Origin of the sequence: Aeromicrobium alkaliterrae (genome assembly GCF_039529015.1) — a bacterium.
GTDB lineage: Bacteria > Actinomycetota > Actinomycetes > Propionibacteriales > Nocardioidaceae > Aeromicrobium > Aeromicrobium alkaliterrae.
In genome coordinates, this window is the sequence record NZ_BAAAME010000002.1 from 1125858 (window position 1) to 1180186 (window position 54329).

The window sequence follows — 54329 nt, forward strand, 5'->3', positions numbered from 1 at the left end:
TGCGATTCACCAGCTTCTCGGCACACGACACCGGCGACGGCCTCCATACTGTTCGCATGGCGAAGACCGTCGGCCGGGCTCGGCGCACGAGGAAGCCTGCAGATATGGGTCGAGTCGTCCGGGTGTTTCCCGAGTACGGGCGCGACTGGCCGCTCTGGGAGCGCGTTGACTCACCGGCGGGATACGTGACGACTCCCGACACCTACGGGCTCTCCGACGACCTGACGGGCGCGATCGCCGCCTGGAACGACTACTGGGAGCGCCATTTCGCGCACGACACCGGCTGGGACCACCCCGACCACCGAGATCAGTGGCGACGCGACGGAGATCGGGTCGTCGCGAGCCTGCGGACCGAGCTGTGGGGCATCGCCACGGTGCGCTACGAGCCCTGGCCGCTCGGCGACTGAGGGGTCAGGCGGCCACGGACTCCGTGCGGCGCGAGCGACGGGCGCGCCGAGCCGCGAGTGCGTCTGCCGGACGGCTGCGAGCGGCGCCGCCACGCTGGCGAAGGTCGCTGACCGTGCGCCGGCCTGCCTCGCCGATGGAGATCAGGCCGAACAGGGTCGACGTGAGGGCGACGGCAGCCAGCGCCGAGTTCGAGGTCATGAGGTTCTGATGCGCCATGATCGAATCTTCAACCAGATCCGGGCGAAGCGCTCGTCGAGCGGCGGATGGGCGATCCGTAGGCTCGACGACGTGACGTCGACTCCCGAGGTGCTCCCGATCGCGAACCGGTTCGCGACGGAGCTCCCTGAGCTCTCGCTGCCCTGGCAGGCCGAGGACGCGCCCGACCCCCGTCTGCTCGTCCTCAACGAGCCGTTGGCCGACGAGCTCGGCATCGAGCCGGCGACGCTGCGCGGCGTCACAGGCGCGCGTCTGCTCACCGGGAACCTCGCGCCGGTGGGCGCCACCCCGGTCGCCCAGGCGTACGCCGGGCACCAGTTCGGTGGCTACTCGCCGCGACTCGGCGACGGGCGCGCGCTCCTGGTCGGGGAGCTGACCGACCGCGACGGGAACCTGCGCGACCTGCACCTCAAGGGCTCGGGGCGCACGCCGTTCTCCCGTGGCGGCGACGGTCGCGCTGCCGTCGGACCGATGCTGCGCGAGTACGTCATCAGTGAGGCGATGCACGCGCTGCGGATCCCGACCACGCGATCGCTCGCGGTGGTGGCGACCGGCCGCGCGGTCCGCCGCGAGACCGACCTTCCCGGTGCCGTGCTGGCGCGTGTCGCGAGCAGTCACCTGCGCGTCGGCTCGTTCCAGTACGCGGCGGCCACCGGCGACGTCGAGCTGGTGCGACGCCTCGCCGACCACGCGATCAGCCGTCACCACCCCGGGGCCGCTCGGGCCGAGAACCCGGCACTGGCGTTGCTCGAGGCCGTCGCGACCGTCCAGGCCGATCTCGTCGCGCGATGGATGCTGGTCGGCTTCGTCCACGGCGTCATGAACACCGACAACATGACGATCTCGGGCGAGACGATCGACTACGGTCCCTGCGCGTTCATGGAGGCGTTCGACCCCGCGACGGTCTACAGCTCGATCGACACCGGCGGCCGCTACGCCTACGGCAACCAACCACTCGTCGCCGAGTGGAACCTGGCCCGGTTCGCCGAGACGCTCCTGCCGCTCGTCGCCGACGACCAGGACCGCGCGGTCGAGCTCGCGACGAAGACGCTGGGCACGTTCCGCTCCCGCTACGGCGCCTCCTACGCCACGGGTCTGCTGGCGAAGATCGGGCTCGCGTCCGACCCGGACGACGCCGTCGCGGCCGACCTCGGCGACCAGCTGCTGGCGCTGCTGCACGCGAACCGCGTGGACTGGACGAGCGGTTTCCGCGCCCTCGTCGACGCTGCCCGCGGTGACGCCGAACCTCTCCGCGGGCTCGTGGTCGACCTCCCCGGCCTCGACACCTGGTTGGCGCGCTGGCGGGAGCACGGACCCGACGCCGACCTGATGGACCGCACCAACCCCGTCTACGTCCCGCGCAACCACCTGGTCGAGGAGGCGCTCGACGCCGCGACCGCTGGCGACCTCGAACCGTTCCACCAGCTGCTCGACGTGATCCACCACCCCTTCCACGAGCGCCCCGGCCTGGAGCGCTTCGCGCAGCCGGCGCCGCAGGACTTCGGGCGCTACACGACCTACTGCGGCACCTGAGCGGTCACGACTCCCCCTCTACGCTGGACGCATGGGATCGCAGCTCGTCACCGACCAGTCCGGCAAACCGGTCCAGACCGTCATCGCCTGGATCGTGGCGGTCGTGACGGCCGGCTACATGCTGCCGTGGGCCATCGCCGCGACCCGCGGCAAGGCGAACACCGGCACGATCTTCTGGATCAACCTGCTCCTCGGGTGGTCCGTCATCGGATGGGTCGTCGCGCTCGTCATGTCGCTCTCGTCGCACCAGGCCATCGGCTTCCGCCGGTAGGCCCCACCGCGGACAGGTTGCCGCCGATGTCTCACGCGATCGAGCCCCGGCACCTCGACATCGCCGAAGCCGTCCGGGACGAGATGGATCTCGACCCGCTCACGCGCACGAACGACCGAAGTTCGTGGGAAGATCCGGCCATGAAGAGCGTTGCTCGGCGGCTGACGGCGGTGCTGGGGCGTGTTCTCACGGGCGCTGGCTGGTTGGTCACCAGGACCCTCACCATCGCCGGCGCCGTCTTCGGTCAACGCGGCAACCCCGTCCTTCCGCCCGACCACGCACCCCTTCCCCGCCGGGAGTATCGGCCCTAACGGCGCTGCCGGATCTGGGGCACGGTTGGTGGTCGAGGTCCCGATTCCAGGTGCGGTGCCGGGCGTAGACGCCTCTTGTCAGGACCGGGTCGCCCGCACCACAATCAGGACGACGTCTCTGGATCGGAGCTGGCCGTGACCACGAGCCTTGGATCACCACACCGCCGCGACCGTCTCGCCCTGGCACTGATCGCTGCCGCTCTGGTGGTCGGCGGCTGCTCGGCACCTGACGACGACGGCTCCGAGGTCACGTCCTCCGAGACTGCCGTCGACTTCCCGGTCAACGATCGCGGCCAGACCTACGGATCCGAAGACGACGCGTCTTACGACCAACGCCCGGACCTCCTGGCGGTCGTCGCCACCAATGGGGCCGAGGGCTTCGTCGTCCGCGACGACCTCGACGAGGCGACCGGCGCGAACGTCGCCAACCCGGACGAGGCCGTCGAGTGGGAGAGGACCAAAGAAGCGGGCCTGCCCGACGCCGTCCTCCCGGTCTATGCCAGTGACGGCGTCACGACGATCGGCGAGTTCGTCATCACGTACTAGCCACCGAGGAGAACGAGCCCACGAGTGCCCGCTGCGGCGCGCGATCGCACCATCACAGAGAGCACCGGGATGAGACCTCTTCGCTACTCGATCAACGTCACGCTCGACGGATGCTGCCACCACGAGGCCGGCTCGCCTCCCGACGAGGACTCGATGCGGTACTGGACCGCCGAGATGGAGCGCGCCGACGCCCTCCTGTTCGGCCGCGTGACCTACGAGATGATGGAGTCCGCGTGGCGACGGCCCGCCACGGGCCCCTGGCCCGACTGGATGAGCGACTGGGAGATCCCGTTCGCCGAGGCCATCGACGAGACGAAGAAGCACGTCGTCTCGAGCACGCTGACCGCTGTCGACTGGAACGCCGAGCTGCTGCACGGCGACCTCGCCGAGGAGGTCCAGCGGCTCAAGGACGAGCCGGGCGGGAGCCTGTGGGTCGGCGGCGTGACGCTCCCGCTGGCACTGGCCAACCTGGGGCTGATCGACGAGTACGAGTTCCTCGTCCAGCCGGTCATCGCCGGGCACGGGCCCACGTTGCTCGCCGGCCTGAGCGAGCGTGTCCAGCTCGAGCTCGTCGATCGCCAGGAGTTCGGCTCCGGGGTGGTGGCCCTGCGCTACCGGCCCGCGCAGGCGACGGCGTGAGGTCCCTCTACCCGAGGACCCCGGTGATGAGCTGGTCGACGGGCGCGTAGTCGTCGGTCAGGATCGGCGCTCCGGCCGACCAGTCGCGCAGACCCTGGCCCGCGAGCACGTCCCACCCGACGTCCTGCAGGCCCGCCACGAGGGCATCGAGGTCCAGTGGGGCCTGGCTGGCGACGATCAAGAGGTTGCCGCCGTCCTCCCCCGCGAGCGTCGCCGCGTCCGACAGCACCAGAACCTCGTCGAACACCGACGCCGTCGTCGCCACCTCCGCCTTCGCGAACGACAGCGGCCCGTAGTCGATGACGTTGGCGACGTAGGCGCCGTCGTTCTGCAGCGTCGCCTCGATCGCGGTCAGCGCCTCGACCGTCGTCAGGTGCCATGGCGGGCTGATGCCGCCGAAGGCGTCGCCGATCACGAGCTCGAACTGCGCGGGATCGAGGTCGTCGAGCACCAGGCGCGCGTCGTCGACGACGAGATTCACCTCCGGCATCGGCCCGAGCTCCGTGCGATTCAGCTCGGCGACGCCGCCGTCGACCTCGACGACCGTGCTCTCGGTCCCCGGTCGCGTGGCGTCGAGGTAGCGAGGAAGGGTCATGCCGCCAGCACCCAGGTGGAGGACCCCCGGCGCTGCGGCGCCGGAGGCATCGAGCACCTGGTCGGCCACGACCGCCAGCGCCTGGGTGTAGTCGAACTCGAGGTGGGTCGGGTCGTCCAGGTCGACCGCCGAGTGGCGCAGGCCGTCGAGCTCGAGCGTCACGAGCGAGACGTTCTCGGCGTCGGTCGACAGGACCGCGCAGTGATAGGTCGTCTCGACGTCGCACGTCCCCCGTGCAGCGACGGTCACAGCACCCGCCACCACGAGGGCGAGAACCAGCGGCGGGACGGCTCGTGCGCGTCGGTTCGCGACCAGGACAGCGATCGCGATCACCACGAGCGAGACCCCGAGGCCCATCAGGATCGTGCTGACGGCGACCCGCGAGATCAGGACGAACCCGGTCAACACCGTGCCGGCGATGGCCCCCACCGTGCTGATGCCCGACAACGACCCGACGACCGCACCGGTCTCCTCCAGCGTCGTCAGCCGCAGCTTCGTGACGATCGGGGTGACCGCCGAGAGCAGTGCGCCGGGGACACCGATCGTCACGACCGCCGCGAGGAGCAGCGTCGTGCCGTCGACCGCGGCAGCGGCGCGCATCAGCGCCGGCGTCGCCGCGACCGTCAGGCCGGAGATGGCCAGCGCGGGCGCGAGCAGGCGATCGGCCGGCTGGCGGTCGGCGAGCCAGCCGCCCGCCCATGAGCCGGCCGCGATCGCAGCCAGGGCGAGGCCGATGACCATCGTGTTGGTCTCCAGGCTCAGCCCGAAGTAGGGAGCGAGGAGCCGCAGGGCCGTGAGCTCCACGACGAGGACCGCAGCCGATGCGTAGAGCACCAGGGCGGTGTGGGCGTGGCGCATCACGTCGTCACCGTACCGGCGGCCTCCTCGCGGCGCGCCAGGTCGATCACGAGGTGCTGCGGCCGCGACGGATGCGCCGCACCACGCCGAGGACGAGCAGCGTGAGCACCAACGCGGCCGCGATCCCGAGCATGACCGCCGAGCCGTCGCCCCCGCTCGACGTGGACTGATCGTCCCTCGCCGCGTTCTCGTCGGACTCGCCCCGGTCGCTCGCGTCCGGCGCCGCAGACTCCGTGTCGGGGCGTCCCTCGTGGGTGAAGGTGATGGAGCCCTCGATGGGGTGGCCGTCGGAGGACGTGACCCGGTAGGACGCGGTGTAGGTGCCGGCGGTCGACGGGGTGTAGGTCCGGGAGACCGTGTCGCCCGCGATCACGACGTCGGCCGAGCTGACGTCCGCACCCTGCGGGTCGAGGACCGCGATGAACGCCGCCGTCGCCAGGACGTCGTTGTTGAAGCGGAAGGACACGGCGCCCTCGTCGCCTGCGCCGACCTGGGCTCCCGCTGCGGGAGTCGACTCGATCAGGGCGTCGTGGGCGCTCGCCGGGAGCGGCAGGAGCAGAGTCGCGCAGACGACGAGGGCTGCGGCGCGGGCGATCCATCGGGTGGTCGAGGACATCGGCACTCTTCTTTCGTCGGGGTCGGGCGTTGGGTGGTGAAGGAGGCGGCTCACACGGCCACCGCGTATCCGGAGATCAGGCCCTGGAGGTGGTTCACGAGCTCCTGCCAGAGGCCGCTGACGAGGAGCAATCCGACCAGCACCATCGAGCCGCCGGAGACGATCGCGATGGCGCGGTGATGGCGCTTGGCCCAGGCCGCAGCGCGCATCGTGCGTCGGTAGGCGATCGCGGCGGCCACGAACGGCATGCCGAGCCCGAGGCAGTAGAACGCCGTCAGCAGGCTCCCGCGTGCGGCACTCCCCTCGGTCAGCGACAAAGACAGGACGGCGGTCAGGGTGGGACCGAGGCACGGCGTCCACCCGACGCCGAAGAGGAGTCCGAGCACCGGCGCACCGGCCAGACCCAGCCGCGGCACCAGGCGTGGAGCCGCCGAACGTTGGAGGATCGCGAAGCGTCCGGCGAAGGCCAGACCCATCACGATCATCACCAGCCCGAGCACCGTGTTGACGACGACCTGGTGCTCGATCAGGCGGTAGCCGATCGCCCCGAAGGCGAGGCCGTAGGACAGGAAGGTGACCGAGAACCCGGCGACGAACAGCACCGCCCCCAGCACCACCCGGGGTCGCGGCCGGTCGTCGAGGTCGTGCACGGCCTGGCCGCTGACGTAGGAGAGGTAGCCCGGCAGCAGCGGCAGGATGCACGGAGAGAAGAAGGACACCAGCCCCGCGAGCACTGCGATCGGGACCGCCAGGACGAGCCCTCCGCTGAAAACCTGCGTGCCGAACCAGTCCATCAGCGGCCGTCCTGCACGTCGCTGATCAGCTCGCGGAGCGTGTCGGGGTCGACCTGGTCCATGTACCGCACGGCCACCCGCCCCTCGGCGTCGATGACGTACGTCGTGGGCACGGCGACCGCGGGGAGCGAGGTCGAGAACCCGATCAGCATCTCCCCGCCCGGGTCGCTGAAGCTCGGGTAGCTCATGCCGACGTTCGTCGCGAACGCCTTCGAGGCGGTGCGTCCCTCACGGATCGCGATGCCGACGAGCTGGACGCCCTCCCCCGCGAGCTCGTCGGCCAGGACGACGAGGTCCGGGGTCTCCTTGCGGCACGGCGGGCACCACGACCCCCAGATGTTGACCACGAGCACCTGACCCTCGAACTGCGCGGTGCTGAGCGGGGCGCCGTCGAGGTCGGTCCCCTCGAGCACCGGCGCGGGGTCACGCTCCGACGGCGCCACGACCGTGATCGATCCGTCCCCCGAGACGTACCCGCCCTCCGCGACGTCGGACGGCGCGGAGCCGGAACACGCAGCGATCGACGCGGTCAGAGCGACGCCGAGGACGAGCGCGGTGATGCAACGGGGCGGGGACATGGAGACTCCAGGGGTTGCTGCGGACAGGGCTGGGCCCCGTGCTCAGCACCTCGCCGGAGCGTCCGGTCGCAGCGAGACGTCCCAGAGGCCGAGAGAGGGCGGGGCGACCGCCCGGGCGTGACGAGAGGAGAGCCCGAGCAGCCCGCCGCGCCTCCGGCCGGGCCCCAGGCAGAGAGCGAGCACCAGCAGCAGGCACGAGATCGCCAGGCACAGGCCGCCGAGGTCGTGGCCGTCGACGCCTCCCCCGACCGTCGCCGACGCCTCGTCCACCACGCTGACCGCTGCCATCTCGACCGGCTCCGGCTCTGCCTGAGAGACGTGTCCGGCACCGAGGGCGATCCCGAGCGCGACCACCAGGGCGGCGACGACACCGGCGGCGCGGGGTCGTCGCGGTCCGTGGAACATGCCTACCCTTCCGGTTCGATGCGTGTGTCGGACGTGCGGGGGTCCCCGCTTCCGGCCACCAGGTAATCTACGTTACTACGTACTGTAGAAGTTCAAGGAGGTGCGGGATGCGGAGCTTCGGCGACCTCGAGTCCCGTCTCATGCACGCGCTGTGGCCGGCCGAGGACGGGCTCACGGTGCACGAGGTCATCGACCGCCTCGAGACCCCCGTGGCCTACACGACCGCCATCACGGTGATCGAGCGGCTTCGCGCCAAGGGCTGGCTGACGCGCGAGAAGGATGGCCGCGCCTTCCGCTACGTTGCGACCCGCACGGAGTCGCAGTACGCGGCCCAGCTCATGGGCGAGGCCCTCGACGAGGTCGACGACCGCGCCGGGGCGCTCCTGAGCTTCGCCGACCAGCTCACGCCCGCCGAGGCGCAGCGGCTGCGCGAGGCACTCGCCCGGGCCGAGGGCGAGCACCGCTGATGTCCCTGACCGTCGCCCTCGTCCTGCTGGCCGTCGCGCTCACGAGCGGCTGGACCATCGACCGGGCGCTACGACGGGCCCAGTGGGTCGAGGCCGCGCCCGGCCGTGCCCTGGCGGTCTGGCACCTCGCCGCGGTGTCGATGGGCGGCAGCGTGGTCGCGGTCGGGGCCCTGCTGACCCACGACGCCCTCGAGCACGTCATGTTCCGCGCCACCGGCGTCTCCGAGGACCAGCTCCACCAGGTGTACGCGGGCGGGATCGAGCTGAGCGCCCTCTGGAACGCCACGGCCGTGATCGTCCTCGCCGGCTTGGCAGCACTCGTCTTCCACGCCGCCGCGACGACCCGGGCCACCCACCACAGCCGGCGCCGGCTCCACGACGTCCTCGACCGGCGTGAGGTGACGACGCTCGACGGGTTCGACGTCGTGCCGGGCGACCGCCCGTTCGCGTACTGCATCCCCGCAGGCGCGCGCCGCCGTTCGCGCGTCGTCGTCTCCTCCACCGCTCGGCAGCTGCTGAGCGCCGACGAGCTGGCCGCGGTGGTGGCCCACGAGCGCAGCCACCTCAGCCGCCGGCACCACCGGGCGGTCTTCCTCGCCGAGGTGTTTACCCGCACCGCCCGGCCGTTGCGGATCCTGCCGTCGTACGCCGAGGAGGTCCGGCGGCTCGTCGAGCTGCAGGCCGATGACGACGCGAGCCTTCGCACCGGTCGTGTGCCGCTGGCCCGGGCCCTCGTCACGATGGCGAGCCCGGTCGGACCGTCGGGCACCCTCGCGATGGCCGGCTCGGCCGTCGGCGAGCGGGTCGGTCGGATGCTGCGTCGTCCGCGACACGACCGACGCCTCACGTCGTCGCTCCTCGCCGTCGCGGCGCTGGCCGCCCTCGCGCCTCCGGCCACGATCGGTCTCCCCGCCCTGTACCTCGCCCTCGGCGCCTGAGCGCGCCGCACCAGCCCCGTCGCAAGGAGCACTCGTGAACCGTCGCCAGCGCAGGACCGTCATCACGGCGGCCGTCGTCGCCGTCTGTCTCGCCGTGCTCGGCGTCTTCGTGGTGCTCGAGACGCGCGGCGAGCCGGAGGTCGTCGAGAGCTCCGGCGCCGACGACCCGCGCATCGTCCGCGACGACAGCCACGTGCTGCAGGAGGCACCCGACGGCTCGCCGGTGCTCGTGGAGTTCCTCGACTTCGAGTGCGAGGCCTGCGGAGCGCTCTACCCCGCGATCGAGCAGCTGCGCGAGGACTACGACGGTCAGGTGGAGTTCGTGATCCGCTACTTCCCGCTCCCCGGCCACCTGAACTCGCGCAACGCGGCGCACGCGGTCGAGGCCGCGGCGCGCCAGGGCGAGTTCGAGGCGATGTACTCGTTGATGTTCCAGACCCAGGCCACCTGGGGCGAGAGCCAGGACGACATGTCGCCGGTGTTCCGCGGCTACGCCGAGCAGATCGGGCTCGACCTGGCGCAGTACGACCGCGACGTGGTCAGCGACGACGTCGCTGCCCGGGTCGAGGCCGACTTCCAGGACGCGCAGTCGCTGGGGCTCAGCGGCACGCCGACCCTGTTCCTGGACGGCGATCAGCTGCAGCCGCGCACCCTCGGCGACTTCGAGGACGCCCTCGATCGGGCCATCGCGGCCGGATGACCCGGGTCGACCTGCAGGAGCAGCGAGGCAGGAGCGCCGTCGGGCCGTGAGCCGTCAGGCGCCCCAGGGTCCGGCGAGCGCCGCGACGGGCAGCGCCGGGCTGCGGTGACCGTCGCGTCCGACCATGGTGCGCGCGGCCACCAGCGCGTTGAGCACCGATTCCTCGGCGGCCTGCACCACGGCCTCGTAGAGCGGATCCATCGCGCCCCAGGGCAGGAACTCCATGGCCCTCAGCTCGGAACCCTGGTCGTGGATGGAGCTGTCGAGACTGCCGGGGTTGGCCGTCGAGAACGCCAGGAAGATGTCGCCGGAGAAGTGGCTCCCCGTCGTGCCCGTGCGGGCCAGACCGAGGGCGACCCGGCGGGCGAGCGCCTTGCACTGACCGGGCAGCAGCGGCGCGTCGGTCGCGACCACGCCGATGCACGAGCCCGCGCCGGGCGGGGCCAGCCACGAGTCGTCCTCCATCGGGTTGTCCTCGAGGAGCTCCTGACCGATCCTTCGCCCGCACACGACCAGTTCGCGGCGTGACCCGAAGTTGGCCTGCAGCAGCACCCCGAGCGTGTAGGTGGACGTGCCCACGCGGACACGTCGCGAGCTGGTCCCCGTGCCGCCCTTGAAGGCGTAGCAGTTCATGCCCGTGCCGCCGCCGACCGAGCCCTCGGCGATCGCTCCCCCGCCCGCCGCGTCGAGCGCCGCCACGGCGTGCTGCGGCTGGACGTGGTCACCGTTGATGTCGTTGAGGTACCCGTCCCACGTCTCCCCCACCACCGGCAGGTGCCACGCGGGCTTGAGCGCCGGGTTCGTCCGCAGCGACCACTCGAGGATGCCGCGGTGCACGGCCCCGACCGAGTGCGTATTGGTGATGCCGATGGGCAGCGACAGGCTCCCGGACTCCTCGAGCCAGTGGCTGCCGGTGAGCTCGCCGTTGCCGTTCAGGGAGTGGAACCCGGCGGCGCAGGAGGTGCCGACGCCGGTCCGTCCGCGCGGGAGGATCGCCGTGACGCCGGTGCGCACGGGGCCACCTCCGTCCTGCAGGTCGCCGTCGCCCTCGACGAGGGTCTGGTAGCCGACCTCCACTCCGGCGACGTCGGTGATCGCGTTCCACTCGCCCGGCTCGCCCTCGAGCGGGAGGCCGTGGTCGCGAGCGCGGCGCGGGGTCACTGGACTGGTCCTCATCAGATGTTCTCCTCGGGGGCGGCGGCGAGCATGGTCCAGCGGTCGGCGTGCCGCGGGCGCAGGTAGACCTGGTAGTAGACGAAGCCGACGCCGAGGGCGCTGAGCGCGATGACGATCTGCCACGGGTTCGCGTCCCACACCTGGTACGTGACGTAGGCGAGCGCGCCGATGATGGCCAGCGGCGGCAGCGGGAACAGCGGCATCCGGTATTGCGCACCCGCCGTGGCCCCCGTGCGACGGCCGATCAGGGCGCTCAGCGCGACGAAGACGTACACCACGATCAACGTGGCGCCGGTGGCCGTGATGAGCGAGGTGATCGGCACCAACGCGGCCAGCACGGCGGCCACGACGCCGACCAGGATCGTCGCGACGGGCGGCGTCTGGAGGGTCGGGTGCACGAACGCGAGCGGACGACCGACCACGTCGGGGAAGGCTCCGTCGCGCGCTGCGCTGTACAGGGTGCGGCCGGCCTGGAGGATGATCGCGACGGTCGCGTTGATGATCGCGACCGCGATCGCCAGGCTCACCGCGACGTTGACCGCCTCGGACCCCCGCGTGGTCATGAAGTACTCCATCGGGTTGTCCGCACCGATCAGGCTGGTGAGGTCGGGAGATCCGAGGAGCACCGCGGCGAGCGGGAGCATCTCGGCCGCGACGGTCACCGCCAGACACACGATGATCACCTTGCCCATGACCTTGCGCGCACCCTGCGTCTCCTCGGCGAAGTAGATCGCCGCGCCGTAGCCGTTGTAGGCGAACAGCGCCGTGGCAGTCTGGCCCACGATCAGGCCGAGTCCCACGCCCATCAGGGTGCCGTCGTCGCCCAGGGTCTGGGCCTCCCAGAGGGTGCTCACCGGGCGCGACACGTTCACGAACCCGAGCGCGCAGACGACCACGATCGCCACCATCTCCAGCGCCAGGAAGACGCCGGTGATCCACGCGTTCGTGCGGATGTTGAGGATCGCGACGCCCGCGCACACCAGGATGACCGCGACGCCGACCCACTTGGAGTCGGCGCCGGAGAAGGCCGCCGCGAGGTACTCCCCCGTCCCGAGCGCGATCACGCCGATGATCATCGTGAGGCTGAACGTGTTCATGAGGAACAGCGAGAAGCCGGCCGCCTTGCCCAGCACCCGCCCCGCGAACGAGTACTCGCCGCCGGCTATCGGGAAGGCCGAGGACAGCTCGGCGTAGCAGAGCGCCATGCACGCGGCGACGGCCGCGGCCATGAGGAACGCCCGGAACGACGCTCCTCCCACGGCCGCGATCACGGTCGGGATGATGATGAAGACGCTCGACGCCGGCGTGACCGCCGAGAGGGTGATCAGGACGTTGCCGCGCAGGTCGAGGGAGCGGGACAGCTCCTGCTCGTAGTGCTGGCTCGTCCCGGGCGGGGGCGTGGTGGGTGATGACATGGCTTCCTCGCTGACTCAGGTGCCATCGATCGACACGTGTGACGACGAACACTTCCGCCGACCCCCGAGGAACTCCCTCGACAGATCGTCACGGCTTCGGCTCGTTGCCTGACACATCGTCGGAGCAGGTTGGCCCGGCCCGCCGCGACGCTGCTGGAAGGCTTCCTCGGCCGAGGGATCCACGGCTGGAAGGACTCGACCATGACACGACCGACCCTCGCTCCCCGACCACTCGCGCTGCTGCTCGTCGGAACCCTGGCCCTGGCCGGGTGCTCGTCCGAGGAGCCCGCCGCCGCGCCGGCGACCGCGTCGGACGACTCGGTCAGCAGCAAGGAGCTCGTGACCGACTTCTACACGCAGGCCTTCGTCGAGGGCGACGTGGCGGGAGCTGCGGACGAGTACATCGGCGACACCTACGTCCAGCACAACCCGCAGGTGGACGACGGGCGTGAGGCCTACGTCGAGGCTCTCGCGCCCTACGTCGCCGAGCCCGGGGTCGAGTACGAGATCGCTCGCGTCGTCGCCGAGGACGACCTCGTCGTCGTCCACGCCCTCAACACGGCCGAGGGCGCGCCCGCGACCGCCGTGGCCGACATCTTCCGGGTCGAGGACGGCAAGATCGTCGAGCACTGGGACGTGCAGCAGGAGGTCCCGGCCGAGACCGTGAGCGGCAACGACATGGTGCTCGACTGACATGACGTCGACCGGGCGCCTCGAGGGCAAGGTCGTCGTGATCTCCGGCGGTGCGAGCGGGATGGGCGCGGCGTCGGCCCGGCTGTTCGCCGCGGAGGGAGCGAGCGTCGGGATCGTGGACATCGACGGCAACGCGGCCCACGCCGTCGCGCGCGACATCGCGAGTGCCGGTGGTCGTGCCGCCGTCGCCGTTGCGGACGTCTCGCAGGAGGATCAGGTCCGGCGCGCCGTCGCCGCGGTCTCGACCGAGCTCGGCGACGTGACGACGCTGTTCAACCACGCCGGCACGATCATCGTGAAGCCCTTCCTCGACCTCACCGTCAAGGAGTGGGACTGGCTGCACGGCATCAACGTGCGGTCGATGTTCCTCATGACCCAGGCCGTGCTGCCGCAGATGCTGACGCGCGGCGAGGGGTCGATCATCTGCACGTCGTCGATCTCTGCCGTGGCCGCGACACCCAACGAGGTGCTCTACGACACCACCAAGGGCGCGTGCCACATGTTCGCCCGGGCGATCGCGGTCGAGTACCGCGATCGTGGGATCCGCTGCAACGCGATCTGCCCGGGGTTCATCCGCACGCCCCACGGGCTGCACGAGATCGAGGCGCTCGGCCGGCACGGCGTCGACACCTCGGACGCCTCCCTGGCCGGTCAGCAGGGGCGCATGGGCGAGCCGGAGGACGTCGCCCGCGCAGCCCTGTTCCTGGCGAGCGACGACTCCCGGTTCGTCAACGGGCACCACCTGTTCGTCGACAACGGCTTCACCGCGATGTGACGCGGCCCGACCTCAGGGCTCGATCACGAGGTCGGCGATGAGTCCGCCGGCTCCGACCGTGAAGCGGTAGTGCAGGTCGACGACACCGCCCGGGAAGTCGCCCTCCAGGTGGTGGACGACGTCGACGCGTGCGTCGTCGAGCCGGTACGCACCCGTGACCTCGGTCGTGTAGGTGTACTCCCCCGCGGCGCGGGTGAGCATCGCGCGGATCTCGCCGAGGCCGGTGTGGGTGTGGCCCTCGTCGGTGACGGTGGCGTCCTCCGCGAAGCTCGCCATCTCGGCGTCGTAATCGTGCGCGAGATGAGCGGTCACGAAGGTGCGGACCGCAGCGGGAAGGGCATCGAGGGCGACCGGGGTCGCCTGGTTCTGTTCGGTGTTCATGACAGCACCGTGTTCCCTCTCGTTGCGGGAGGGTCAAGTGCTGGACCCTCCCGCAGCGAGAGGGTGCACAGTTGACCCGTGCGCGCCGCCATGACGATCGGGGACTTCGCCGCCCTGACCCACCTCACGATCAGGACGCTGCGGCACTACCACGAGACCGGGGTGCTCGAGCCTGCGCAGATCGACCCGGTGACGGGGTACCGCTTCTACGCAGCCGAGCAGATCCCCACCGCCCGGACGGTCCACCGCCTGCGCGAGCTCGACCTCCCACTGCCGGAGATCAAGGCCGTCCTGGCGACGGACGACCCAGCCCAGCGGGCGGAGATCGTCAGTCAGCACCTCGCCCGGCTGGAGGCCGAGCTGGACCGGACCCGAGCCGCCGTGTCGGCACTGCGGCAGCTCCTCGACCCCGAGCCGCCCGCGATCGAGGTCGAGCTCCGCGCCGTTCCCGCTCGCACCGTGGCGGTGGCCCGATCGGCTGCTGGGCTCGACGACGTCCTGGGCTGGTACGACGTCGCGCTCGCCGAGCTCCAGACTGCCGTTCCGCCGGACGAGCGTCGCGGGCCCCTGACCGGCGTCTTCGCGAACGCGCTCTTCAGCGAGGGCGCAGGCGATGTCAGTCTGCACTTCTCCGTCGATCCCGGGTTCGCGGCGTCTTCGCGGAGCCGGGTCGAGATCGCGACGCTGCCGGCGGTCGAGCTGGCCCTCGTGGTCCACCCTGGCAGCCACGACACGATCGAGGAGACCTACAGCCAGCTCGGGGCGTGGGTCGCCGACCACGCGCTCGCGGTCGGCGACGTCGTGCACGAGACCTACCTGGTGGGCCCGCGCGACACGTCCGACGCGTCCGCTTGGAGGACCGAGATCGGCTGGCCGGTCCTGCGCATCGGCTGACGGGCCGTCAGCGCTGCGCGCGCGACCTGTCGCGCAGCGCGGTCACGTGCTCCTCGTCGCGCAGTCGCACGGCCGCCTGGTCGAGCGGCACCTCGTGGCCCTCGCCACAGCGAACATGGGGCGCCAACGGAGCCTCACAGTTACGGTGCACGAGCTGCACGCCCGTCCGGGGGTCGTCGCTGACGACGTCCCCGAACTCCGCCAGCGCGACGATGACGGGGAACAGGGCTCGCCCCCGATCGGTGAGCACGTACTCGTCGCGGCGTCGCTGGCCGGCCTCCTGGTAGGGCCGTCGCTCGACGATGCCGTCGCCGTGCAGCTGCTTCAGCCGCCCCGCGACGACGGCCTCGCTGAGACCCGTGCGCCGGGTCAGCTCCTCGTACCTCGTGCCGCCGTAGAAGAGCTCGCGGATCACGAGCATCGCCGAGCGCGTACCCACCAGGTCGAGAGCGCGCTCGATGCGGCAGTACCCCTTGACCGGCCAGGCGTCGCGGTCCTCGAACGCGCCCTGACGCTCGATCACGTCAGTGGTCGTGGGGTCCGGTCGCTCGTGGTCCATGGTGACGATCCTAACGCTGGCTTTGCTCATCACAAGTCAGGGTGTACGTTCTGACTATGGTTTCTCATAGTCAGGGGCTGAACGTCCGCCTCGCTCACGAAAGAAGGACCGGATCATGACCAGCGCCTACCTCGTCGACGCCGTGCGCACCCCGCTCGCCAAGGGCAAGCCCAGCGGCGCCTACGCCGAGATCCACCCGGTTGACCTGCACGCCCACGCCCTGGCAGCACTCGTGGAGCGCACGGGCATCGACCCGGCGGTCGTCGACGACGTCATCAGCGGCGCCGTCGGACAGGTCGGCGAGCAGTCCGGCAACACCGCCCGCTGGGCCCTGCTCGGCGCCGGTTTCCCCGAGTCCGTCCCGGGCGTGACGGTCGACCGCCAGTGCGGGTCCTCGCAGCAGGCACTCCACTTCGCCGCGCAGGGCGTCATCGCCGGGGCCTACGACGTGGCGATCGCCTCGGGCATCGAGTCGATGAGCCGCATCCCGATCGGTTCGCAGTTCCAGGGCAAGGACTTCGCGGGCTCGCGGGTCGGCGCGCGCTACGAGCAGGGTCTCGTGCCGCAGGGCGTCAGTGCGGAGCTCATCGCCCAGCGCTGGGACCTGTCGCGCGCCCAGCTCGACGAGTTCTCCGCCGAGTCGCACCAGCGTGCCGCCCGCGCCTGGAAGGACGGCCTGTTCGACTCCCAGGTCGCGCCGGTCAACGACCTCCACGTCGACGAGACGATCCGACCGGACACCACGGCCGAGACTCTCGCCGGACTGCGGCTCGCGTTCAAGGACGAGCACTGGGAGCAGCGGTTCCCCGAGCTCGACTGGCGGGTGACCGCCGGCAACAGCTCGCCCGTCAACGACGGCAGCGCCGCCCTCCTGGTCGCGAGCGAGGAGGCCACTGCGCGACTCGGCCTGACGCCGCGCGCGCGGGTGCACTCCTTCGCGGTCGCGGGCGACGACCCGATCTACATGCTGACGGGCATCATCCCGGCCACGCAGAAGGTGCTCGCGAAGGCGGGCCTGACGATCGACGACATCGACGTCTTCGAGGTCAACGAGGCGTTCGCGTCGGTCGTGCTGGCCTGGCAGAAGGAGACCGGCGCGGACCTGGCGAAGGTCAACGTCAACGGCGGTGCGATCGCGATCGGCCACCCGCTCGGCGCCTCGGGTGCCCGACTCATGACCACGCTGGTGAACAACCTCGAGCAGAGCGGCGGGCGCTACGGCCTGCAGGTCATGTGCGAGGCCGGCGGCCTGGCGAACGCCACCATCATCGAGAGGATCTGACATGACCACGATCGACGGAGCCGTCGTGCTCGTCACCGGCGCCAACGGCGGCCTCGGCACCCACTTCGTGCACCAGGCGCTCGAGCGCGGAGCCGCGAAGGTCTACGCCGCGGCCCGCACCCCGAAGGACTGGGACGACGACCGCGTCGTGCCGCTCGCCCTCGACGTGACGTCGACGGAGTCCGTCGCGGCCGCCGCAGCCGAGGCCACGGACGTGACGGTGCTGGTCAACAACGCCGGCGCCCTCAACGGCGCGAGCGTCCTGGGCGACCTCGCCGCCGGACGCCAGCTGTTCGAGACGAACTTCTGGGGTGCGCTGGCCGTGACCAACGCCTTCCGACCGGCGCTGGCGGCCGAGCGTGGGGTCCTGGTCAACGTCTTGTCGGCGCTCAGCTGGCACGGCATGGGCGACGCCTACAGCGCGACGAAGGCGGCGCTCTGGTCGGCGACCAACACGCAGCGCGTGGTGCTGGCACCGGAGGGCATCCACGTGACCGCCCTCCACCTCGGCTACGCCGACACCCCCATGACGACGGACGTGGACGCACCCAAGCTCGACCCGGCCGACGTCGTGCGGGCCGCCTACGACGGTGTCGAGGCCGGCGAGTTCGAGGTGCTGGTCGACGACGTCAGCCGTCACCTCAAGGCCGGCCTGGCCGGGCCGATCGAGGGCCTGTACCCGCAGCTCGCCCGTTCTGCGGCGAGCCCGGCCTGACGCTCGACCGCGACGACGCCGGGCGACCTCGCTCATCCCGAGGTCGCCCGGCGTGCGCAGGGAGGTCGGTGCGACACGAGGCTTGACCCTGACGCAGGGTCAACGTTCCACACTCACGTCATGACCACTTCGCCCCCACTCACCACCACCGCCGTCGCCGTCTCCGGACTCACGAAGTCCTTCGGCGACCAGCGCGTGCTGGACGGCATCGACCTGACCATCCCGTCCGGCTCGATCTACGCGCTGCTCGGCTCGAACGGCGCCGGCAAGACCACCCTCGTGCGGATCCTGTCTACCCTGCTGAAGGCCGACGGCGGCACCGCGACCGTCGACGGTCACGACGTCGCCACCCAGCCCAGCGCCGTCCGCGGCGCCATCAGCCTGACGGGACAGTTCGCTGCCGTCGACGAGATCCTCACCGGACGCGAGAACCTGGTGCTGATCGCTCGCCTGCGACACGTCCCCGATCCGCGTGGCGTCGCCGACGACCTGCTCACGCGCTTCGATCTGCAGAGCGCCGCCGACCGCCGGGCAGCGACGTACTCCGGTGGCATGCGTCGCCGGCTCGACATCGCCATGAGCCTGATCGGCGACCCGCCCGTGCTGTTCCTCGACGAGCCCACCACGGGGCTCGACCCGCAGGCCCGGCTCGAGGTGTGGCGCACGATCAGCGAGCTCGCGGCCGGCGGCACGACCGTGCTGCTCACGACGCAGTACCTCGACGAGGCCGAGCACCTGGCCGACTCGATCGCGATCCTGCACGGGGGCCGGATCATCGCCGACGGCACGTTCGCCGACCTGCAGCGGCTGCTGCCGCCGACCCAGGTCGAGTACGTCGAGAAGAAGCCCACGCTCGAGGACGTCTTCCTCGCCCTCGTCGGACACCAGCAGTGAGGACGCCCACGATGACCACCGCACACCTCGCCGACACGACGACCCTGCTCGGCCGCTCCCTGCGCCACATCGCGCGCAGTCCCGACACGATCATCACGACCGCCATCACGCCGATCGCGATGCTGCTGCTGTTCGTCTACGTCCTCGGCGGCTCGATCTCGGTCGGCCAGGAGAGCTACGTCGACTACCTGCTCCCGGGGATCCTGCTGATCACGGTCGCCTCTGGCATCAGCTACACCGCGTTCCGGCTGTTCACCGACGTCTCGACCGGACTGTTCGAACGGCTCCAGTCGATGCCGATCGCCCGGTCTGCCGTGTTGTGGGGTCACGTGCTGACGTCGCTCGTGGCGAATGCCGTCTCCCTCGTGCTGGTCGTGCTGGTAGCGCTGCTGATGGGGTTCCGCTCCGGCGCCGGCATCGTCGCCTGGCTCGGCGTGGTCGGCCTGCTCGCGCTGTTCACGCTGGCGCTGACGTGGCTCGCGGTGGTCCCGGGACTGACGGCGAGGTCGGTCGACGGAGTGAGCGGATTCTCCTACCCCCTGATCTTCCTGCCGTTCGTGAGCTCGGCCTTCGTCCCGACCGAGGGCATGCCCGCAGCGCTGGGCTGGTTCGCGGAGCACCAGCCCGTGACGTCGATCGTCAACACGCTGCGCGCCCTGCTGGCCGAGCAGCCCGTGGGCGACGAGGGCTGGGTCGCACTCGCCTGGTGCCTCGGACTGCTGGTGGTGGCCTACGCCCTGGCGATGAGAACCTATCGGCGACGCATCTCGTGAGCGGCGACCGCCAGAGGAGGGACCCATGCTGACGATCAGCCAGCTGGCCACCTACGCGGGGGTGACCGTACGGGCTGTTCGGCACTACCACGCGAAGGGCCTGCTGACGGAGCCTCCGCGCGACCACTCCGGCTATCGCCGCTACGACGCCCGCGACGTCGTGCGGCTGATCCGGATCCGCACCCTCGCGGAGGCGGGCGTCCCGCTGTCGCGGGTGCAGACGATGCTCGACGCGGACCCGGAGGCCTTCTCCGCGTCCGTGGCGGAGATCGACCAGCGGCTGCGCGACGAGGTGCGGGAACGGCAGGAGCACCGGCGCCGCATCGCACGCCTCGCAGCGGGTGACAGCCTCGCGCTCCCTCCCGAGGTCGCCGAGTTCGTGACTCGCATGCGTGAGCTCGGGTTCCCCGAGCGCGTGATCGAGATCGAGCGCGACAGCTGGATCCTCATCGCGGCGCAGATGCCCGACGCGATCCCCGCGCTCATGGACATCAAGCGCGCGCAGATCGAGCTCCCCGACCTGCGGCGGTTGTACCTCGACTTCGACTTCGACGGCTTCCTCGAGGTCGACCTCGACGAGGCATCGATGTCGGCGCTGGTCGACCGGGTCGTCGCCTTCGTCGAGGCCGCCAGCGCATCGGCGCACGGACTGGCCGACCCGGAGACCGTGCCGGTCGTCGGCGACGACCTCGTGCGACTCCTCGACGAGGCCTTCATCGCCACCTTCCCCGGGGCGAGCCGCATGCTCCAGCTGCTCGAGGAGCGCGGCTGGGTCGGCTGGACCGACATGCGCTGGGTCGGGCCGCCTGAGGAGCGGCGCGCGGACGCCTGATCGTGGCAGGCTCGTGCGGGTGACTGCAGGAATCGACGAACCCGACCGTCGCGGACGCACAGGTCTGCACCTGACCGGCCGTGACCTGACCCGCAACCCCGACATCGTCGTGCGCGACGTGGAGGTGCTGGCGAACGACTGGTACGTGCTGCGGGCGACGACGTTCGACCAACGTCACTCCGACGGCAACTGGCGAACCGAGCGCCGTGAGACGTACGACCGCGGCGACGGCGCCACGATCCTGCTGTACGACACCGCCAGACGCACCGTCCTGCTCACCCGGCAGTTCCGGTTCCCGGTCTACGTCAACGGCCACCCCGACGGGATGCTGCTCGAGACCGCGGCCGGGCTGCTCGACGAGGACGACCCGGTGGCCGCCATCCGCCGGGAGGCGGTCGAGGAGACCGGGGTGGAGGTCGGCGAGGTGCAGCACGTCTTCGACGTCTTCATGAGCCCCGGATCGGTCACCGAGCGGCTGCACTTCTTCGCTGCGCCGTACCGGCACCACGACCTCCGTGGCACCAGCCACGGCGTCGCCGACGAGGGTGAAGACATCGAGACCGTCGAGCTCGACGCCGACGACGCACGTGCCCGGATCGGCACCGACATCGTCGACGCGAAGACCGTGATGCTGCTGCAGTGGGCTTTCCTCGACGGGCCGTTTCGCCTGACCTAGCATCGGAACGTGGCCGGACATCCGCACCTCCCGAGGAGCATGGTGCTGCTGGCTGCCGTCGCGATCGGGTCGCTCGCTCTCGGCGCGTGCTCGGACGACGGAGACGATGCCGGCGAGGCTGTCTACGTCGCGCAAGGGACGACGTGCGACCAGGAGCTCAACTCACCCGAGGCGCAGACGATCAACGAGGACGTCGGCGGGCTCCAGACCCCGGACTTCACGGTGCGGTTCTCGCAGACGACCAAGCTCGGCAACGTCGCCCTGGTCAGCGGCGACACCGAGAAGGCGTTCCGCGTGCTGTCCGAGGACTACGGCGTTGCCCTCGTGGCCGAGCTCGAGGAGGGTGAAGCGGGGACGATCGTCGGCTTCGAGCAGATCCGCGACCTCGTCGCCGACGTCTGCGGCGAGGACTGACCGACGGGCGGCGTCCGCCCACCGGTGGTGGGATTGAGGTGTGCGCCGCGTCCATCTCGTCCTCCCCCACCAGCTGTTCGCGCAGAACCTCGACGTCGAGGCTGAGCTGTTCGTGCTGGTGGAGCACGACCTGCTGTTCCGGCAGTACCCGTTCCACGCGCACAAGCTGGTGCTGCACCGGGCGTCGATGGAGCACCACGCTCGTGAGCTCGACGGCGGCGGAAAGGATGTCGAGTGGGTGCGGACGGACGGCCGCTCGACCAGTCGCCTCGGCGTGGCCCGGGCGCTGGAGGGCGCCGACGTCGTCAGCTGGCACGACGTCGTCGACGACTGGCTCGAACGCGACCTCCGTGGCGCGGCTGAGGATGCGGGCGTCGAGGTCGAGGTGCTGCCGACGCCGAACTTCCTGACCTCGGCCGCCGACGTCGCCGAGCAGTTCAAGGGCAAGCGCACGCGCATGGCGGGCTTCTACTCGTGGCAGCGGCGTCGGCTCGAGGTGCTGGTCGACGACGGCGAGCCGGTCGGCGGGCAGTGGTCGTTCGACGCCGAGAACCGCAAGAAGCTGCCGAAGAACCACCCAGTCCCGGCGACCAACCGGCCCGATCCAGACGAGATCACGCGCGAGGCGATCGACTTCGTCCGCGACCGCTTCCCCGACGCCCCGGGCGACCCCGGCCGGTTCGCGTGGGCGGTCACCCGCGCGCAGGCGAGCGAGATGCTGGACGAGTTCCTCGAGCAGCGCTTCCACGAGTTCGGTCCTTACGAGGACGCGATCTCGTCCGAGCACGGCTTCGTCTTCCACGCGGCGCTCACGCCCGCGCTCAACATCGGCCTGCTCGACCCGGCGGACGTGCTCGACCGGGTCGTCCGTCATGCCGAGCGCAACAGCGTGCCGATCGCGTCGTACGAGGGCTTCGTGCGCCAGCTCATCGGGTGGCGCGAGTACATGCGCGGCAGCTACGTCTCCCGGGGCCGGAAGCTGCGCACCACCAACGCTCTCGACCACTACCGCGAGCTGCCGCCCGGCTGGTGGACCGCCGAGACCGGGCTCGAGCCCGTCGACACCGTCCTGCGCCGCGTGCTCGACACCGGCTACGCCCACCACATCGAGCGGCTCATGGTGCTCGGCAACGCCCTGTGCCTGCTGCGCGTCGACCCCGACGAGGTCTACGCGTGGTTCATGGCGATGTTCGTCGACGCCTACGACTGGGTGATGGTGCCCAACGTCTACGCGATGAGCCAGTACGCGTCGGGCTCGGCCATCACGACCAAGCCCTACGTGTCGGCCAGCAGCTATCTGAAAAAGATGTCCGACCTGCCGACCGGCGAGTGGGCGGACGTCTGGGACGGCCTGTTCTGGACGTTCGTGCGCGACCATCGCGAGGTGTTCGAGTCGAACCCGCGCAGCACGATGATGGTGCGCCAGTGGGACGGCTTCGACGACGCGAAGCGGCGAGGGCTCGTCGCCGCAGCGAGGCCGTGGCTGGCGGACTGAGCGCCGTAGGATGGCCAGCGCTCATGCCTGCCTCTGAAGATCGCCCCCGCCGGCTGCTGCTCGTCGTGGATGCGCCGTCGCTGCTGCACCGCAACCACCACGCCCGGGCCCACACGAAGATCGTCGACCGGTCGGGGCGTCCCGCGTGGGCTCTCCACGGCATGCTGCGCCAGATCCTCGAGGCGATCGACGGCTTCGCGCCCGACGCGGTGATCTTCGGACTCGACGACCGCACCGCCTCCGTGCGCCGCGACTTCTACCCCGACTACAAGGCCGGACGGACCGAGAAGGACGCGGACCTCGTCGAGCAGCTCGACCGCGCGGGGGCCCTGCTCGACGCACTCGGTCTCGCCACCCTCACTCCCCCAGGGCTGGAGGCCGACGACGTCAGCGCCACGGCCGCGACGTGGGCCCGCGACAACGGTTGGAACTGCGTCATCATCACGTCCGACCGCGACGCGTTCGCCCACATCAGCGACCACACCCAGGTGCTGCGGCTCATCAACGGCGGCATCAGCGGATCGCCCCTTCTTGACCCGCCGCGACTCCTCGCGATGTATGGCGTCCCGGCTGACCGCTACCTCGACTTCGCGGCCCTGCGCGGCGACGCCAGCGACAACCTGCCCGGCGTCGACGGCATCGGTGAGAAGACCGCCGCGACGTTGCTCACGGAGGTGGGGCCCATGCAGACGGTCTGGGCCGACATCGAGGTGAACGAGGGTCTCGGCGTCGTGGCGACTTTGGATTCGTGGGCGAGCGAGGTCGGGTCACGAAGGATGGGAGCCACCGTCCTGCGCCGCTTGACCGCACCCGGCGCACGCGAGCGGTACGACTTCAACATCCGGATCATGTCGGGCCACGACGACCTCGACCTCGGCATCACGCCGGACATCCCCGGCACACCGGGCCTGCTCCCGCTCGACACGCACCGCGTCAACAAGGTCGTCAGCTTCCTCGACGTCGAGGCGACGACGGCGCTGGCCGTCCGCGTGCTCAGCACCGACCCGGCGTCGGCGGCGGCTCGTTGACGGGCCTCAGCCCATCACGTGACGTCGCCCCTTCCACAGCACGTAACTGCCGCACCCGACAGCGATGAGCGCAGGCACCCAGTACCCGGGGTCGCCGAGGACGAGCCCGTGGACCATCGCTGCGGCGAGAACCAGCACGATGACGAAGAAGATCCACCAGTTGACGGGACGCTTGCGAGCCACGGCGGCCTCCTCCGGTGAGCGACGTGCCTCGATCTTGGTCGACTGCCGGACTGACCGCATCCGGAGACACTGAGGCCGGGCGGCCGTGCCTCGGCATCCGTCTCGTGCCGGATGACCCACGAGGTGAAAGGCTGTCCACACATGACGCCGGTCGGTCGCAACTGATCCGTGCGTGAGTCGAGAGGGCAAGGCTGATGGCTGGTGCGGTGTCGGGGGTGCTGCGGCACCTCGGTCCGAAGGTCGCGAAGATCGCGGGGCCTGCCGTCATCGCCTGGCTCGCGCGACCCGAGAACCGTGAGCAGGCAGCCGAGGTCATCCGCGGCCTGCAGGCCAAGAGCGCGACGCAGCGACTGCTGGCCCGCATCGACCTCGCCGTCGTCACGTTCCACGAGGTCATCCGGTCCACCGAACCGGAGTCGGAGCGCTACGAGCTGGCGACCTCCTCCATCCGCGAGCTCCACGCACTCAGGATCCGGTTGCAGCTGCCGTTCTCGTCCCTCAAGGCTCGCCGCGAGAATCGGCGGGACGTCGCCTCGCAGCTCGACGCGCTGCTGGTGCGGACCAACCAGGCTCTCTGACACCGCCGCAGCGAGCGGGGCTCAGCGAGCGCGGCTCAGATTCCCTACTGCGTCGCGCTTCCACTGCTTGCCGCTGGCGTCGCGGAAGGCCACGGCAGCGACGATGTCGCTGAAGGCGCGGTCGGGCTCGCCCCGATCGACGCCCTGGCGCTCGCGGAACGCAGCCTGGGTGTCTCCGTTCAGCGTCACGACCTCGCGTCCCCCACCCGGCACGGTCGGCCGGACGCGGGTCTTCCCGATGAGGGCGTCTCGGTGGTAGTACTCGACGTGCCAGTCGTAGATCGGTTGCGTGCTCTGGTTCGCGACGATCAGGCACGGGGCTCCGACCTTCGACGACACGAGCAGGTCGTTCGGCTCGTGGTACGAGACCCACGCCGAGATCTGCTGCGCCTGTGCCGACCTGTCGCGTCGGATCGTCCGAGCCAGGGCGACGACCGAGACCACCAGCGCGATCGTGGCGATGATCGCTGAGGGCCAGTCCGTGTTGCCGAGGTTCACGTGAGCGATGCTCCCACTGTTGAGCGGGGGCGTCACGGGTCGGACGTTCTTCCGAGGCCTTCGAGGCCGCTGGCGAGGGCTGGCCCGAAGGTCACCGGATCAAAGTCACAGTCATCGTCACTGTGACGCGCAACACTCGCTTCATCGGATCAGGACCACGATGGAGGAACAGTGCAGACCCTCGACCTTGTAGGCGCCGACAGCGGTGTCGAGTTCGGCCTCGGCGTCCACCTGGACACCCTCACCCTGGGCAGCGGCCCGACGGCCCTGGTGCTGCCGGGGACGGAGCGGGTGACCGAGGACGTGCCGTTCGCGACCGCGCTGGCCGAGCAGTTCTCGGTCGTCCTGCCGAGCCACCCCGGCTTCGGACGGTCCGAGCGCCCCGACTGGTGCGCCACCGTCTCGGACGTCGCTGACGTCTACCTCGACTGGCTGGACCGCACCGACCAGAGCAACGTCACGCTCGTCGGCTTGCAGTTCGGCGGCTGGGTCGCCCTCGAGCTCGCGACCCGCGGGTCGGAGCGCATCTCGCGCCTCGTGCTGGTCGACACGGTCGGCGTGAAGCTCGGTGCGCCCCGTGAGCGGGAGATCACGGACGTGTTCGCCACGATTCGCGCCGACCTCGAGCGCCTCACCTACGCCGACCCCGCGAAGGGCGTCGGCCCCCTCGAGGACGCGGCCATCGACGACGTCCTCGAGGTCATGCGCAACGAAGAGGCTCTCGCCGCCTACGGCTGGGAGCCCTACCTCCACACCCCGCGCCTCGACCAGGCGCTCGGCCGGATCACGGTGCCGACGTCGGTCGTCTGGGGGGCCGACGACGGCATCGTCTCCCCCGCCTACGGCCGTGCGATCGCCGAGCGCATCCCCGGAGCGACCTTCCACGAGCTCGACGCCGCCGGCCACCGCGCGCAGGTCGACCGTCCCACCGACGTCGCCGCGCTCATCACCCGACCGGTCGCCTGACCACCCCACGACAGGAGCGAACCCCATGCAGTTCTGGCACTTCAGCGAGTGTGCGTACCCCGACCTGCCGAGCTCGGAGACCTACGAGTCCGTCCGCGTGACCCTCCCCAACGGGGTCATCGATCCGGAGAAGGCCGCCGACCTCTGGGACCGGTACATCAAGGAGTGGCAGGTCGCCGACGAGGCCGGCCTCAACATCATGGTCAACGAGCACCACTCGACGGCCACCTGCATGACGGCTGCGGCCCCCGTGCTCGCCGCCGCGCTCTCGCGGTGCACCAAGGACGCACGCATCCTCATCCTGGGCAACCCGGTCGCGAACCGTCCCGATCCGGTGCGCGTCGCGGAGGAGATGGCGATGATCGACCTGTTCACGCGCGGTCGCCTCGACGTCGGCTTCGTGCGTGGCGTGCAGTACGAGGTCGCGGCCACCAACTCCAAGCCCGTCCGCATGACCGAGCGCATGTGGGAGGCGATCGAGCTCATCAACGCCGCCTGGACGAGCCACGACGGACCGTTCAGCTGGGAGGGCGAGTTCTTCCACCACCGCCAGGTCAACATCTGGCCGCGGCCGTATCAGCAGCCGACCCCGCCGATCTGGATCACCGCGGGCACCCCCGCGAGCGTGCCCGCCATCGCCGATCACGGCTACAAGGCCGCCACGTTCCTCGTCGGTCACGAGGGCGCGCGAAAGATCTTCCAGGCCTACCGCGACCGCAACGCCGAGCTGGGTCGCCCGGCACCGAGCGACGACATGTTCGGCTACGCGGCGCTCTGCTACACCGGCCGCACCGACGAGGAGGGTCGCGAGGGAGCTCGCAAGCTCCTCTGGTACCTGCAGAGCAACAAGGTGACCAAGGAGTTCACCTTCCCGCCCGGCTACATGCCCTACTTCGTGCGCGCCGCCGCCTTGCGCGGCCCGCAGAAGTCCGAGTCCGGTGCACCCGCTCTCTCCCCGATTCCCGACCTCACCTCGATGACGCTCGACGACCTGATCGAGCGCGGCGTGCTGTTCGCCGGAAGCGCCGTGACCGTCGCCAGTCAGATCGAGCGATTCAACGAGAAGGTCGGCGGGCTCGGCCACCTCGTGCTGATGGGCCAGGCCGGCCACATGGGACACGAGGAGGCCGTCAACGGGATCCGCAACTTCGCCGAGGGCGTCAAGCCGCGGCTCGAGCGCGTGACGGACGGGGTGCCGGTCTGATGGCCGCGCAGCACGACGGTCAGCAGGAGGCCGAGCCGCTCGACCGCCGCTCGATCCTCGCCGTCGGGCTGGGCAACGGCCTGGAGTTCTACGACTTCGCGATCTTCGCAGCGCTCACTCCCGTCATCTCTCAGCTGTTCTTCCCGTCGGACGACCCCCTCGCCTCGCTGCTCTCCACCTTCGCGGTGTTCGCCGTGGGCTTCTTCATGCGACCCGTCGGCGCGATCTTCTTCGGCCGCCTGGCGGACCGCAGCGGACGTCGCATCGCGATGGTCATCGCGGTGACGATGATGGGGGTTGCCACCGTGTTCATCGGTCTCACCCCGACCTACGACTCGATCGGGATCTGGGCGCCGATCCTCCTGGTCGTCGCGCGCATGGCGCAGGGCCTGTCGGTCGGCGGTGAGTTCGGCACGTCCGCGACCTACCTGATCGAGCACGCCCCCAGCGGACGCCGTGGCCTCTTCGGCGCGTTCGCGTTCTTCTCGTCGGTCGCCGGCAGCGTGCTCGGACTGGCCGTGGTGTTCGGGCTGACGGCCTCGATGTCGACCAGCAGCCTGGAGGGCTGGGGCTGGCGCATCGCATTCCTCCTGAGCCTTCCCCTGCTGATCCTCGGCTTCTACCTCCGCTACCGCATCGCCGAGTCGCCCGAGTTCGAGGAGGTGCAGGCCGATGACGCCCAGCACGCCGATCCGGTCCGCACCGTCTTCACCCAGCACTGGCGAGCGATCCTGACCGTCATCGGCATCGTCATGGGCTTCGCGACCGCCTCGGCCACCGTGCAGGCGTTCATGCCGTCCTACGTCCGCACGGTCGTCGGGCTCGAGGCCCGGACGGCGCTCGGCGCGGTGCTCGTCGCGACGACGATCGCCGCATTCATGGTGCTGGCGTTCGGTCACCTGTCCGACCGGCTCGGCGGACGCTCGGTCCTCGTCCTCGCCTCGGTGCTCACGGTGGCACTGCCCTACCCCGGCCTGCTGGTCCTCGACCAGGGCGGCTTCGTGTTCGCCCTGGTGGGCCTGGTGCTGGTCTGGGTGCCCGTCGCCGCGTTCGGCGGTGCTGCGCCCACGGTCTGGGCCGACATGTTTCCCACGAGCGTGCGCGTCTCCGGCTTCGGCATCGCCTACGGGTTCGGGTCGGCGATCTTCGCGGGCAGCGCCCCGTTCCTCGCGACCTGGCTCGTCGACGTCACCGGGTCCGACCTCGCCCCGGCCGGCTACATGGTCGTCGGCGGCATCGTCACCCTCGCGGTCGTGCTGACGTCCATCACCCCCACCCGATCCACCCCGGCCCCGACCGTCGCCGCCGGGACGAAGTAGAGGAGCGTCATGGCATCGACGACAGGCCGGCTGACCGGCAAGACCGCCATCGTCACCGGCGGCGGATCCGGCATCGGCGCCGCGACGTCCGAGCTGTTCGCGAAGGAGGGGGCCCGCGTCGTGGTGGCCGACCTCCACGGCGCGAACGCCTCGATCACGGTCGAGCGCATTCTCGAGGAGGGCGGAACGGCCGAGCCGTTCGCGGCCGACGTCTCAGACGAGACACAGGTCGAGGAGCTCGTGGCGTTCGCCGTGCGCACGTACGGCGGACTCGACGTCCTGCAGAACTACGCCTCGAACCGTGGCGTCGTCGAGCACGACCTGTTCGTGGCCGAGGCTGACACCGAGGTGTGGGCGCGCCAGCTCGGCGTCGACCTCATGGGCTGCGTGCACACCGCCAAGCACGCCATCCCGCACATGCTCGCCACCGGCGGCGGCTCGATCACCAACGCGACCTCGCTCGCGGCCTGGCTCTCCCTCGAGAGCCGACCTGCCTACGCGACGTCGAAGGCCGCGGTGATCGGACTCACGAAGACCCTCGCGACGGAGTACGGCAAGAAGGGCGTGCGCACCAACGCGATCGCACCCGGCCACATCGTCTCCCCCGCCACCGAGAAGATGTACTCCGACGAGCAGACGCAGGTCATGCTCGACCACGTCTCCGCTCCGCGGCTCGGCCGCCCCGACGACGTCGCACTCGCGGCCCTCTTCCTCGCGTCGCCGGAGTCCTCGTTCATCAACGGCCAGGTCATCGTCGTCGACGGTGGCATGTCGGCGTACGCGCCGATGGTCCCCACGTTCCGCCGCCTCGCGGCCGACAGCTGAGCCAGCACGTGCTGGAGAAGGAGAGTGCCCGATGAGGGTCATGGTCACCGGAGGTCTGGGCGTCAACGGAGCATGGCTCGCGCGCGACCTCATCGGAGGTGGGCACGAGGTCTCGGTCATCGAGACCCGTGACGACACGTCCCTGCTCCCCGACGTCGCCGACCAGGTGGAAGTCGTCCTCGGCGACATCACCGACACCGACGGACTGTCGACGGCGGTGCAGAAGCTCGCCCCCGACGTCATCGTCCACCTCGCCGCTTTCGTCGACTGCGAGCGGAGTCCCCAGGTCGCCGTGGACGTCAACGTCAAGGGCACCGCCAACGTCGCTGCCGCAGCGGCTGCCGCCGGCGTGCGTCGTGTCGTCTACACGAGCTCCAAGGCCGTGTACGCGCCGGCGACCGGGCATCTCGGTCACCCCACCTACACGCCGATCGGTGAGGACGAGCACCTCGGACCCACCGGCATGTACGGCATCACGAAGAAGGCTGGCGAGGACGTGCTCGCCTGGTACGGCCGGAACACCGACGTCGAGTGCGTGAGCCTGCGCTTCGGCACGATCTTCGGGCCGGGCCGCCTCCAGCGCCACGCCGGGCCGATCAACACCTACAGCTCGCTGATCGAGATCCCCGCGAGCGGTCAGCCCTTCACCCTCGAGCGCGGCGGCGAGGAGGGCGACGACCTCGTGTACCTGCTCGACGTGGCCGACGCGATCTCGACCGTCGTCCTCGCACCGGATCCCCTGCGGCACACGGCCTACAACATCGCGGCCGGCCGCGTCACGACGCTCAACCAGATCGGTGACGCCGTGCGTGCGGCGGTGCCGGACGCGGACCTCACGATCGGCCAGGGCCTCAACCCGATGGAGCAGCCCGACCCGTACTACATAGCGCTCGACGGCAGCCGCATCGCCGACGAGCTCGGCTGGCGTCCGCGCTTCGACATCCCGTCCGCGGTGGACCACTTCGTCGGGCTCGTCCGGGAGCGCACCGCATGAGGGCCGCGCTCTACCGACGGAACGGCCGCGCCTCCGACGTGCTGGAGATCGTCGACCTCGAGGTCCCCGACCCCGGCCCCGGCGAGGTGCGCGTGCGCATCGTGACGTCGGGCATCAACCCCACCGACTGGAAGACCCGAGACGGGCACGCTGGGCGCGTCCCCGACGGATTCCAGGTGCCGCACCACGACGGGTCGGGCGTCGTTGACGCCATCGGTCCCGGGGTGGACCACCTCGCGCCCGGCCAACGTGTCTGGCTGTACCTCTCGGCGTTCGGCAACCGTTACGGCACCGCCGCTGAGCACGCGCTCGTCCCAGCCGAACGGGTCGTGCCCCTGCCCGACGACGCCAGCCACGAGCTCGGAGCCTGTCTCGGCGTTCCCGCTCTCACCGCGGCGCACTGCCTCGGCGGCGACCCGAACGACCTGAGCGGGACGACGGTCCTGGTCGCCGGCGGTGCCGGAGCCGTGGGGCACTTCGCGATCGAGCTCGCCAAGCATGCCGGGGCCTACGTCGTGGCCACGGTGAGCTCCGCCGCGAAGCGTGACCTGGCCATCGCCGCGGGCGCCGACACCGTCGTCCTCTACACCGATCCCGACGCGGTCGAGCAGATCCTCGCTGCCAACGGCCCGGTGGACCGGGTCGTCGAGGTCGCCCTCGCCGACAACCTGGCGCTGGACCTCGCCGTGGTGGCCCCCGGGGCCACCATCGCGACCTATGCCGCCGCTGGCGAGCTCGCGATTCCTGCGAGCGACTTCATGGTCAACAACCTGAGCCTGACCTTCACGCTCCTGTACGGGCTGACCCCGGAGCAGATGGCTGCCGCAGTGCGCTGGACGTCCGAGGCGGTCGCGGCCGGTTCTCTCACTGCGCTGCCCATCCACCCCTACGCGCTCGAGCAGATCGCCGCGGCGCAGGACCGCGTGGCGGAGAACCCGGTCGGCAAGGTCCTGCTGCAGGTGGGAGCCCCATGAGCGCCCCCGCCGTCTCGCTCTCGCAGCTGACTCCGCTGTCCTTCCTCGAGCGGTCGGCGACCGTCCATCCGACCAAGCCCGCCGTCGTGCACGGTGACCTCACCTGGACCTACTCCGACCTCGCACAGAGGGTCGAACAGGTGGCGCGAGCGCTGCACGCCACCGGCGTGCAGGCCGGCGACCGTGTCGCCTACCTGATGCCCAACGTGCCGGACATGCTCGTGGCGCACTTCGCCGTGCCGCTGGCCGGTGCCGTGCTCGTCGCGATCAACACGCGGCTGGCGCCGGAGGAGGTCCGCTACATCCTGGACCACTCCGGCTCGACCGTCCTGGTCGTCGACACCGAGCTCGCCTCCACGCTCGCGCCGGTCGTCGACGCGCTGGAGACGGTTCGGACCGTCGTGGTCGCCGCCGACCCGACCGTGGCGAGTCCCGCACCCGCTGCCCTCCCTGGCGCCATCTCCTTCGACGAGCTGCTGGACCTGGCCGACGGGACGGATCCGCTGACCTGGAGGGTGGATGACGAGAACGCGCCGATCTCGATCAACTACACCTCCGGCACGACCGGCCGGCCCAAGGGTGTCGTCTACACGCATCGCGGCGCCTACCTGAACGCGCTCGGCGAGAACGTGCACTCGGACCACTCCGTCGACAGCGTGTACCTCTGGACGCTGCCGATGTTCCACTGCAACGGCTGGTGCACGACGTGGTCACTCGTCGCCGCCGGCGGCACGCAGGTCTGCCTGCGCGAGGTGCGTGGCGACCAGGTGTGGTCGCTCATCGACCGCCACGCGGTCACGCACCTCAACGGCGCACCGACCGTCGTCACCACGATCCTCAACGCCCCGGAGGCGCACCTGCTCGACCGGCCACTGGTCGTCACTGTCGCAGGCGCACCGCCGAGCCCCACGACCCTCGCCGAGGCCGAGACGATGGGGTTCGCGATCGTGCACGTCTACGGCCTCACCGAGACCTACGGCCCGTACACGGTCAACGAGCGGCAGCCCGCATGGCAGTCGCTGCCCGGTGACGAGCGCGCACACCTGCAGTCCCGACAAGGTGTCGCGATGGTGCAGGCGGACCCCGTCCGCGTGGTCGAACCCGAGCTGGTCGACGGCGTGCTCGTCGACGTGCCGGCTGACGGAGTCACGATGGGCGAGATCGTGATGCGTGGCAACACCGTGATGCGCGAGTACCACCGCGATGGGGAGGCGACCGCGAAGGCCTTTGCCGGAGGCTGGTTCCACTCCGGCGACCTCGGCGTGATGCACCCCGACGGCTACGTCGAGCTGCGCGACCGTGCGAAGGACGTCATCGTCTCCGGCGGCGAGAACATCTCGACCGTCGAGGTCGAGCACGCCATCGCGTCGCACCCGGGCGTGCTCGAGGTGGCGGTGGTCGGCGTGCCGGACGAGCGGTGGGGCGAACGCCCCAAGGCGTTCGTCGTCGCACGCTCGGGCCACGACGTCGGCGAGGTCGCCCTGCTCGAGCACGTGCGCTCGCGCCTGGCCCGTTACAAGGCGCCGCGCGAGATCCAGGTCGTCGGCGAGCTGCCGAAGACGTCGACCGGCAAGGTACAGAAGTTCGAGCTGCGCGAGAAGGAGTGGTCCGGTGAGCAGTCCCGCATCCGAGGGTGACGCGAGGCGACGTCTGCACGGAAGGACGGCGATCGTGACCGGTGCCAGCCGTGGCATCGGTCTCGGCGTGGCCGAGCGACTCGTGGCCGAGGGAGCCCGCGTCGTGCTGACCGGTCGCCACGAGGAGGCCCTCGACGAAGCCATCGCCCTGCTCGGCCCCGACGTGGCATCCGGCGTCGCCGGCAAGGTGGACGACCCCGCCCACCAGGCGGCGACGGTCGCACACGCGATCGAACGGTTCGGCAGCCTCGACGTGCTCGTCAACAACGCCGGCGTCAACCCGTGGTACGGGCCCATGATCGAGATCGACCTCACCGCGGCGCGCAAGATCGTCGAGGTGAACTGCTTCGCGTCACTGGCCTGGGCCCAGCACGCCCACCGGGCGTGGATGGGCACCCACGGTGGCTCCATCGTCAACATCGCGTCGCACTCAGCCGTGCGCCCGGCCCCGGGCGTCGGCATGTACGGCGCGAGCAAGGCGATGCTCGTGTCGATGACCGAGCTGCTGGCGGTGGAGCTGGCCCCGGACATCCGGGTCAACGCGGTCGCCCCGGCCCTCGTGAAGACGCGGTTCTCCGCAGCCCTCTACGAGGACCACGAAGAGGAGATCGCTGACGACTACCCGCTCGGGCGTCTGGGCGAGCCCGGCGACATCGGCAACGCTGTCGCCTTCCTGCTGTCGGACGAGGCCGCGTTCATGACCGGCCAGCTCATGGTGGTCGACGGCGGCATCACGCTTCGAGGAGGTGTGGGCGATGAGCGTGTCGGGTAGCGGTGTCGTGGTCACGGGGGCCGCCGGAGGAATCGGCAAGGCCCTCGCGGCACGGCTGGTGCGCGAGGGCGCACGCGTGGTCGTCAACGACCTCGACCCGGAGGCCACCGAACGTGCAGCCGCCGAGACCGGCGCGCACCCGGTGCCCGGGGACGCGGCCTCTGAGGAAGGCGTGGCCTCGCTGATCGAGCGCGCCCGCGATCACCTGGGCGAGATCGACTCCTGGTTCGGCAACGCAGGCGTCGCCCGGGGCCAGGGCCTCGACGCGACCGAGGCGGAGTGGCACACCAGCTGGGAGGTCAACACCATGGCGCACGTGCGCGCCGCGCGGCTGCTGGTCCCCGGGTGGATCGAACGCGGCTCCGGGCGGTTCGTCGTGACGGCCTCGGCCGCCGGGCTGCTGACGGCGCTCGGCACCCTGCCGTACTCCGTCTCGAAGCATGGCGCCGTCGCCTTCGCGGAGTGGCTGTCGGCGACGTACCGCCACCGCGGCCTGGTGGTCCAGGCCATCTGCCCGCAGGGTGTGCAGACCGACATGCTGGCGGCGCCAGGCCCTCTGCGCGACGTGCTCGTGGCCGACGGGGCCCTCACTCCCGAGGCCGTCGCCGACGTCACCTGGGAGGCACTGCAGGACGACCGCTTCCTCATCCTCCCCCAGCCCGAGGCCGCCGGTTACTACGTCGCCCGAGCGACCTCCACCGACCGCTGGCTGGGCGGGATGAACAAGCTCCAGCGCCTCATCGAGTCCGCCACCTGACCCACGCTCTCCGCCCCGCCCCCAGATGTGTGCAGAAGCTCGGCTGAGAACCATCACCCAAGCCGAGCTGGTGCACACGTCTGGAGGCGGGGATGGCGGTCAGTAGTGGACGGAGCCACGGTTGCCGGCACCGACGCTCACGGAGTCCCCTGTGACTGCGGCAGCGCGGGGCGAGGCAAGGAACACGATGACGTCGGTGAGCTCACGGGCGGTCACGATGCGGTGCAGGCTCGTGGCCTTGCCGAGGTCGTCGAGGACCTCCTGCTCGCTGCGACCCGACGCTGCCGCGCGGTCAGCCAGCATCCCCGGGGTGCGCTCGGTCTCGACCAGACCAGGGTGGACGACGGTGACACCGATGCCCGACGGACCGAGCTCGTCGGCCAGGTTTGCAGTCAGGGCTGACACGGCGACGTTGCGGATCGTGCCCGAGATGGAGCCGGTCCGGCGGGCGTTCAGGCCGGACACGTTGACGATCCGGCCGTACCCCTGCGCGGTCATCGACGGTGCGACCGCTCGTGCCGAGCGGAGGTAGCCGAGAACTTTCGTGTCGAAGTCAGCGGCGACGTCGGCGTCGGCGAGGTCGGCCAGAGCGGCCGGCCCGGCGGCGAACGACGGCTGCGCTGCGCAGTTCACCAGCACGTCGACCCCGCCCCAGGCGGCGACGACCGTGCCGACCGCTGCCTCGACCGAGGCTGCGTCCGTCGTGTCCGCCGGTGCCGTGAGGACCTCGGCGTCTGCGCGTGACGCACGCACCTCGTCGGCCGCGGCCTCGATCCGAGCGACGTCCCGCGCCAGCAGGGCGACCCGCGCTCCCTCCGCCACCAGCCCGTGGGCCACGGCGAGGCCGATGCCACGGGAGCCTCCGGTCACGATGACCCGTGCGTCCGTCAGTCCGAGATCCATGGTGCTCCTTCGTCGAGGGTGGTCAGCCGCGCAGGGCGGCGGCTGTGGTGAGAACTGCGCGGGGGTCGGCCGCGCGAAGCGCCGACAGCAAGGTGTCGACGGCCGCGTCCACGTCGACCGTGCACCGGTCGGCCAGGCCGCGCGCGGCTGCCTCCTCGCCCGACCACCGCTCGCTCCCGAGCAGGAGCAGGCCCGCCGGGCCCGAGCCCACGACCTCGACCAGCCGGTCGATGAACACGCGCTCGTACACGAGACCGTTGCGCAGCGACGGGATCGAGAAGGTCGACCGAGGCGTGGCGATGCGCACGTCGCACGCGAGCGCCAGGCTGCACCCGGCGCCGAAGCAGTGGCCGTCGATCGCGGCGACCTTCGGCAGGTCGAGCGCCGCGACCGCGTGCACCGCGTCCTCGGCGAGCTGGCGGTAGCGCTCGACGTGCGCGGGATCGGGGACGCGCAGCTCGGCGAGGTCTCCCCCGGCCGAGAAGCTGCCGCCGACACCGCGCACCAGCAGGGCCACGACGTCGGGATCGGTCCGGATCGTCGCCAGGTGCTCGAGCAGCGAGGTCCACATCTCGAACGACATCGCGTTGCGCTTGTCCGGGCGGTCGATCGTGACGACCGCGACGCGGTCGACGACCGCGAGGCTGACGCTCACGCGCGACTTGCCGCGAGGTCGGCCGGGAGCACGCCGCCCACGACCCCCGCGGCCACGAGGGCCTGGATCTGCGACTGATCATGGCCGAGCTCGGCCAGCAGCGTCGCCGTGTCCTCACCCACCAGCGGCGCTCGACGGTGCGCCCGCGGTGCGCCGTCGGCGACCAACGGCGTGTTGACAATGCGACGGTGGCCGAAGCGCGCCTCGTCGGCGGGGAACATGTCGCGCACGGCGTACTGGGGGTCGTCCATCATCTCGGCGACGTCGTTGACCGGGCCGCAGGGGACGCCCGCGGCACGCAGGAGCTCGATCCAGTCGTCGCGGGTCTCGCGCGAGAACGCCACCTGCAGCAGTGCTGCCAGCTCGGCACGGTGGGCGAAGCGGTTGTACTCGCCGATGAAGCGCGGGTCGGTCACGAGGTCGACCTCGAGCACGCGGCACAGGTCGGGCCAGGAGCGGTCGGTGGCTCCGATGACGAGCACGGCGTCGTCGGAGCAGGTGAAGGCCTCGTAGGGCGCGGTGAGACGGTGTGCCGTCCCGAGCGGGCCGGGCACGTCACCGGTGCCGACGTAGTCGGCCACCTCCCACATCGACCACCCAGCGATCGTGTCGGCCAGGGAGACGTCGATGAATGAACCTCCCAGGCCAGCTCGCACCCGCAGCAGGGCGGCGAGCACGCCGATGACGCCCCACATGCCCGTGCCGAGGTCGCCCATCGGGTAGCCCGCCTTGGCGAGTGAGCCGTCGGGGCTGCCCGTCACGCTCAGCAGACCGCCGTACGCCTGCGCCACCAGGTCGATGCCCTTCGCGTCGCGCATGGGCCCCTCCTGCCCGAAGCCGGAGATCGAGCAGTAGACGAGGTCGGGGCAGGCGTCCTTCAGGTCGTCGTACGCCAGGCCCTGACGCGCCAGGGCGTCGACGCGGAAGTTCTCGACCAGGACGTCGGAGCTCGCGGCGAGGGACTTCACGAGCTCGCGGCCCTGCTCCGACTTGATGTCGACCGCGAGACTGCGCTTGTTCCGGTGGATGAGGTCGAACGGCAGCGGTCGCTGCTCCGGGCCGACGAGCCGTCGACGCAGGGAGTCACCGTCGACCGGCTCGATCTTGATGACCTCGGCACCGAGGTCCGACAAGATCGTCGTGCAGTACGGACCGGCGAGCGCGCCGGTGATGTCGAGGACCCGCACTCCGCGCAGGAAGTGGCGGTCGGTCGCGGTCTCGGTCATGGTCGATCTCCTTGACGTGGGGTGGTGCCGACGAACCGGCGGAGCACCGCGATCTCCTCGGCACGTTCGCGCCGACTGATCGCGGCACCGACGACGCCGGAGGAACCGTGGAAGGTGCCGGGGAACAGGTGCAGCTCGACGGGCACGCCCGCTGCCAGCAGTGCCTGCGCGTAGGCCAGCCCCTCGTCGCGCAGCGGATCGTGCTCCGCCACGGCGATGTAGGCCGGGGGCAGGCCGCCCAGGTCGGTCTCGCGAGCCGGCGCGGCGACGGGCGGGACCGTGTCGGCGCCGGGGACACCGGCACCGAGGTAGGCCGACCAGCAGGCGACGAGGTCGGTGCGCGTCAGTGCCGGGGTCCGCGCGAAGCCGCTGCTCCTGCTCGTCAAGCGGTCGTCCAGAACGGGCGAGGCCAGGAACTGAAGGCGCACGTCCGGCCCGCCGCGCTCACGCGCGAGAAGGGTGGTCCCTGCGGCGAGGCAGGCACCAGCGCTCACGCCGTGAAGCACGATGCGTTGGCGCTCGACGCCGAGCTCCTCGGCGTGGTCGAACAGCCAGACGAGCCCGGCGTACACGTCGTCGACCGGAGTCGGGAACGGGTGCTCCGGCGCGAGCCGGTAGTCGACCGCGACGACCACGCAGCCAGCCTCGCGGGCGATCTCGACGTTGCGCGGATGGCTCATGGCGAGGTTGCCGAGGATGAATCCGCCGCCGTGCACGTGGTAGACAGCGCCGTCGGAGCGCAGGTCACGTGGCCGGTAGACCCGGAGCGTCACCGCCGCACCGTCGGCGCTCCTGCAGGAGACCTCGTGCGTCGTGACGTCGTCGGCCGGCTCGCTCTGGGTGCCGAACCGGGCCGCGAAGATGCGGCGCGCGCCGGGCACGTCGGTGCGGTCCACCGCGGGCAGCGCCGCCGCAGCGTCGCGCAGCTCGGGATCGACGAGGTCGAGGGAGATCGTCACGGGCGTTGTCCCGCGTGCAGGTCCGACTCCAGCACACGGAGCTGGTCCGAGGCCGGCGTGACCGGGTCGGTCGAGGCGAAGTCGCGCAGCAGCGCCGGATCCTCGATCCAGATCTGCCGCCGGTTGCGTCGGATCGCGCCCGCGTCGCTGAGCTTGCGCAGCGCACGCGACACGACTTCGCGGACCGAACCGATCGCGTGTGCGAGGTCGGTCTGGTCGGTCTGCACCAACAAGCCGTTGACCGTCGGGGTGGCCATCTCGAGCAAGTGCCGGCTCACGCGCTGCTGCACCGACTTGAACAGGTTGTCCTCGAGGTTCGCCACGGACTCGTACGAGCTCTCCGCGAGGTACACGGCGACCGCGTAGCAGAGGTCGGCACGGGTGCGCATGAGACGGCGGAAGGTCTGCGGGTTGAAGATCGTGACCTCGCAGTGGCTGACCGCCTCGACCGAGGACGGGGCACCGTCGGTCATCATCGCCGGCAGCGCGCTGAACTGGCCCGCCGTGACGTACCGGGTCGTGGCCTCGCGACCGTCCCATGCGGTGATCTTGGCCCGCAGCTGACCGCGGTTCACGAGCACGACCTTGTAGTTGTTCTCCCGCGAGATCAGGCCGCCAGCCGGATACGTGGCCTGACGACTGTCGACCAGCAGGGCGTCGCGGACGGCCGGGTCCTGGTCGGCGAGGAACGACTTCGACCACGCCTCGAGGGCCGACGGCGAGATGTGCTGCTGCGGCGCGCTCATGCGGACACCTCCGCATCGTCGACGATGCCGAACTGGGAGGTCACACGCGACCGCGGGTCGCGCGACGGCCAGGTGCCGGCACGGACGTCGTGGAGGAACTCGCGGACGATCGCGTTGAACCGATCCGGCTGCTCGAGGTTGGGCACGTGGCCGCCGTGCGGCAGGACGCGGAGCGCGCTGCTCGGCGCCGTGCGCTTGAGGAACAGTCCGGTCGAGAGGCAGGCCTCGTCCTCGTCGCCGATGACGACGAGCAGGGGGAGGTCGATCTGCGCGACCCGGTCCGCCAGGTCGTGCAGCGAGGGGCGCCGACCCTGGATCTGCAGGACCGTGAGCGCCAGGCCCTCGGCGTCGTGGTCGCCGAACTGGTCGACCATCTCCTGCCATGCTGCAGGATCGCGGTGCTGCAGCTGCACACGGGCGGGCCCCTGGCCCATGTTCCGGCCGACCGGGCCCGCACCGTGGGTGCGCAGCTGGTCGGCGACGTGGCGCGTCTCCGCGACGTAGGCGTCGCGGGTGCTCGGGTCCGAGCCGGATCCGACACTCACCGCCAGGACCGACCGCAGCCGGTCCGGGTGGTGCAGGGCCAGCTGGACGGCCGTGTAGGCGCCCATCGACAGGCCCACGACGTGCACCGTCTCGAGACCGAGCGCGTCGATCACCTCCACCACGTCCTGCACGGCCCGCTGCCACGAGTACGCCGCCGGGTCCGCCGGCACGTCCGACGGCAGGTAACCGCGTGCGGCCACGGTGATGCAGCGGTGGTCGCGCCCGAGGTCGGCGACCTGACGGTCCCAGCTGCGCTGGTCACCCGCGTACTCGTGGAGGAACAGCACCGGATCCCCGGTACCGACGTCCGACACGTGCAGCCGGACCCCGTCGCTCGTCACGACCGATGTGCTCGTCATGGCTCCTCCTCGTTCCGTGCGTCCCACCTCCGATCGACCGGGTGAGACCTGCGTCATACTTTCTACCGCTGATCGGGATGTCTGTGACCAAGGTCCAGAGGGCGACGGTGGACCGTCGTCACAGACCGCGGGCGCTCACCTGGGCCAGCATCGGGGTCAACCCGACCCCAGGAGGTCTCGTGGACATCGCCGTCGTCATCGGCCACCCCCGACCGCAGTCGCGCACCCGTACCGCTGCGCTGGCGATCGCGAATCAGCTCGCGGAACGGGTCGGCGGCACGGTCACCGAGATCGACGTGCTCGGACTCGGGCCGGCGTTGCTGGAGCTCGGCGACGCGTCCGTGGCCCGCACGGTGGAGCGGCTGGCGCGCGCCGATGTCGCGGTCGTGGTCAGCCCGACGTTCAAGGGGTCGTACTCGGGACTGCTGAAGCTCTTCCTCGACCACGTGCCGGCGGCCGGGCTGGGCGGGGTCGTCGCGCTTCCGCTCATGGTCGGCGGCAACCCCGATCACGCCGACGCGCCCGAGCGCCTGCTGAGGCCGCTGCTGCTCGAGACGGGAGCCTCGTGTCCCGTCCCCGGCCACTACCTGCTCGACAGCGACCTGGACGGCGCGACCGTCCCGGACGGCTGGGCGGAGGTACTCGCCTGACGACTCAGGCCCAGGCGAACTGCCGGAGCCCGTCCCGCGTGACGAGGCGGCCGAAGGCCAGCTCGGGGAAGTGAGCCGGTGCGAAGGGGTCCCCGGTCCTCTCCAGCTCCTCGGCGATCCTCGCGCGCATCGCGTTGGCAGCCGCCGTGTCCACGTCGGCCACGCCTTCCCACTCCGGGTCGGTCAGCTCGGCTGCCGTGTGCACGACGTCGCCGAGCAGCAGGGCGCGCTCCCCCGCGTCGGCGACCACGAAGATCGACGTCCCCGGGGTGTGGCCGGGCGCGGGTCGGGCGATCAGTCCGGGAACCAGCTCGTCCTCGGCGTCGAAGAGCTCGAAACGATCGGCCACGGGAGCCAGGTGCGCCCGCACGAGCGGGTCCAGCACCGGGTCGGCGAGCGGTCCGGTGACGAAGTGCTCCCAGTCCGCAGCGTGCACGCGGTAGGTGGCGTTCGGGAATGTCGGTGCGTCGCGGCGAGACGCCCACCCGACGTGGTCGACGTGCAGGTGCGTGAACACGACGTCGGTGACGTCCTCCGGTGCGACGTCGGTGCGGCTGAGGTTCGCGATCAGGCCACCCGTCACGAACGCCTCGTGGATCTGCTCGGAGCCGACCCCCAGGTCGACCAGGACTGTGCGGTCACCCACCTTGACGACGAACGTTCCGATGTCCATCCGGATCCGTCCCTGCGCGTCAAGCGGCTGGTGGTGGCACGACCACGGTGCGCCGGCCGAGTTCGCTGCGGCATGCTCGATCGGCAGCCGCGCGGTGCCGTCGAGCACGGGGATGACGGTGGCGCTGCCGACTCTCATGATGCCCACCCTGCCGCATGCTCGCGCAGCACCGACCCGGCAGCGTCGGCCGCGGAGACGATCCGCTCGATGGCGTGCAGCACGGTCTCCCGTGCCAGCGGCGCCCTGGGCCCCCACAGCGTGAAGCAGCAGGCCACGTCCTCCGGCCCCGCGACGACCGGGACGCTCAGCGATCGCACGATGACCTCGTCGGGCAGGTCAGTCGGACGCGGGTTGTGGACGAGCTGGTCGGTGCGGAGGATCCGCTCGGCCATGGCCGAGGTGATCGTGGCACGCCCACCCCGGAAGAGCTCCACACCGTCGGCATGGTCTGCCACGGCAGCCGTTGAGATCGCGAGCACGTGACCGTCGGCCAGCGACTGCTTCAGCAGCCACTCGGCGAGGTCACGCATCTCCGATCCTGGTGGTGTGCGGCCAAGCCAGCGCGCCCGGACGTCCTCGTCACCCCACGCGGCGAACACCGACCCCATGGGCGGAGCGAACGGCCAGCGCTGCCCCACGCGCGTGGGCACCTCGGCACTGCGTTCCTGTCCCGCGGACGCGGCGATGACGAGCTCGTCACCCACGACGCACAGCGCGCTCACCTCGGCGGAGACCTCCTCGGCCAGGCGCTCCAGCGTGGGCCGTACGAGGTCCACGCGACGCATCTGGCTGAGCAGGTCGGCGTCGGCTGCGCCCAGCGAGACGGGACGGAACGACCCGTACCCGCCACGGAAGAACAGGAGCGGGTAGTCCGAGCTCTGCGCCCGCAGGTGCCGCACCCGACCGATCACGATGTGGTGGTCGCCCGCGTCGTGAATGGCGTCGGTCGTGCAGTCGATGTAGGCCACCGCGCCCGACAGGACCGGGCTTCCCCCGGGCGAGGTCTCCCACTCCAGGCCGTCGAACTTGTCGACCTTGCGGGTGGCGATCTGTCGACAGACGTCCTCCTGGCGCGAGCTGAGCACGTTGACGCAGAAGTCGGACCCGGACTCGCGGAGGCTGCGCCAGGACCCCGACCGCTGGTCCGGTAGGAACGCGACGAGCGGCGGGTCCACCGAGACCGACGTGAACGACCCGACCGTCATGCCGATCGGCTCGCCCTCCGGCCCGCTCGCGGTGACGACCACCACGCCGGTCGGGTACTGGCCGAGAACCTGTCGGAACTGCGCAGGATCGATCTGGACCGGGTGTGTCGTGACGTCCATGGTGCTCCTCCGTGCGGCGGACGGGCGTCCGCGGTGCCGCGAATCTAGCCCCGGCGCGGCGCCCTGAATGTGACCCAGGTCGCACGACCTGGCGGCTGTCGCGGCCACCGCGCCGCAGCGCCGCCAGTGATCCACGTGCGTGAGGTGCGATCCACGTCACACGTGGTGGACCTGGGTCACAGTGCTGCCGCTCCGAGCCGCCATATGTTCCCGGCACGCACCACGGCGACGCCTCGAACGGCGCCGCCACCACCCCCAAGGAGCACGCATGTCCCATCCCCGACGCACCGCGCGGCTGATCGCCGTCAGCATGGTCGCTCTCGCTCTGGCCGCCTGCGGCTCGACCGAGGACGACGGTCCGAAGGCCGAGCCCGCCGACGACTCCGCCCTGTACGCCGCGGCCCGCGAGGAGGGCAAGGTCGTCGTGTACATGAACGTCACGCCCGACGTGGTGGAGGCCGTCTCCGAGGGCTTCGAGGCGACGTATCCCGGCGTCGAGGTCGAGGCGGTCCGCCTGCCCGACGCCGAGATGATTCCTCGCCTCGAGACCGAGCTGAGCTCGGGGGCACCGACGGCCGACTTCGTCGAGAACGCCTCCCCCAACTGGCTGATCGAGCAGGGCAAGACCGGAGCCTGGGTCGCCGCCGACCAGAGCCCGCAGGCCACGGGCGAGGGCGACTACGACACCGAGGCGTTCTTCGACGCCGAGCACAACATCTACGAGCTCGGCGGCACCGTGAACACCTTCGCCTGGAACACGGACCTGGTCCCGGACGGGATCGAGGACTACACCGACCTGCTCGACCAGGACCTCGCAGGCGGAAAGCTCGGCGTCCTCGAGCTGGCCAGCGCACCCGGCAACGACTTCTACATCTGGTTGAAGGAGACGTTCGGCGACGACTTCCTGGACGACCTCGGCGCCCAGGAGCCCCGCATCTACCCCAGCACGACGGGCATCGTCGAGGCGCTCGGCTCGGGCGAGATCTACGCGGCCAACTGGGTCGTGCCGAGCCTCGTGGAGCAGGCCAAGGAGGCCGGAGCGCCGATCGACTACGGCATCTCGCCGACCGGGAAGTTCGGCATCCGCGCCTACGGCGTCGTCAACGCCAAGGCCGCCAACCCGAACGCTGCCCAGCTCTTCCTGGAGTACCTACTGAGCGAGGACGGACAGGCCACGACCTGGCCCCTCGCGAGCTCCGTCCTGGATCCCGCCCCGGGGACCGCTCTCGGCACCAACGAGCAGCTGCCGCCGTGGGACCCGGAGGCGTCCACGCCGGACAAGCTGGCCGCCGCCCGCGAGGCCTGGGACGCCATCTTCCGCTGACGGCCCCCGCCGGGGCGTGCGCGCCTGCGCCCGCCCCGGCACTCCCCCACCCCCGACGACACGACACGACACGAGGAATCGAGACACCATGCCGCACCTTGAGGTGAAGGGCCTGCACAAGCAGTTCGCCGGCAAGCCGCCGACGACCGCGATCGACCAGCTGGAGTTCTCGATCGAGGAGGGCGAGCTCGTCGTCCTGCTCGGACCGAGCGGCTGCGGCAAGACCACGACCCTGCGCTGCCTCGCCGGCCTCGAGACGGCCGATGCCGGCCAGATCTCGCTCGGCGGCCGCACCTGGTTCGACTCCTCGCAGCGCATCGCCCTGCCCCCGGAGAAGCGCAACATCGGCATGGTCTTCCAGTCCTACGCACTGTGGCCGCACATGACGGTTCGCAAGAACATCGGCTACCCGCTGCGCTCGCGGCGCAAGAAGGGCCCGGAGGCGGCTCAGTGGATCGAGGAGGCCGCCGCGCTGGTGAACGTCGAGGCGCTGCTGGACCGGTACCCCGCCCAGCTGAGCGGCGGGCAGCAGCAGCGCGTCTCGCTGGCTCGCAGCCTGGTCTCGCGCCCCGACATGATCCTGTTCGACGAGCCGCTGTCGAACCTCGATGCGAAGCTCCGCGACGACGTGCGCGCCCAGCTGCACGAGCTCCACGGGCGGCTCGGCTTCACCGCCGTCTTCGTGACCCACGACCAGAGCGAGGCACTGGCACTCGCCGATCGCGTCGCCGTCATGCGCGCAGGGCGGTTCGAGCAGATCGGTGATCCCTTCGAGGTGTTCGAGCGTCCGGCCACCGAGTACGTCGCCGACTTCCTCGGCCTGTCGAACCGCCTGCCGGCGGAGCGGGTGGACGGAGGGGTGCGGGTCGCCGGCGCGGAAGTCGTCGGAGACGTCCTCGCTCCGACCGACCTGGGCGACTTCGTCCTGCGCATCCGTCCGGAGGACCTGCACGCCGCCCCGACCCGTGCGGATCTGCGCGGCCTCACCACACTTCCCGCCACCGTGGTCGACGCCGTCTACGGCGGCCGGCACGTCGACCTCTACCTGTCGGTCGCCGAGCTGCGCATCCATGCCCGTGTCGACGGATCCTCCGTCGAGTGGGCTCGTTCACTCACCGCTGGCCGTGGCGTGGTCGTCGGCTTCGATCCGGAGAACGCCAAGGCCTACGGCACCGCCGAGGGCTCGCGCCTGCTCGACGGGCGCCGACTCGCGACGGCGAGGAACGGCGCATGAGCGCCGCCGCCGCCGTCACCGCACCCGTCGGCACCCGGGCCCGGGTCGCGCTGCGCCGGATCGGCGCCCACCGCGTGCTCGCGACCCTCTTCATCGTGCCGCTGGCGTTCCTCGTGGTCATGCCGATCTACCGCCTGCAGTCCGAGGCGTTCAGCAACAGCGGGGAGGCGTACCGCACGGAGTTCGCGCGCGACCGCATGCTCGAGACGATCTGGTCGACGGTCGGCCTGGCGCTCGGGTCGCTCGCGATCGCGATGGTGCTGGGCACGCTCCTCGCCTGGTCGGCGACCCGACTCCCCCCGCGCCTGCGGTTCCTGCGCATCCTGCCGATTCTGCCGATCGTGCTGCCGTTCGTCGCGTCGGTGCTGGGCTGGACGTTCCTGCTCTCGCCCCGCCCCGGCTACCTCAACTCGCTGCTGCGGCAGCTGCCGTGGTGGGACCACCTCACCGAGGGACCGGTCAACGTCTACTCGCTGCCCTGGATCATCATCATCACCGGCCTGAGCCTCACGGCCTTCGTCTACCTGTTCCTCAGCGCAGGGTTCCAGAACATCAACTCCGAGCTCATCGAGTCGGCCCACGTGAACGGGTCCGGCGGGCTCGGCGTGTTCTTCCGCGTGATCCTGCCGATGATCCGCCCGTCGATGCTCTACGGCGGTGCCGTCGCCCTCTTGATCGGGCTGGGCCAGTTCACGGCTCCCCTGCTGCTGGGCCGCCAGAGCGACGTCCGCGTCCTGACCACGGAGATCTACTACGCCCTCTACAACCGTTCGCCGCAGGACCCTGCGGCGGCCGCGGCCATCGCGTCGCCGCTGTTGATCTTCGGCCTCGCGGTCGTGCTGGGGCAGAAGTACCTGCTGGGCGACACGAGCCGGTTCGTGACGCACGGGGGCAAGGGCTTCAAGCCCGTGCGCCGCAGCTCCCGGACCGCCGTCGCGTTCATCTGCACGTACGCCCTGTTCGCCACGGTCCTTCCGCTCGTCGCGCTCGCCATCGTGGCGCTCTCACCCTTCTGGACCCGAAACGTCATGGTCGACAAGTTCACGCTCGAGAACTTCCAGGAGCTTTTCGCAACACCGGCGATGACCGGAGCGATCACCAACAGCATCGTCATCTCGCTGGCGGCCGTCGCGATCTGCCTGCCGATCGGCTTCATCGCGTCGTCGATCCTCCTGCGCGCCAAGGGGATGCGCACGACCCGCGGGATCCTGGACCTGATCATCGCGCTGCCGCTCGGAGTCCCGGCGGTCGTGCTGGGCGTGGGCTTCCTGCTGACCTACACGCAGGAGCCGTTCTTCCTGTACGGGTCCAAGTGGGTCATCCTCGTCGTCTACGTCACGATCATGCTTCCGTTCACGACTCGGATGCACATGTCCGGCATGACGGCACTGGGCGACGCCTACATCGAGGCCTCTCGCGTGTCAGGGGCCGGGATCGTCCGGACGAACCTGCGCATCGTCCTGCCCCTGCTGCGGTCGAGCGTCGGCGGCGCAGCGGCGCTGATGTTCGTGCTGCTGACCCACGAGTTCACGGCGTCACTGCTCGTCCGCGCGCCAGACACTCAGGTCATGGGCACGATCCTCTACGACACCTACACCAACGGGAACTACCCGGTGGTGGCGGCGATCGCGATCGTCATGACCGGGGTGACGTTCGCGGGAGCGGCGGTGGCGCTCAGCATCGGCGGCGCCGACGTGTTCGAGGACCTGTGACGAGGAGGCTTGCGGCACGGCGTCGTGAATGGTTCCCCACGGCTCGTCAACGCCGGTTCATCCCGACGTCCGGTGGCGGACGATGGGCCCTTGACGGGCGCGTGCACGCTCGCCGGATCGGTGACGGCACCGCTGCCTGTGGGCTCGTCGTGACGGAGTGGCCCGTCCTCTTCGACGAGTCGTTCCGTGCCACCGACGGATCGACGTGCCGGGACTGCGTCAGTGCGATGGCCGAGGCGCGCACACCGACCCGGCACAAGATGCCGCGGGGATGATCGCGAGCGGCCTGCTGCGGTGGCAAGCAGCGAAGCCCTCAACTCGGGACTGACACCGACGACGTCAATCCTCGATGAAGCCCGCGGCCGTCAGCTGCCAGATGCCGCGCTCGAGCACCGGCTCGAGAAGACCGGCCTCGACCAGGTCCTTCCGCTCGAACCGGGCAGCGCGGTGCCATCGCGCCTCGCCCTGCACCTCTTCGTAGTCGCCGTCACGAAGGCGGGGTGCCAGGCGACGCTCGACCTCGGCGAGGATGGCGTCCGCCTCGCCGCGGCCACCCATGTCCCGCAGGATCTCGAGGATCACCCCGCGGTAGACCGTGTGGGACGCGCGACGGGGTGCAGCGACTCGACGCGTCTCGACTCGCGGCTGCGCCGACTTCGCCTTCCGCGGCGCTGCCGGCTTCTTGGGTTCAGCAGCCTTCGGCACCACGACCGGTTCGGGGCGACCGTGAGGGCATTGGTCGAGAGCCAGGTCGCACAGATCGCAGTACTCAGCCACGGCCCCAGTGTCTCGCGTCCCCGCAAAGAGTCACACCCGCCTCCCCTGAGATCACGCCTCCGCGATCATCAGGGTCTTGACGTTCACGAACTCCTTGAACCCCGCGTCACCGTGCTCGCGGCCGTAGCCGGAGTCCTTCACACCGCCGAACGGCAGGTTCGGCTGGGCCAGGCTGAAGCCGTTGATGTTGACCATTCCGGTGTCGAACTCGGTCCGGGCCAGCTCGATCGCGCGCTTCTCGTCGCGCGAGAAGATGCCGCCACCGAGGCCGTAGCGCGAGTCGTTGGCGATGCGCATCGCGTCCTCGTCGTCCTTCGCGCGGATCAGCGCCGCGACCGGACCGAACAGCTCGTCGTCGTAGGCCGGCTGACCGGGCTTGACGTCCTCGATCACCGTCGCCGGGTACCAGGCACCGGCGCGGTCGGGCTTCTCGCCGCCGACCAGCACCGTCGCGCCCTCCTTGACCGAGTCCTCGACCTGCTCGTGGAGCTCGTCGCGCAGCTGCTCGCGCGACATCGGGCCGAGCTCGGTGCCGTCCTTCGTCGGGTCGCCCAGCTCGACAGCCTTCATCGCCTCGACGTAGGCGTCACGGAACTCGTCGTAGACCGCGTCGACGACGATGAAGCGCTTGGCGCCCACGCACGTCTGGCCGTTGTTGGTGATGCGGCCCTGCACGCTGACCTCGACCGCGAGATCCACGTCGGCGTCGGCGAGCACGAGGTAGGCGTCGTTGCTGCCCAGCTCGACGACCGACTTCTTCAGGTGCTCCCCCGCCAGCGCGGCGACGTGCTTGCCGGCGACGTCCGAGCCCGTGAGCGTCACGCCCCGCACCTTCTGGTGCGCGATGACGTCATCAGACTGGTCGTGGTCGATCAGCAGCGCGCGGAACGCGTTCTCCGGCAGGCCGGCCTCGCGGTAGAGCTCCTCGAGGCGCAGCGCCGTGCCGAACACGGAGTTGGCGTGCTTCAGCAGCACGGTGTTGCCGGCGACGAGCTGCGGGACGCTGTACCGGATCACCTGGTAAATCGGGAAGTTCCACGGCTGGATGCCGTAGATCACGCCGATCGGCGAGCTCGTGATGATCGCGCGGCCTCCCTCCATCGGCTGGTCGACGTCGGCGAGCGCGTCAGCGGCGTTATCGGCCGTCCAGTCGCAGATCGCGGCGCACAGCTGCACCTCCTGCGATCCCTGCTCGATCGGCTTGCCCATCTCGGCGGTCATCAGTTCCGAGAGCTCGCGCTCGTTCTTGCGGAGCAGCTCACCGAGCGCGCGGATCGTGTCGGCGCGCTCCTCGAGCGGCGTGGTGCGCCAGGACTGGAACGCCTCGTGCGACGCCACGATGATCTGCCCGACCTCCGCGTCGGTGTGCAGCTCGTAGGTCGTGAGGTCCTCGCCCGTGGCGGGGTTGATCGTGGTGGTGGAAGCCATGTAGGAGAAGTACCCGGTTGGAGCGTGAGCACGCACTGCTGCAGGTGACGGTCTCCTGAGAAGGACAACCCGTGACCGCGTGGCCCGCACTGAACACCAGCACCGCCCGACCCGCCCTCACAACATCCCCGTGAGCACTCCCCCGTCGGCCCGCACAGCGGCACCGTTCGTGGCCGAGGCGAGCGGGCTCGCGAGGTAGAGCGCCAGGTTGGCGATCTCGTCGGGATCGATGAATCGCTCCAGGAGCGACGTCGGGTTGCCCGCGGCGATGGCCTGCTTGAGGTCGTCCGCAGGCATCAACTGGGCCCGCGAGATCTGCTCGACCGCTCGAGCCACGCCGTCGGAGTAGGTCGGCCCGCCGAGGATCGTGTTGACCGTGACGTCCGTGCCGCGGGTCAGCTTGGCGAGCCCGTTGCCGACGGCGAGCATGCCTGCCTTGGTCATCCCGTAGTGCGTCATGTCGGCAGGCACGTTCACGCCCGACTCGCTGCTGATGAACAGGACCCGCCCCCATCCGTTGGCCAGCATCTGCGGGAGCGCGTGTCGCGAGAGCCGCACGCCGCTCATCACGTTGACGTCGAAGTAGCGCTGCCAGTCGTCGTCCGAGATCTCCGCGAACGGCTTCACCTCGAACACGCCCACGTTGTTGACCAGGATGTCGACGCACCCGAGCCGAGCGATCAGGCCCCGGACCTGGTCCGCATCTGCGAAGTCGGCGGCGATGCCCGACACCACGGCGCTCGGCACGGACTCCCCCAGCTCGTCCACCGCCGCGGCCACCCGCGCCTCGTCGCGCCCGTTGACCACGACCTCCACACCCTCGTCGAGCAGCCGTCGCGCAATCGCTCGACCGATGCCCTGTGTCGACCCGCTGACGAACGCTCGCTTGCCCGACAGACCCAGCTCCATCTCGATCCCCTCCTCCCGCCGATGCCGATCATGACTTGATCAGTCAAGTGAAGCGTAGACAGATTGACTTGCCTGATCAAGTCATCGGGTAGTCTCGTGACATGGCTGACGCCGACCGACCCACCGCCCTCGCGGGCGACGACCTCGAGACGTGGGCGTCCCTCGCGACCGTGCTGGAGTGGCTCCCGCCCGCGCTCGACCAGCAGCTGCTCCGCGACTCCGGGCTGACGCACTTCGAGTACGGCATCCTCTACGCACTGTCCGAGGCGCCGGACCACACGCTGCGCATGAGCGTGCTCGCCGACTACGCCAACAGCTCGCTCTCCCGCCTCTCCCGTGCAGCGACGCGCCTGGAGACGAAGGGGTGGCTCCGCCGCGAACCCGACCCGGCCGACGGACGCTACACGCTGGCGATCCTCACCGGCACCGGCGCCGAGAAGGTCGCTCAGGCGACCCCCGGCCACGTCGCCACGGTCCACCGACTCGTGCTCGACCAGCTCACGCGGGCCCAGACCCGCCAGCTGCGCGAGATCACCCGCCGCATCGCACGGGCGATCCGCGACGACGACGGCTGGGATCCCGCCAGTCGGTGACCCCGCCAGCCGTTACCGTCCAGGCATGGAGAGGGAGACTCCGGGCCGGGAGAAGCGGATGCGACTTCGGTACGCGGGCGTGTGCCGCGTGTGCGAGGTCGCGTTGGCAGCGAAGGCTGAGGCGATCTACGAGCGGTCCACAAAGACTGTCCGATGCGTGACGCACCAGGACGAGGCCACACCACCGCTAGGGCCTTCCGGTCCCATCGATCCGGGAATGCCGGGAGCCTCCGCCCGACGCGAGTTCGAGCGGCGCAAGGCTGCTCGCGAGAAGCGCGTCCGAACGAAGAACCCGCGCCTGGGTGGATTGATCCTCACACTGAGCAGCGAGCCCCAGAGCACCACCTCGTGGGACACCGGCGCGATCGGTGAGGAACGCATCGGCCGACAGCTCAACGCGCTGGCGTCCGACTCGCTCCGCGTCCTGCACGACCGTCGGATCCCCGGGTCGCGCTCCAACATCGACCACCTCGTCGTGACCGCGAACGGAGTCTTCGTCGTCGATCCCAAGCGATACTCCGGGCGCCCGAGCCTCCGGGTCGAGGGCGGTCTGCTCCGCCCTCGCGTCGAGAAGCTCATGGTGGACTCACGCAACTGCACCAAGCTCGTTGACGGCGCTCTGAAGCAGGTCGAGCTGGTGAAGGGCATTGTCGATGAGGACGTGCCCGTTCGCGGGGTCCTGTGCTTTGTCGAGTCGGACTGGCCGCTCTTCGGAGGCGCGTTCACGACCCGCAGCATCGACGTCCTCTGGCCAAAGAAGCTCTACCCGCTGCTCGAGGCCGACGGACCGCTGGACGCGGCGACGATCCACCACACCTACGCGACACTCGCTCGGGCCCTGCCTCCCGCCTAGCGACGCGATCGCGTGGCCGTCACCTGTCAGCCAGGAAGATCCAGCTCCGACAGCGGCCTCGGGGCGCGGCCCGTGACGCGCTCGACGGTGTCGGTCACCGTGGCGAAGCTTCCGGCGGCGACCCGCTCGAAGGTGAGCGCATCGAGCTCGCGCCCGAAGCCCTCGGACTCGGCCGTGGCCTCCGCGATCGTGAGGTCGCGGTGGACGACGGGCCGCCCCAGCGACGCCGACAGCACCTCCGCGGTCTCCGGCAGGGTCAGCGCCTCCGGTCCGGTGATCTCGTAGATCTGGCCGGCGTGACCGTCCTCAGTGAGCGCGACCGCTGCCACCGCGGCGATGTCACGCGCGTCGATCCACGCGACACGTCCACCGGCGGCCGGGAACGGCAGCTCGCCGTCCCCCAGAACCGGCCCGGCGAACAGCCGAGGATCGGTGAACGACTGCGAGAACCAGCTCGGCCGCAGGATCGTCCTTGGCCGGCCGCTGTCCCGCACAGCCTTCTCGTTGCGGGGCGACCAGCCGTCGGGCCCGCTGTAGTCGGCGTCCTGTTCCGACAGGAACACGACGTGCACGTCAGGCCCGGCCTTCGCCAGGAACGCCTCGATAATCTCGGGCGCGTTCTCCCAGTCGGGGCGGACGAGGTAGACCGCATTGATTCCATCCAGCGCCGGCGCCCAGGTCTCGGGCTCGTCCCACGAGAACACCACGGGCGTCACGCCCGGCAGGTCCAGAGCAGCCGGGTCGCGCGTGCCGCCGAGCACCTCCGCGCCCCGTCCGACCAGCAGCCCCGCCAACGGCGCCCCGGTCTTGCCCCGAACCTGCGTCACCAGTACTCGCGTCATGCCTCCACCTCAGCACAGCACTCAAGCGGGGCTCAGCGCTGCGCGCGGGGGTGCGCCGAGGCGTAGACCTCGCGCAGCTTGTCGACCGTCACGAGCGTGTAGATCTGCGTCGTGGTGACCGAGGCGTGCCCCAGCAGCTCCTGCACGACGCGGACGTCGGCCCCTCCGTCGAGCAGGTGGGTCGCGAACGAGTGACGCATCGTGTGCGGGGAGACGTCGGCGGCGACCCCGGCCTGCCGCGCCGCACGGGTGAGGACCGTCCAGGCGCTCTGGCGCGACAGTCGCCCGCCACGAGCGTTGAGGAACAGCGCGGGCGTGCCCACGGTGGTCGAGACGAGCTTCGGCCGCGCCGTCGTCAGGTAGGCCTCGATCGCGGCGATCGCGTAGCTGCCGACGGGAACGATCCGCTGCTTGCCGCCCTTGCCGCGCAGCAGCAGCGCGCCCTCCTCGCGGTCGAGGTCGTCGACGTCGATGCCGACGGCCTCGGAGATGCGGGCTCCGGTGCCGTAGAGGATCTCGAGCAGCGCCCGGTCGCGCCGCGCCAGCGTGGTGCCGGGCGCACCCGCCGCCTCGAGGATCGCCTCGACCTGGTCGAGCGGCAGCGCCTTCGGCAGACGCTGGTCGGGCCGCGGCGGACGGATCTCCGCCGCCACGTCGACCGCGACCAGCTGCTCCCGCAGCCAGAACCGGTGCAGCCCGCGCACCGTCACGACGTGCCGCGCCACGCTGGCCGGCCCCAGCGGGGGGTGCTCGTCGTCGCCCGTGCGCATCGCTGCCACGAACGCCAGCACGTCGGCCTCCTCGACCTCGGCCGGGAGCGTGCGACCGATCAGCCGCAGGTGGTCGAGGTAGCGCCGCAGGTCGCGGCGGTACGAGAGCAGCGTGTTGTCCGCGAGCCCCCGCTCGACCCCGAGGTGCGCGAGGTAGTCGGAGATCGCGCGGTCGAGGTCACCACCCTCGGTCATCTGCGGCGCTCGCTCACGGGCAGCTCACCGCGTGCGGCGGGCGTGCTCGGCCAGGATCGCGCCGATCGCCAACCCGTTCGAGATGCGGCCGTCCAGCACGGCCGCGACGGCGTCGGCGAACGGCAGCCACCACTGCTCCATGTCCGCCTCCTCCGCCTCGCGCTTCGTGCGCTGGTCCTCCGGCACCGGCGACAGCCCCGTGGCCCGGAACACCGTGAGCGCCTCGCTCGTGTAGCCGGGCGACGACCGGATCACGAGATGGTGCTCCCAGTGCTCGGCCTGCACGTCCGCCTCCTCGGCGAGCTCGCGCGCGGCGGTGTCGCGGGGGTCCTCCCCCTCGACGTCGAGGATGCCGGCCGGCAGCTCGATCATCCGGCGACCGACCGGGTGACGGTACTGCGCCACGAGCAGGATGCGGTCGTCGTCGTCGAGAGCGATCACGCCGACCGCACCGCGCGGCTGCACCACCGCCCGGGGGTGCTCACCGCCCGACGGGTCGACGATCGTGTCGCGACGCAGGGAGACGTACGTCGTGTCGTAGAACGTCTCCGACGCGGCGACCGGCCAGGACGCCTCCTGGTCGGCGAGGTCGTCCGGGGCCAGCCTGCCCGGGAGCGAGGGGTGCGCGCTCACTCGGCGTCGGCCGTGCCCGCGCCGACGACGTCGACCGGGAGACGCGTCTCGCGCTGACGTCGCAGGGCCGCCTTGACCAGGCCCGAGAACAGCGGGTGCGGCCGGGTCGGACGCGAGCGCAGCTCCGGGTGGGCCTGCGTCGCGACGTAGTACGGGTGCACCTCGCGCGGCAGCTCGACGAACTCCACGAGCGAGCCGTCGGGCGACGTGCCGCTGAACGACAGGCCGGCCGCGGCGATCTGCTCGCGGTAGGCGTTGTTGACCTCGTAGCGGTGGCGGTGGCGCTCCTCGACCTTGTCGCTGCCGTAGACCTCGGCCACGATGCTCTCGGGCGCCAGCGACGCGGGGTACAGGCCCAGGCGCATCGTGCCGCCCAGGTCGCCCGCGCCCTCGACGAACGCCTGCTGCTCGGCCATCGTCGCGATGACGGGGG

64 protein-coding genes (1 of these 64 only partly in view) are annotated in these 54329 nt (G+C 70.7%); 37 read left to right on the plus strand and 27 right to left on the minus strand.

The genetic code is table 11. The features are described from left to right. The first annotated feature begins 185 nt into the window (after positions 1-185). Entirely contained in the window at positions 186-407 is a 222-nt protein-coding gene (locus ABD127_RS06670) for a hypothetical protein (protein WP_344199018.1), read from the plus strand. 4 nt (positions 408-411) lie between these two features. Here the strand turns inward: ABD127_RS06670 and ABD127_RS06675 are convergent, their stop codons facing one another. Continuing rightward, the gene (locus ABD127_RS06675; RefSeq protein ID WP_344199020.1) at positions 412-624 is read right to left on the minus strand and encodes a hypothetical protein; all 213 of its coding nucleotides are present in this window, start codon (positions 622-624) and stop codon (positions 412-414) included. Between ABD127_RS06675 and ABD127_RS06680 the strand changes: the two genes are divergently transcribed. The 5 genes from ABD127_RS06680 (at position 616) to ABD127_RS06700 (ending at position 3924) form a co-directional block, all read left to right on the plus strand. Next, positions 616-2157 (plus strand): protein adenylyltransferase SelO, encoded by a 1542-nt coding sequence (locus tag ABD127_RS06680; RefSeq protein ID WP_344199022.1) that lies wholly within the window; start codon positions 616-618, stop codon positions 2155-2157. The two genes, ABD127_RS06675 and ABD127_RS06680, sit on opposite strands and share 9 nt — an antisense overlap. Positions 2158-2188: 31 nt before the next feature. After that, on the plus strand, positions 2189-2428 hold the full coding sequence (locus ABD127_RS06685) for a superinfection immunity protein (RefSeq protein WP_344199024.1): 240 nt from the start codon (positions 2189-2191) through the stop codon (positions 2426-2428). Positions 2429-2454: 26 nt separating this feature from the next. After that, a complete protein-coding gene (locus tag ABD127_RS06690; protein WP_344199026.1) occupies positions 2455-2739 on the plus strand; it encodes a hypothetical protein in 285 nt (94 codons plus the stop codon). Positions 2740-2874: 135 nt separating this feature from the next. After that, positions 2875-3285 (plus strand): hypothetical protein, encoded by a 411-nt coding sequence (locus tag ABD127_RS06695; protein WP_344199028.1) that lies wholly within the window; start codon positions 2875-2877, stop codon positions 3283-3285. A 69-nt stretch (positions 3286-3354) separates the two neighbouring features. Further along, positions 3355-3924 carry a dihydrofolate reductase family protein gene (locus ABD127_RS06700; RefSeq protein WP_344199030.1) on the plus strand — a complete coding sequence of 190 codons (570 nt, stop codon included), beginning with the start codon at positions 3355-3357 and terminating at the stop codon, positions 3922-3924. Positions 3925-3931: 7 nt separating this feature from the next. Here ABD127_RS06700 and ABD127_RS06705 read toward each other — a convergent pair whose 3' ends face one another. From ABD127_RS06705 to ABD127_RS06725, 5 genes are read right to left on the minus strand one after another with little or no spacing between them, the layout of a single operon-like run. Continuing rightward, positions 3932-5377 (minus strand): fused MFS/spermidine synthase, encoded by a 1446-nt coding sequence (locus tag ABD127_RS06705; protein WP_344199436.1) that lies wholly within the window; start codon positions 5375-5377, stop codon positions 3932-3934. A gap of 46 nt (positions 5378-5423) precedes the next feature. After that, positions 5424-5993 (minus strand): copper resistance CopC family protein, encoded by a 570-nt coding sequence (locus ABD127_RS06710; RefSeq protein ID WP_344199032.1) that lies wholly within the window; start codon positions 5991-5993, stop codon positions 5424-5426. 50 nt (positions 5994-6043) lie between these two features. Then, positions 6044-6787, minus strand: coding sequence for a cytochrome c biogenesis CcdA family protein (locus ABD127_RS06715; protein ID WP_344199034.1), 744 nt, complete (start codon positions 6785-6787; stop codon positions 6044-6046). Beyond that, positions 6787-7365: a TlpA family protein disulfide reductase gene (locus ABD127_RS06720; protein ID WP_344199036.1), complete on the minus strand. Its 579-nt coding sequence runs from the start codon at positions 7363-7365 to the stop codon at positions 6787-6789. Before ABD127_RS06720 ends, ABD127_RS06715 begins: the two co-directional genes overlap by 1 nt. Positions 7366-7407: 42 nt before the next feature. Continuing rightward, a complete protein-coding gene (locus tag ABD127_RS06725; protein ID WP_344199038.1) occupies positions 7408-7770 on the minus strand; it encodes a hypothetical protein in 363 nt (120 codons plus the stop codon). Between the two features lie 107 nt (positions 7771-7877). On the opposite strand from ABD127_RS06725, the gene ABD127_RS06730 reads away from it, so the two are divergent. Genes ABD127_RS06730 through ABD127_RS06740 form a run of 3 tightly spaced genes read left to right on the plus strand, consistent with a single transcriptional unit; the run spans position 7878 to position 9875 of the window. Then, positions 7878-8237, plus strand: coding sequence for a BlaI/MecI/CopY family transcriptional regulator (locus ABD127_RS06730; RefSeq protein ID WP_344199040.1), 360 nt, complete (start codon positions 7878-7880; stop codon positions 8235-8237). Next, positions 8237-9175: a M56 family metallopeptidase gene (locus tag ABD127_RS06735; RefSeq protein WP_344199042.1), complete on the plus strand. Its 939-nt coding sequence runs from the start codon at positions 8237-8239 to the stop codon at positions 9173-9175. Before ABD127_RS06730 ends, ABD127_RS06735 begins: the two co-directional genes overlap by 1 nt. A 34-nt stretch (positions 9176-9209) precedes the next feature. Then, positions 9210-9875 (plus strand): DsbA family protein, encoded by a 666-nt coding sequence (locus ABD127_RS06740; protein ID WP_344199044.1) that lies wholly within the window; start codon positions 9210-9212, stop codon positions 9873-9875. Between the two features lie 54 nt (positions 9876-9929). Here the strand turns inward: ABD127_RS06740 and ABD127_RS06745 are convergent, their stop codons facing one another. Continuing rightward, positions 9930-11051, minus strand: coding sequence for a DmpA family aminopeptidase (locus ABD127_RS06745; RefSeq protein WP_344199046.1), 1122 nt, complete (start codon positions 11049-11051; stop codon positions 9930-9932). After that, positions 11051-12466 (minus strand): APC family permease, encoded by a 1416-nt coding sequence (locus ABD127_RS06750; protein ID WP_344199048.1) that lies wholly within the window; start codon positions 12464-12466, stop codon positions 11051-11053. Before ABD127_RS06750 ends, ABD127_RS06745 begins: the two co-directional genes overlap by 1 nt. Before the next feature lie 201 nt (positions 12467-12667). On the opposite strand from ABD127_RS06750, the gene ABD127_RS06755 reads away from it, so the two are divergent. Continuing rightward, entirely contained in the window at positions 12668-13159 is a 492-nt protein-coding gene (locus ABD127_RS06755) for a nuclear transport factor 2 family protein (protein WP_344199050.1), read from the plus strand. Position 13160: 1 nt separating this feature from the next. Next, positions 13161-13934 (plus strand): SDR family NAD(P)-dependent oxidoreductase, encoded by a 774-nt coding sequence (locus tag ABD127_RS06760; protein ID WP_344199052.1) that lies wholly within the window; start codon positions 13161-13163, stop codon positions 13932-13934. Between the two features lie 12 nt (positions 13935-13946). Here the strand turns inward: ABD127_RS06760 and ABD127_RS06765 are convergent, their stop codons facing one another. After that, positions 13947-14315 carry a nuclear transport factor 2 family protein gene (locus ABD127_RS06765; RefSeq protein WP_344199054.1) on the minus strand — a complete coding sequence of 123 codons (369 nt, stop codon included), beginning with the start codon at positions 14313-14315 and terminating at the stop codon, positions 13947-13949. A 78-nt stretch (positions 14316-14393) separates the two neighbouring features. Between ABD127_RS06765 and ABD127_RS06770 the strand changes: the two genes are divergently transcribed. Next, positions 14394-15209 carry a MerR family transcriptional regulator gene (locus ABD127_RS06770; RefSeq protein WP_344199056.1) on the plus strand — a complete coding sequence of 272 codons (816 nt, stop codon included), beginning with the start codon at positions 14394-14396 and terminating at the stop codon, positions 15207-15209. Between the two features lie 7 nt (positions 15210-15216). On the opposite strand, the gene ABD127_RS06775 is transcribed toward ABD127_RS06770, so the two are convergent. Beyond that, entirely contained in the window at positions 15217-15768 is a 552-nt protein-coding gene (locus tag ABD127_RS06775) for a winged helix-turn-helix transcriptional regulator (protein WP_344199058.1), read from the minus strand. 115 nt (positions 15769-15883) lie between these two features. Between ABD127_RS06775 and ABD127_RS06780 the strand changes: the two genes are divergently transcribed. The 9 genes from ABD127_RS06780 to ABD127_RS06820 all read left to right on the plus strand — a co-directional run bounded on the left by ABD127_RS06780 (position 15884) and on the right by ABD127_RS06820 (position 23877). Further along, positions 15884-17050 carry an acetyl-CoA C-acyltransferase gene (locus ABD127_RS06780; RefSeq protein WP_344199060.1) on the plus strand — a complete coding sequence of 389 codons (1167 nt, stop codon included), beginning with the start codon at positions 15884-15886 and terminating at the stop codon, positions 17048-17050. Position 17051: 1 nt separating this feature from the next. Next, positions 17052-17765: an SDR family oxidoreductase gene (locus ABD127_RS06785; protein ID WP_344199062.1), complete on the plus strand. Its 714-nt coding sequence runs from the start codon at positions 17052-17054 to the stop codon at positions 17763-17765. Positions 17766-17885: 120 nt separating this feature from the next. Beyond that, positions 17886-18659, plus strand: coding sequence for an ABC transporter ATP-binding protein (locus ABD127_RS06790; RefSeq protein ID WP_344199064.1), 774 nt, complete (start codon positions 17886-17888; stop codon positions 18657-18659). 11 nt (positions 18660-18670) lie between these two features. Continuing rightward, the gene (locus ABD127_RS06795; protein WP_344199066.1) at positions 18671-19432 is read left to right on the plus strand and encodes an ABC transporter permease; all 762 of its coding nucleotides are present in this window, start codon (positions 18671-18673) and stop codon (positions 19430-19432) included. Between the two features lie 25 nt (positions 19433-19457). Beyond that, positions 19458-20264, plus strand: a complete 807-nt coding sequence (locus ABD127_RS06800) for a MerR family transcriptional regulator (protein ID WP_344199068.1) — start codon at positions 19458-19460, stop codon at positions 20262-20264. 19 nt (positions 20265-20283) lie between these two features. After that, positions 20284-20940 (plus strand): NUDIX domain-containing protein, encoded by a 657-nt coding sequence (locus tag ABD127_RS06805; RefSeq protein WP_344199070.1) that lies wholly within the window; start codon positions 20284-20286, stop codon positions 20938-20940. Between the two features lie 9 nt (positions 20941-20949). Further along, positions 20950-21354, plus strand: coding sequence for a hypothetical protein (locus ABD127_RS06810; RefSeq protein WP_344199072.1), 405 nt, complete (start codon positions 20950-20952; stop codon positions 21352-21354). 40 nt (positions 21355-21394) lie between these two features. After that, positions 21395-22849 (plus strand): cryptochrome/photolyase family protein, encoded by a 1455-nt coding sequence (locus ABD127_RS06815; protein WP_344199074.1) that lies wholly within the window; start codon positions 21395-21397, stop codon positions 22847-22849. 23 nt (positions 22850-22872) lie between these two features. Next, entirely contained in the window at positions 22873-23877 is a 1005-nt protein-coding gene (locus ABD127_RS06820) for a 5'-3' exonuclease H3TH domain-containing protein (RefSeq protein ID WP_344199076.1), read from the plus strand. 6 nt (positions 23878-23883) lie between these two features. Here ABD127_RS06820 and ABD127_RS06825 read toward each other — a convergent pair whose 3' ends face one another. Then, the gene (locus ABD127_RS06825; protein ID WP_344199078.1) at positions 23884-24120 is read right to left on the minus strand and encodes a hypothetical protein; all 237 of its coding nucleotides are present in this window, start codon (positions 24118-24120) and stop codon (positions 23884-23886) included. A gap of 134 nt (positions 24121-24254) precedes the next feature. On the opposite strand from ABD127_RS06825, the gene ABD127_RS06830 reads away from it, so the two are divergent. After that, positions 24255-24638, plus strand: a complete 384-nt coding sequence (locus ABD127_RS06830) for a hypothetical protein (protein ID WP_344199080.1) — start codon at positions 24255-24257, stop codon at positions 24636-24638. A gap of 21 nt (positions 24639-24659) precedes the next feature. Here the strand turns inward: ABD127_RS06830 and ABD127_RS06835 are convergent, their stop codons facing one another. Then, on the minus strand, positions 24660-25136 hold the full coding sequence (locus tag ABD127_RS06835) for a hypothetical protein (protein WP_344199082.1): 477 nt from the start codon (positions 25134-25136) through the stop codon (positions 24660-24662). A gap of 171 nt (positions 25137-25307) precedes the next feature. On the opposite strand from ABD127_RS06835, the gene ABD127_RS06840 reads away from it, so the two are divergent. Genes ABD127_RS06840 through ABD127_RS06880 form a run of 9 tightly spaced genes read left to right on the plus strand, consistent with a single transcriptional unit; the run spans position 25308 to position 34584 of the window. Then, entirely contained in the window at positions 25308-26102 is a 795-nt protein-coding gene (locus tag ABD127_RS06840; protein ID WP_344199084.1) for an alpha/beta fold hydrolase, read from the plus strand. A 25-nt stretch (positions 26103-26127) separates the two neighbouring features. Further along, positions 26128-27306 carry an LLM class flavin-dependent oxidoreductase gene (locus ABD127_RS06845; RefSeq protein WP_344199086.1) on the plus strand — a complete coding sequence of 393 codons (1179 nt, stop codon included), beginning with the start codon at positions 26128-26130 and terminating at the stop codon, positions 27304-27306. After that, complete coding sequence (locus ABD127_RS06850) at positions 27306-28625, plus strand: MFS transporter (RefSeq protein ID WP_344199088.1); 1320 nt, start codon at positions 27306-27308, stop codon at positions 28623-28625. The genes ABD127_RS06845 and ABD127_RS06850 overlap by 1 nt, the downstream gene beginning before the upstream one ends. A 9-nt stretch (positions 28626-28634) precedes the next feature. Further along, positions 28635-29450 carry an SDR family NAD(P)-dependent oxidoreductase gene (locus ABD127_RS06855; RefSeq protein WP_344199090.1) on the plus strand — a complete coding sequence of 272 codons (816 nt, stop codon included), beginning with the start codon at positions 28635-28637 and terminating at the stop codon, positions 29448-29450. 31 nt (positions 29451-29481) lie between these two features. After that, on the plus strand, positions 29482-30444 hold the full coding sequence (locus tag ABD127_RS06860; protein ID WP_344199092.1) for an NAD-dependent epimerase/dehydratase family protein: 963 nt from the start codon (positions 29482-29484) through the stop codon (positions 30442-30444). Next, on the plus strand, positions 30441-31418 hold the full coding sequence (locus ABD127_RS06865; RefSeq protein ID WP_344199094.1) for an NADPH:quinone reductase: 978 nt from the start codon (positions 30441-30443) through the stop codon (positions 31416-31418). Before ABD127_RS06860 ends, ABD127_RS06865 begins: the two co-directional genes overlap by 4 nt. Beyond that, positions 31415-33055, plus strand: coding sequence for a long-chain-fatty-acid--CoA ligase (locus ABD127_RS06870; RefSeq protein ID WP_344199096.1), 1641 nt, complete (start codon positions 31415-31417; stop codon positions 33053-33055). The genes ABD127_RS06865 and ABD127_RS06870 overlap by 4 nt, the downstream gene beginning before the upstream one ends. After that, on the plus strand, positions 33030-33827 hold the full coding sequence (locus tag ABD127_RS06875) for an SDR family oxidoreductase (RefSeq protein WP_344199098.1): 798 nt from the start codon (positions 33030-33032) through the stop codon (positions 33825-33827). Before ABD127_RS06870 ends, ABD127_RS06875 begins: the two co-directional genes overlap by 26 nt. Next, entirely contained in the window at positions 33811-34584 is a 774-nt protein-coding gene (locus tag ABD127_RS06880; protein ID WP_344199100.1) for an SDR family oxidoreductase, read from the plus strand. The genes ABD127_RS06875 and ABD127_RS06880 overlap by 17 nt, the downstream gene beginning before the upstream one ends. Positions 34585-34683: 99 nt before the next feature. On the opposite strand, the gene ABD127_RS06885 is transcribed toward ABD127_RS06880, so the two are convergent. From ABD127_RS06885 to ABD127_RS06910, 6 genes are read right to left on the minus strand one after another with little or no spacing between them, the layout of a single operon-like run. Next, entirely contained in the window at positions 34684-35487 is an 804-nt protein-coding gene (locus ABD127_RS06885) for an SDR family NAD(P)-dependent oxidoreductase (protein ID WP_344199102.1), read from the minus strand. A gap of 22 nt (positions 35488-35509) precedes the next feature. Then, a complete protein-coding gene (locus ABD127_RS06890; RefSeq protein ID WP_344199104.1) occupies positions 35510-36142 on the minus strand; it encodes an enoyl-CoA hydratase/isomerase family protein in 633 nt (210 codons plus the stop codon). After that, a complete protein-coding gene (locus ABD127_RS06895; protein ID WP_344199106.1) occupies positions 36139-37368 on the minus strand; it encodes a CaiB/BaiF CoA transferase family protein in 1230 nt (409 codons plus the stop codon). Before ABD127_RS06895 ends, ABD127_RS06890 begins: the two co-directional genes overlap by 4 nt. Then, complete coding sequence (locus ABD127_RS06900) at positions 37365-38327, minus strand: alpha/beta hydrolase (RefSeq protein ID WP_344199108.1); 963 nt, start codon at positions 38325-38327, stop codon at positions 37365-37367. The genes ABD127_RS06895 and ABD127_RS06900 overlap by 4 nt, the downstream gene beginning before the upstream one ends. After that, complete coding sequence (locus tag ABD127_RS06905; protein ID WP_344199110.1) at positions 38324-39073, minus strand: Crp/Fnr family transcriptional regulator; 750 nt, start codon at positions 39071-39073, stop codon at positions 38324-38326. The genes ABD127_RS06900 and ABD127_RS06905 overlap by 4 nt, the downstream gene beginning before the upstream one ends. Beyond that, positions 39070-39978, minus strand: coding sequence for an alpha/beta fold hydrolase (locus ABD127_RS06910; protein ID WP_344199112.1), 909 nt, complete (start codon positions 39976-39978; stop codon positions 39070-39072). The genes ABD127_RS06905 and ABD127_RS06910 overlap by 4 nt, the downstream gene beginning before the upstream one ends. Before the next feature lie 179 nt (positions 39979-40157). Between ABD127_RS06910 and ABD127_RS06915 the strand changes: the two genes are divergently transcribed. Next, positions 40158-40628 carry an NADPH-dependent FMN reductase gene (locus ABD127_RS06915; protein ID WP_344199114.1) on the plus strand — a complete coding sequence of 157 codons (471 nt, stop codon included), beginning with the start codon at positions 40158-40160 and terminating at the stop codon, positions 40626-40628. A 4-nt stretch (positions 40629-40632) separates the two neighbouring features. On the opposite strand, the gene ABD127_RS06920 is transcribed toward ABD127_RS06915, so the two are convergent. Both ABD127_RS06920 and ABD127_RS06925 read right to left on the minus strand, forming a co-directional pair. After that, positions 40633-41439, minus strand: coding sequence for an MBL fold metallo-hydrolase (locus tag ABD127_RS06920; protein ID WP_344199116.1), 807 nt, complete (start codon positions 41437-41439; stop codon positions 40633-40635). Further along, on the minus strand, positions 41436-42626 hold the full coding sequence (locus ABD127_RS06925; RefSeq protein WP_344199118.1) for a flavin reductase: 1191 nt from the start codon (positions 42624-42626) through the stop codon (positions 41436-41438). Before ABD127_RS06925 ends, ABD127_RS06920 begins: the two co-directional genes overlap by 4 nt. 268 nt (positions 42627-42894) lie before the next feature. Here ABD127_RS06925 and ABD127_RS06930 point away from each other — a divergent pair, with 268 nt between their 5' ends. The 3 genes from ABD127_RS06930 (at position 42895) to ABD127_RS06940 (ending at position 46896) form a co-directional block, all read left to right on the plus strand. Further along, positions 42895-43950: an ABC transporter substrate-binding protein gene (locus ABD127_RS06930; RefSeq protein WP_344199120.1), complete on the plus strand. Its 1056-nt coding sequence runs from the start codon at positions 42895-42897 to the stop codon at positions 43948-43950. An 88-nt stretch (positions 43951-44038) separates the two neighbouring features. Then, positions 44039-45184 (plus strand): ABC transporter ATP-binding protein, encoded by a 1146-nt coding sequence (locus tag ABD127_RS06935; protein WP_344199122.1) that lies wholly within the window; start codon positions 44039-44041, stop codon positions 45182-45184. Next, positions 45181-46896 (plus strand): ABC transporter permease, encoded by a 1716-nt coding sequence (locus ABD127_RS06940; RefSeq protein ID WP_344199124.1) that lies wholly within the window; start codon positions 45181-45183, stop codon positions 46894-46896. Before ABD127_RS06935 ends, ABD127_RS06940 begins: the two co-directional genes overlap by 4 nt. Before the next feature lie 339 nt (positions 46897-47235). Here the strand turns inward: ABD127_RS06940 and ABD127_RS06945 are convergent, their stop codons facing one another. The 3 genes from ABD127_RS06945 to ABD127_RS06955 form a co-directional block, all read right to left on the minus strand. Then, positions 47236-47478: a winged helix-turn-helix domain-containing protein gene (locus ABD127_RS06945; protein ID WP_344199126.1), complete on the minus strand. Its 243-nt coding sequence runs from the start codon at positions 47476-47478 to the stop codon at positions 47236-47238. A 246-nt stretch (positions 47479-47724) separates the two neighbouring features. Continuing rightward, a complete protein-coding gene (locus tag ABD127_RS06950) occupies positions 47725-49101 on the minus strand; it encodes an NAD-dependent succinate-semialdehyde dehydrogenase (RefSeq protein WP_344199128.1) in 1377 nt (458 codons plus the stop codon). Positions 49102-49218: 117 nt separating this feature from the next. Continuing rightward, positions 49219-50010, minus strand: a complete 792-nt coding sequence (locus tag ABD127_RS06955) for an SDR family NAD(P)-dependent oxidoreductase (protein ID WP_344199131.1) — start codon at positions 50008-50010, stop codon at positions 49219-49221. Positions 50011-50111: 101 nt separating this feature from the next. Between ABD127_RS06955 and ABD127_RS06960 the strand changes: the two genes are divergently transcribed. Next, positions 50112-50603: a MarR family winged helix-turn-helix transcriptional regulator gene (locus tag ABD127_RS06960; protein WP_344199133.1), complete on the plus strand. Its 492-nt coding sequence runs from the start codon at positions 50112-50114 to the stop codon at positions 50601-50603. A 217-nt stretch (positions 50604-50820) separates the two neighbouring features. Continuing rightward, positions 50821-51456, plus strand: a complete 636-nt coding sequence (locus ABD127_RS06965; protein WP_344199136.1) for a nuclease-related domain-containing protein — start codon at positions 50821-50823, stop codon at positions 51454-51456. 26 nt (positions 51457-51482) lie between these two features. Here ABD127_RS06965 and ABD127_RS06970 read toward each other — a convergent pair whose 3' ends face one another. The 4 genes in view from ABD127_RS06970 to pyrG are tightly spaced (at most 32 nt apart) and all read right to left on the minus strand, a layout consistent with a single transcriptional unit that may run on beyond the window. Continuing rightward, complete coding sequence (locus ABD127_RS06970; protein ID WP_344199138.1) at positions 51483-52298, minus strand: NmrA family NAD(P)-binding protein; 816 nt, start codon at positions 52296-52298, stop codon at positions 51483-51485. A gap of 32 nt (positions 52299-52330) precedes the next feature. Continuing rightward, positions 52331-53263, minus strand: a complete 933-nt coding sequence (xerD, locus tag ABD127_RS06975) for a site-specific tyrosine recombinase XerD (protein ID WP_344199141.1) — start codon at positions 53261-53263, stop codon at positions 52331-52333. A gap of 24 nt (positions 53264-53287) precedes the next feature. Then, positions 53288-53896 (minus strand): NUDIX domain-containing protein, encoded by a 609-nt coding sequence (locus ABD127_RS06980; RefSeq protein ID WP_344199144.1) that lies wholly within the window; start codon positions 53894-53896, stop codon positions 53288-53290. Beyond that, positions 53893-54329: the 3' portion of a CTP synthase gene (gene pyrG / locus ABD127_RS06985; RefSeq protein ID WP_344199147.1), read on the minus strand. Its footprint extends 1264 nt past the window's final position; 437 of the gene's 1701 nt are visible here — the last part of the coding sequence; the start codon falls outside the window, past its right edge — the gene reads right to left on this strand; it ends in the stop codon at positions 53893-53895. The genes ABD127_RS06980 and pyrG overlap by 4 nt, the downstream gene beginning before the upstream one ends.

Bases quoted from the DNA above. Each gene is read 5' to 3' on its own strand.
- ABD127_RS06680 (WP_344199022.1), top strand. From the start codon at position 616: ATGCGCCATGATCGAATCTTCAACCAGATCCGGGCGAAGCGCTCGTCG.
- ABD127_RS06675 (WP_344199020.1), bottom strand. From the start codon at position 624: ATGGCGCATCAGAACCTCATGACCTCGAACTCGGCGCTGGCTGCCGTC.
- ABD127_RS06685 (WP_344199024.1), top strand. From the start codon at position 2,189: ATGGGATCGCAGCTCGTCACCGACCAGTCCGGCAAACCGGTCCAGACC.
- ABD127_RS06690 (WP_344199026.1), top strand. From the start codon at position 2,455: ATGTCTCACGCGATCGAGCCCCGGCACCTCGACATCGCCGAAGCCGTC.
- ABD127_RS06700 (WP_344199030.1), top strand. From the start codon at position 3,355: ATGAGACCTCTTCGCTACTCGATCAACGTCACGCTCGACGGATGCTGC.
- ABD127_RS06705 (WP_344199436.1), bottom strand. From the start codon at position 5,377: ATGCGCCACGCCCACACCGCCCTGGTGCTCTACGCATCGGCTGCGGTC.
- ABD127_RS06710 (WP_344199032.1), bottom strand. From the start codon at position 5,993: ATGTCCTCGACCACCCGATGGATCGCCCGCGCCGCAGCCCTCGTCGTC.
- ABD127_RS06715 (WP_344199034.1), bottom strand. From the start codon at position 6,787: ATGGACTGGTTCGGCACGCAGGTTTTCAGCGGAGGGCTCGTCCTGGCG.
- ABD127_RS06720 (WP_344199036.1), bottom strand. From the start codon at position 7,365: ATGTCCCCGCCCCGTTGCATCACCGCGCTCGTCCTCGGCGTCGCTCTG.
- ABD127_RS06725 (WP_344199038.1), bottom strand. From the start codon at position 7,770: ATGTTCCACGGACCGCGACGACCCCGCGCCGCCGGTGTCGTCGCCGCC.
- ABD127_RS06730 (WP_344199040.1), top strand. From the start codon at position 7,878: ATGCGGAGCTTCGGCGACCTCGAGTCCCGTCTCATGCACGCGCTGTGG.
- ABD127_RS06735 (WP_344199042.1), top strand. From the start codon at position 8,237: ATGTCCCTGACCGTCGCCCTCGTCCTGCTGGCCGTCGCGCTCACGAGC.
- ABD127_RS06745 (WP_344199046.1), bottom strand. From the start codon at position 11,051: ATGAGGACCAGTCCAGTGACCCCGCGCCGCGCTCGCGACCACGGCCTC.
- ABD127_RS06750 (WP_344199048.1), bottom strand. From the start codon at position 12,466: ATGTCATCACCCACCACGCCCCCGCCCGGGACGAGCCAGCACTACGAG.
- ABD127_RS06755 (WP_344199050.1), top strand. From the start codon at position 12,668: ATGACACGACCGACCCTCGCTCCCCGACCACTCGCGCTGCTGCTCGTC.
- ABD127_RS06760 (WP_344199052.1), top strand. From the start codon at position 13,161: ATGACGTCGACCGGGCGCCTCGAGGGCAAGGTCGTCGTGATCTCCGGC.
- ABD127_RS06765 (WP_344199054.1), bottom strand. From the start codon at position 14,315: ATGAACACCGAACAGAACCAGGCGACCCCGGTCGCCCTCGATGCCCTT.
- ABD127_RS06775 (WP_344199058.1), bottom strand. From the start codon at position 15,768: ATGGACCACGAGCGACCGGACCCCACGACCACTGACGTGATCGAGCGT.
- ABD127_RS06780 (WP_344199060.1), top strand. From the start codon at position 15,884: ATGACCAGCGCCTACCTCGTCGACGCCGTGCGCACCCCGCTCGCCAAG.
- ABD127_RS06785 (WP_344199062.1), top strand. From the start codon at position 17,052: ATGACCACGATCGACGGAGCCGTCGTGCTCGTCACCGGCGCCAACGGC.
- ABD127_RS06790 (WP_344199064.1), top strand. From the start codon at position 17,886: ATGACCACTTCGCCCCCACTCACCACCACCGCCGTCGCCGTCTCCGGA.
- ABD127_RS06795 (WP_344199066.1), top strand. From the start codon at position 18,671: ATGACCACCGCACACCTCGCCGACACGACGACCCTGCTCGGCCGCTCC.
- ABD127_RS06800 (WP_344199068.1), top strand. From the start codon at position 19,458: ATGCTGACGATCAGCCAGCTGGCCACCTACGCGGGGGTGACCGTACGG.
- ABD127_RS06820 (WP_344199076.1), top strand. From the start codon at position 22,873: ATGCCTGCCTCTGAAGATCGCCCCCGCCGGCTGCTGCTCGTCGTGGAT.
- ABD127_RS06825 (WP_344199078.1), bottom strand. From the start codon at position 24,120: ATGCGGTCAGTCCGGCAGTCGACCAAGATCGAGGCACGTCGCTCACCG.
- ABD127_RS06830 (WP_344199080.1), top strand. From the start codon at position 24,255: ATGGCTGGTGCGGTGTCGGGGGTGCTGCGGCACCTCGGTCCGAAGGTC.
- ABD127_RS06845 (WP_344199086.1), top strand. From the start codon at position 26,128: ATGCAGTTCTGGCACTTCAGCGAGTGTGCGTACCCCGACCTGCCGAGC.
- ABD127_RS06850 (WP_344199088.1), top strand. From the start codon at position 27,306: ATGGCCGCGCAGCACGACGGTCAGCAGGAGGCCGAGCCGCTCGACCGC.
- ABD127_RS06855 (WP_344199090.1), top strand. From the start codon at position 28,635: ATGGCATCGACGACAGGCCGGCTGACCGGCAAGACCGCCATCGTCACC.
- ABD127_RS06860 (WP_344199092.1), top strand. From the start codon at position 29,482: ATGAGGGTCATGGTCACCGGAGGTCTGGGCGTCAACGGAGCATGGCTC.
- ABD127_RS06865 (WP_344199094.1), top strand. From the start codon at position 30,441: ATGAGGGCCGCGCTCTACCGACGGAACGGCCGCGCCTCCGACGTGCTG.
- ABD127_RS06870 (WP_344199096.1), top strand. From the start codon at position 31,415: ATGAGCGCCCCCGCCGTCTCGCTCTCGCAGCTGACTCCGCTGTCCTTC.
- ABD127_RS06880 (WP_344199100.1), top strand. From the start codon at position 33,811: ATGAGCGTGTCGGGTAGCGGTGTCGTGGTCACGGGGGCCGCCGGAGGA.
- ABD127_RS06885 (WP_344199102.1), bottom strand. From the start codon at position 35,487: ATGGATCTCGGACTGACGGACGCACGGGTCATCGTGACCGGAGGCTCC.
- ABD127_RS06895 (WP_344199106.1), bottom strand. From the start codon at position 37,368: ATGACCGAGACCGCGACCGACCGCCACTTCCTGCGCGGAGTGCGGGTC.
- ABD127_RS06905 (WP_344199110.1), bottom strand. From the start codon at position 39,073: ATGAGCGCGCCGCAGCAGCACATCTCGCCGTCGGCCCTCGAGGCGTGG.
- ABD127_RS06910 (WP_344199112.1), bottom strand. From the start codon at position 39,978: ATGACGAGCACATCGGTCGTGACGAGCGACGGGGTCCGGCTGCACGTG.
- ABD127_RS06920 (WP_344199116.1), bottom strand. From the start codon at position 41,439: ATGAGAGTCGGCAGCGCCACCGTCATCCCCGTGCTCGACGGCACCGCG.
- ABD127_RS06925 (WP_344199118.1), bottom strand. From the start codon at position 42,626: ATGGACGTCACGACACACCCGGTCCAGATCGATCCTGCGCAGTTCCGA.
- ABD127_RS06930 (WP_344199120.1), top strand. From the start codon at position 42,895: ATGTCCCATCCCCGACGCACCGCGCGGCTGATCGCCGTCAGCATGGTC.
- ABD127_RS06935 (WP_344199122.1), top strand. From the start codon at position 44,039: ATGCCGCACCTTGAGGTGAAGGGCCTGCACAAGCAGTTCGCCGGCAAG.
- ABD127_RS06940 (WP_344199124.1), top strand. From the start codon at position 45,181: ATGAGCGCCGCCGCCGCCGTCACCGCACCCGTCGGCACCCGGGCCCGG.
- ABD127_RS06950 (WP_344199128.1), bottom strand. From the start codon at position 49,101: ATGGCTTCCACCACCACGATCAACCCCGCCACGGGCGAGGACCTCACG.
- ABD127_RS06955 (WP_344199131.1), bottom strand. From the start codon at position 50,010: ATGGAGCTGGGTCTGTCGGGCAAGCGAGCGTTCGTCAGCGGGTCGACA.
- ABD127_RS06960 (WP_344199133.1), top strand. From the start codon at position 50,112: ATGGCTGACGCCGACCGACCCACCGCCCTCGCGGGCGACGACCTCGAG.
- ABD127_RS06965 (WP_344199136.1), top strand. From the start codon at position 50,821: ATGCCGGGAGCCTCCGCCCGACGCGAGTTCGAGCGGCGCAAGGCTGCT.
- ABD127_RS06970 (WP_344199138.1), bottom strand. From the start codon at position 52,298: ATGACGCGAGTACTGGTGACGCAGGTTCGGGGCAAGACCGGGGCGCCG.
- xerD (WP_344199141.1), bottom strand. From the start codon at position 53,263: ATGACCGAGGGTGGTGACCTCGACCGCGCGATCTCCGACTACCTCGCG.